Source organism: Methylopila turkensis, assembly GCF_027922325.1.
In the GTDB taxonomy this organism is placed as follows: domain Bacteria; phylum Pseudomonadota; class Alphaproteobacteria; order Rhizobiales; family Methylopilaceae; genus Methylopila; species Methylopila turkensis.
This window is the reverse complement of sequence record NZ_BSFL01000001.1, coordinates 785,320-840,736: the sequence shown is the minus strand read 5'-3', so window position 1 is coordinate 840,736 and position 55,417 is coordinate 785,320. Positions and strand designations below refer to the sequence as shown.

The following is a 55,417-nucleotide window of genomic DNA, read 5'->3' as shown; positions in this document are numbered from 1 at the left end:
TTGGGCATGGCCCGCGCGAGGATCTCGATCTGGCGGTCGTTGAGACCGAAGCGGCGGTAGATGGCAGTGATCTGTGGCTCGATCGCGCGCTCGTTGGGGAGCAGGATGCGCGTCTGGCAGCTCTCGATGATGGCCGGCGCGATCGCCGAGCCGTCTATGTCGGACAGCGACTGGGTGGCGAAGATCACGCTGGCGTTCTTCTTGCGCAGTGTCTTCAGCCACTCGCGGAGCTTCCCGGCGAACCCTTCGTCGTCGAGAGCGAGCCAGCCTTCATCGACGATGAGGAGTGTCGGCCGTCCGTCGAGGCGGTCCTCGATGCGATGGAAGAGATAGGCGAGCACGGCGGCGGCGGCGCCCGTGCCGATCAGGCCCTCGGTCTCGAAGGCCTGGACGTTCGCCTCGCCGAGATGTTCGGACTCGGCGTCGAGAAGCCGGCCATAGGGACCGCCGACGCAGTAGGATCGCAGCGCCTGCTTTAGGTCGTTGGACTGAAGCAGGACGGACAGGCCCGTCAGCGTGCGCTCGGCGACGGGCGCGGACGCCAGCGAGGTTAGGGCTGACCAGAGATGCTCCCTGACCTCGGGGGTGACCGGTACGCTCTCGCGGGAGAGGATCGCGATCAGCCAGTCGGAGGCCCAGGCGCGCTCGGCGACGTCGTGGATGCGGGCGAGCGGCTGGAGCGACACGCTGTCATCGGCGCCATCCGTCAGTCCACCGCCGAGATCATGCCAGTCGCCGCGCATGGCCAGCGCTGCCGCGCGGATCGAGCCCCCGAAATCAAAGGCGAAGACCTGGGATTGTGGATAGCGCCGGAACTGAAGCGCCATGAGGGCGAGCAAAACCGATTTGCCGGCGCCGGTCGGCCCGACGATCAGCGTATGGCCGACGTCGCCGACATGGATGGAAAGCCGGAACGGGGTCGAGCCCTCCGTTCTGCCGTAAAGCAGCGGGGGTGCATCGAAGTGCTCGTCCCGTTCCGGTCCCGCCCACACCGCCGACAGCGGGATCATGTGGGCGAGATTCAAAGTGCTGATGGGCGGCTGGCGGACATTGGCGTAGACGTGACCGGGCAGCGAGCCCAGCCACGCATCCACGGCATTGATGGTCTCGGCCATCGCCGTGAAGTCGCGGCCCTGGATGACCTTCTCCACCAGCCGCAGCTTCTCGGCGGCAATGCGGGGGTCATCATCCCAGACAGTGATCGTCGCCGTCACGTAGCCCTGACCGGCATAGTCGGCGCCCAGCTCCTGCAGCGCCATGTCGGCGTCGGCCGCCTTGTTGGCCGCGTCGGTGTCAACGAGCGCCGAGGCCTCGTTGGTCATGATCTCCTTGAGGATGGCGGCGATCGACTTGCGCTTGGCGAACCATTGCCGCCGGATCTTGGTCAGCAGCTTGGTGGCGTCGGTCTTGTCCAGCAGGATGGCCCGCGTCGACCAGCGATAGGGAAAGGCGAGCCGGTTCAGCTCGTCGAGGATGCCGGGCGTCGTCGCGGACGGGAAACCAACGATCGTGAGGATGCGCAGGTTCGTCTCGCCCAGCCGCGGCTCGAGCCCGCCGGTGAGCGGCTGATCAGCAAGCAGCGCGTCGAGATACATCGGCGTCTCGGGAACGCGGACGCGGTGCCGCTTCGTCGAGATGGTCGAATGCAGATAGGTGAGCGTCTCGGCGTCATCGAGCCACGTGCATTCCGGCATGAAGGCGTCGATGAGGTTCAGAATGCGGTCGGTGCGATCGATGAAGCCGCGCAGGATCTCATGCGCATCGACGCCGGTGTGATCGCGCCCCTCGTAGAGCCAGGTCTCGGCACGCGCGGCGTCCTCGGCCGGCGGCAGGTAGAGGAAGGTAAGGAAGTAGCTGGACTCAAAATGCGCGCCGGCCTCCTCGAAGTCGGCCTTGCGTTCGGCGTCAACCAGCGCGGAGGCGCTATCGGCGAACGTGCTGGCCGGATAGGTGGCTGCGCCGTGGCGCTGTGCCTCGACGAAGATGGCCCAGCCCGAACCGAGGCGACGGAAGGCATTGTTGAGCCGGCCAGCGACCGCGACCAGCTCGGCCGGCACGGCGCTGTCGAGGTCGGGGCCACGGAAGCGCGCGGTGCGCTGCAAGCTGCCATCCTTGTTGAGGACGACGCCTTCGCCGGCGAGCGCGGCCCAGGGCAGGAAGTCGGCAAGCCGGGTGTTGCGGTTGCGGTACTCGGCAAGGTTCATCATCGCGCCGCTCCTCAGACCGACAGGTGACCGGGGATGCGCAGATGCTTGCGCACGACATCGACGAACTGCGGGTCTCGCTTGGCTGCCCAGACGGCGGCGAAGTGGCCGAGAGCCCAGAGGCCCAGGCCGACCAGCCAGAGGCGAAGGCCGAGGCCGAGCGCGGCGGCGAGTGTCCCGTTGAGAATGGCGATCGAGCGCGGCGCGCCGCCGAGCAGGATGTGCTCGGTTAGCGCCCGGTGGACGGGTACGGAAAAGCCCGGAACCTCGCCGCCATGATCCGCGCCATCGGCCATCAGACGAGCGCCCCGCCGCCGAACGAGAAGAACGACAGGAAGAAGCTGGACGCGGCGAAGGCGATCGACAGGCCGAACACGATCTGGATCAGGCGCCGTGCGCCGCCCGACGTGTCGCCGAAGGCGAGCGTCAGGCCGGTGATGATGATGATCATCACGGCGATGATCTTGGCGACCGGCCCCTCGATGGATTCGAGGATCGACTGAAGCGGCGCTTCCCAGGGCATCGACGAACCGGACGCATGGGCGGCCGGTGCGAGGGCGAGTGTGACGAAGCTGACGGACACCGCCGTGGCGATGTGCCGGCGAACGCGCAAAGCATGTTTGATCATGACGGATCTCCTGTGAGGGGCTGGCTTGCTGGGGTGACGCGGTAGTCGCCGTCGGGGCCGAGGCCCTCGATGCGGGCGAGTTCGGTGAGGCGGCGCAACGAGCCTCGGCCGGAGAGCACGGCGACCAGATCGATCGTCTCGGCGATCAGCGCGCGCGGGACGGTGACGACGGCTTCCTGGATCAGTTGCTCCATGCGGCGCAGCGCGCCGATCGCGGTGCCGGCGTGGATGGTCCCCACGCCGCCGGGGTGGCCGGTGCCCCAGGCCTTCAGCAGGTCGAGCGCTTCAGATCCGCGCACCTCGCCGATCGGAATGCGGTCGGGGCGCAGGCGCAGCGATGACCGAACGAGATCGGAGAGCGAGGCAACGCCGTCCTTGGTCCGCATGGCGACGACATTGGGAGCCGCGCATTGCAGCTCGCGGGTGTCCTCGATCAGGACGACGCGATCCGAGGTCTTGGAGACTTCGGCCAGCAGCGCGTTGGTGAGGGTGGTCTTGCCGGTCGAGGTGCCGCCGGCGACCAGAATGTTGCGCCGATCCCCGACGGCCTGGCGCAGCGTCTCAGCCTGACCCGCTACCATGATGCCGGCGGCGACGTAATCGTCGAGCGTGAACACCGCCACGGCGGGCTTGCGGATCGCGAAGGCCGGGGCGGACACCACAGGGGGCAACAGCCCCTCGAACCGCTCCCCCGTTTCGGGCAGCTCGGCCGAGACGCGCGGAGCGCCGGGATGGACCTCGGCGCCGACATGGTGCGCGACGAGGCGGATGATCCGTTCGCCGTCCGACGGCGACAGCAGCTCACCGGTGTCGGAAAGGCCTTCGGAAAGACGGTCGACCCAGAGCCGCCCATCGGGGTTGAGCATCACCTCGACGATCGCGGGGTCTTCCAGAAACCGGGCGATGGCGGGGCCGAGCGCGGTGCGCAGCATGCGTGCGCCGCGAAGGATCGCTTCGGATTTCTGGTGAGTGGCCGCCACGTCGTCCCCGTTCTCTTGTGGGTCCGCGAAGTGCGGCCCTGGATCGGGGATGAGTAGAAGAGGCAGAAATTATGGTCTGACAACAACCATCATGTGGCCGTCGTACTGTGGCGTACAAAGACAGGGAAACGGCGAAATGCCCGAATACTTGCGACGCACGTATCGATGATTATTCCGCGTCGCGCGCGGGCGCTTGCCTGCTATCGGTGATTATTAGCAGGGGATCTTCCTGAAGACTCTTGATCGTATGCGGTCAGATCGACTAACATTTAGGTATCGACCGAGTGGCAACTAGGGTTCCGAACGGCAGCGCCGTTGCTGGACCGAGCGTTGCAGAAACCGTGGCTGTCCCACGGCTGCACCCGAGGGGCAAAATCCCAGAGGAGGAGAAGTCGAGATCAACCAGCGCCGTTGGCGCAAAAGGAGGTCTCGATGGCTATTGCCTCGCTGCTGCTTGTCGTCCTTGCATCGTTCATCCATGCAAGCTGGAATCTGCTCTCCAAACGTGCCGCATCGGTCGGCCCGGTCTTCGTCTTCGCCTACAATCTCATTGCCTGCATCGCCTATGCGCCGTGGGTCATCTACGTGCTCCTGCAGGGCGACGGCGTCGCCTGGACGTGGGTCGGTATCGGCTTCCTGCTGCTCAGCGGACTGATCCATCTGGCCTATAGTCTCTGCCTGCAACGTGGGTATCAGGTCGCGGACCTCTCGGTGGTCTATCCGATCGCACGGGGAACCGGCCCAATGCTCTCGACGATGGGAGCGTTTCTCATCCTCGGGGAAACGCCATCCGGCCAAGGTGTGGCGGGGCTGGTTCTGGTGGTCGCCGGGATCGGCTTAATCGCTACGCAGGGTGATCTTTCCGCCTTCCGGCGGCCCGGTGGGCAATCGGGTGTGCGATGGGGAACCGCGACGGGCGGCCTGATCGCATCCTATACGGTCGTTGACGCCTACGCCGTCAAATCCCTTGGGATCGCGCCGGTCGTGCTGGACTGGTTCTCGAACCTGCTGCGATTTTTCCTTCTCGCCCCGCTCGTGATCGCCGACCCCCGTCGCGCAATCGAGGCCATGCGCGGCTACTGGTGGATAGCGGTCGGCGTCGGCCTGCTCTCGCCGCTGTCCTACATCCTTGTGCTGGCGGCTCTAACCTCTGGAGCACCGCTCAGCCTAGTCGCACCGATGCGGGAAATGTCGATGATGGTCGGCGCGCTCATGGGCATGGTGATACTGCGCGAGAAGGTTGGACCCTGGCGGCTCGCTGGATGCGGAGTGCTGATCGCCGGTGTCATCCTTCTGTCCGGAGGCTGATCGGATGCCATAGCTCGCTCAGATCTCCCGCATTATCTTTAGTATCTGGCCGGATTATCATGGCCCGCACCGCGCGCTCCTCGAAACCGTCACGACTCGGCAGAGCGTTCATTTGCCGGCGCTGGGCTGATGTCTTCCGAAATCTCCTGCCTGAGCTTCGGTCCCTGCGCGAGTCTTCGTCCAAGCGCGCTCACGAACGCCTCGTAGCGCTCCGCCGCCTTGGCGCGTGCCGCGACCTGCGCCGGCTCCGGGAGCGGCGGATTTGAGGTCAGCCAGAAGCGGATGAACACGGCGAGCGTTTCGACCGATATGCCCACATCGCGCTCCATGCGCGCCATGCGGCGGTCGAGCTGATCGAGCCGCTTTGTCGTCGCCGCTTCCTGCCGTTCCGCGGCGTCTGGCGAGAGGAAAGAGGCGATGCCGGCCTCGGCAACCAGCGACAGCGAGAGATCGCGTCGCGCTGCATGGGCGGCCAGCGCTTTCATCACGTCCGGGTCGAGATAGACGGAAAGGCGCTGCTTCCTCGGCGTCTTGCTCACGGGCGCCTCCTACAATTCGATGCCGTCGCCCGGATCGAGCGAGGCTTGGCGCGCGACCTGGCGCATCGTCTGCGTCATGCGGCTGAGGCGGGCGGCATCCTCGTCGACATCATCACGGGGATCGATCTCGAACTCGTTTTCGACGATCGGCTTTCGCTCGACGCTCTTGGTGCGGCTCAGTTCGGGCTGATGCCGTCGCTCGGAATCCGTCGGATCGTCATCGGCCACGTCATCCACTGCGACGGGCGTGTTCAGCACCGGTCGTTCGGGCAAAGCCAGCGTGCTCCAATCGTCTGCCCTTGCGCTCGCCGGTTTGGTCAGGCCGGGCGGCGTCAGGATGCGTTCCTGAAATCGGCGATCCTCATAGTAGCGGGCCTTCTTCGCGCGGATCGGCGGAATGCCGGCGACCATGACGATCTCGTCGGAGGGCGGGAGTTGCATGATCTCGCCGGGCGTCAGCAATTGCCGGGCGGTCTCCGAGCGCGACACCATCAAGTGGCCGAGCCAGGGCGAAAGCCGATGACCGGCATAGTTCTTCATCGCCTTCATCTCGGTGGCGGTGCCGAGTGCGTCGGACACGCGCTTGGCCGTCCGCTCGTCATTGGTCGCGAAGCTGACCCGGACGTGGCAGTTGTCGAGGATCGAGTTGTTCGGACCATAGGCCTTCTCGATCTGGTTCAGCGACTGGGCGATGAGAAAGGCCTTCAGGCCGTAACCCGCCATGAACGCCAGGGCGCTCTCGAAGAAGTCGAGGCGGCCGAGCGCGGGAAACTCGTCGAGCATGAGCAGCAGCCGATGGCGGTTGCCCTTGGCCTGCAGGTCCTCGGTGAGACGCCGGCCGACCTGATTGAGGATCAGGCGGATCAGCGGCTTGGTCCGGTTGATGTCGGACGGCGGCACCACGAGGTAGAGCGTAGTCGGATGCTTGCCGCCGACCATGTCGGCGATGCGCCAGTCGCAGCGGCGCGTCACCTCGGCGACAACGGGATCTCGGTAGAGCCCCAGGAACGACATCGCGGTCGAGAGCACGCCGGACCGCTCGTTGTCCGATTTGTTGAGCAGCTCCCGGGCCGCGCTGGCAATGACGGGATGAGGCCCGGCCTCGCCGAGATGGGCGGTCTTCATCATCGCCGCGAGCGTCGACTCGATCGGCCGCTTCGGATCGGACAGGAAAGCGCCGACACCCGCCAATGTCTTGTCGGCCTCGGCGTAGAGGACGTGCAGGATCGCGCCGACCAGAAGCGCGTGCGACGTCTTCTCCCAGTGGTTCCGCTTCTCCAGCGACCCCTCGGGGTCGACCAGGATGTCGGCGATGTTCTGCACGTCGCGGACTTCCCATTCGCCGCGGCGCACCTCGAGCAGCGGATTGTAGGCCGCCGACTTCGCGTTTGTGGGATCGAACAGCAGCACGCGGCCGTGCCGGGCGCGGTAGCCGGCGGTCAGCGTCCAGTTCTCGCCCTTGATATCGTGAACGATCGCCGAGCCCGGCCAGGTCAGGAGCGAGGGCACGACCAGGCCCACGCCCTTACCGGAACGCGTCGGCGCGAAGCACAGCACATGCTCCGGACCGTCATGGCGAAGATACTCGCGCTCATGCCTGCCGAGGACGACGCCGTCCGGACCGAGAAGGCCGGCGGCCTTCACCTCTTCCGGCCGCGCCCAGCGGGCCGAGCCGTAGGTCTCCACGTTCTTCGCTTCGCGTGCCCGCCACAAGGACATGCCAATGGCAACCGCGATGGAGATGAACCCGCCCGACGCGGCGATGTAGGCGCCCTCGACGAAGATCGGCGGGGCATATGCGTCGTAGAAATACCACCACCAGAAGAAGGCCGGCGGATAGTAGATCGGCCATCCGGCAAGCTCGAACCAGGGCTGCCCGAGCTGTGGCTGGAAGCCGAGCCGGTAGGCCGTCCATTGTGTCGCGCCCCAGGTCGTCATCAGCACGATCAGGAAGACTGTGAGGATCTGACCCCAGAGGATTTTCGTCGCCGACATGGCGGGCACTCCTTTCTTAAGTGGGCTACATGCCGAGGCCGCGATTGCGGCCGAAACTCCAGTCGACGCCGCCGGGGCCGCGCGAGACGCCTGAGACGTGCTGACCGAGCTGGCGTTCTAGGGACGGCGACCAGGGCACGAGTTGGAAGCCGAGGCCGTCGTCGATCATGGCGAAACGGCCGGAGGCTAGCGCGAAGCGCTGGCGGTAGGTGCCCGCCACATATTCGCCCGTTCCGGCCTTTGTGAACTGATGCCCGGTTTCGGCCGCGAGCTTCTCCCCGAGCGCCTCGACCTCGCGCCGGCGCAAGGTTTCGATTAGCCCCGGCGAGAAGCTGACGCCGCGCGACTGCCGCTCGGCGAGGCCCTGGCCGACGAGATGGTCGGCACGCCGGTCCATCGCCTGACGCACCTCCGCGCCGAAGCCGCCACCTCCGAGGGCGACGGGGTCGCGGGCGATCGCCTGCCGGTCGAGCCAGGTGGCGCCAGGCGCACTCACCTGCCGTTCGATGTCGAGATCGGAGCGGACGGCGAGCGCGACGCGGCGCCGACCCTGCGCGTCATCGAACTTGCGCAACTCGACGATCGAGTCTGGTGCGCTGTCGCCAGCGGCATCGAGGTCGGGCAGTTTGATGTGGTGGGTCCGCCCGTCCGTGCCGTCGACAACGGCATAGGCCGTACCTTTCAGTTCATCGTCGAGGCCGCGGTCCACCAGCCGACCGACAACAGGATCATCGAGGCTTTCGCCGGCGAGCACATAGCTCGCAGCGCCGCGCTCGATGCCGCGTTCGGTCAGGCCGCGATGAATGCGCTTGATGATATCGCCACGCTCGCTCAACGCGCGCAGCGTCGCCTCCGCATTCTCGGACACAACCCATTGGCCCGGTCCGATCTGATCGGCGAGGCCGAGCGTCTCCAGCTTGCGCAGCCGGCCGATTTTCATCGCGTGGACTTCGTCGGGCTGACGGTCCGGGTGCGGGGCGAGATCGACGACGCCGGTGCGATAGCTATCGCGGGCGAGTTGGCGATCGAGGTTTGTCCATCGCTCCGCCTCGATCTGCCGTTCGAGATTGCGGCGAATCTCGTGATCCGTGCGCGGTCCCAGCTCCTGGGTGACGAGGTCCTGCGCGCGGGCGCGCATGCCTTCCTTGATGTAGTCGCGGGAGATGACGAGGTCCTGGCCGTCGTCGGTGCGACCGCGCAGGATGATGTGGACGTGCGGATTGTCGGTGTTCCAGTGATCGACGCCGACCCAGTCGAGTTTGGTCCCCAGGTCCTTCTCCATCTGCCCCATCAGGTCGCGGGCATAGGTCTTGAGATCGGACATCTCGGTCGCGTCCTCGGGCGACACGATGAAGCGGAAGTGATGCCGGTCGTCCTGGGCGCGCCCGGCGAAGGCCTTCGGATCGGCGTCCTCGGACTCCGGCCCGAAGAGCCTGGCCTTCTCGCCATCCCTGGTGACGCCCTCGCGACGGAGATAGCTGAGGTGGGCGGACAGTGGCGCGGCCCGCGCCGTATGGCGGACGACGCGCGTCTTGATCACGGTGTTGCGTGATCGGCTGGTAAGCAGCCGGTTGGCCTGCACGGTCGCGCGCTGGCCGCGCCCGAACCGCGAGCGGTTGCCAGAGCTGATCTTGCCGGAGCGCGAGATGCTGCCGCCGGCGCGCTGGGCGGCCGCCAGCGCCTGGGCGATGAAGGGCCGGGCCTGCTGCGCCCGGGTCGAGCGGATGCGGCCGGGCCGGATCCGGAAATCGTCCTCGCCGGTCATGGCCGAGGCCCCGCACATCGCGCGAAGCCGAGGAAATTCCCCAATAAATCGCGAATGCGCAGGCTGCGCCGATCAGGCGCACCTCGCGCAAATGCGCCATAAGTCCCTGAAAAGACACGACCGCACCAAGGCGCACCTCGCCGGCTTTTATCTCGCCATCGTGCGGTTGTGCTGACTGCTCCTCCTCTCCGGGCCGCCATTTGCCCGCCAGAGCACGCCACAATGCGAACGGGTGCGAACGCGGTCATCGCGGGCCACCGGCGACATTGCGCGCGACGAAAAGGCCATCGGTGCGCGAAGCCCCCGGGCCTTGATCGCGCGGTGGGGCGGCTGCCGTGACGTCACCGGGAGCGCCTTCGGACTGCACGGGCGCGGCGGGTCCACTGCCAGCCGACTGCACGACGAAGAGCGGCGCCCGCGTCCAGGCGAGCGGATCGGCGGTTGCAACCACGACGGCGCTGGCGAGTTCACCGCCGCCGACAATGGGGGCGAGCGTCGAGACATAGGCGCGCGTCTCGGCCGGCAATGGGCGGCCGGCGAGATACTCTTCGTAGCGGCTGGGACCGGCGTTGTACGCCGCCAGGAAACCGGGCGATCCGTAGCGATCGTGCATGTCGCGCAGATACGCCGCGCCCGCCAGAATGTTGTCGCGTGGGTCGTAGGGATTTCCGCCGAGCTGATGGCGAACCCGCAGTTCGGCCCAAGTGGCGGGCATGATCTGCATCAGGCCCATCGCGCCCGCCGACGAGATGGCGCGCACGTCGCCGTCGCTTTCGACGCGCATGACGGCGCGAATCCACGCTTCGGGAACGCCGAACCTCTGCGCGGCCTCGGCGATGAAAGCGCCATAGGGATCATTGCGCGACGGCCGCTCGACGGGCGCTTGCTGTGCGCCGGCCGGGCTTGCCCCCGGCGCAGCGAGGATCAGGCCGGAAAGGAGAAGGAGGGCTGCACGTCGGAGGGTGATCCTCCGTCCGACGGCAGGCTGATGGCGCGCGGCGGGCATCGTTCAGTCCCGCTCGCCGCGCTTTGGCGGGCGATTCCAATGCAGGCCCCAGGCGGACTTGTCATCGGCCGACTGGAACAGGTTGGCGCGAATTGGATGTTCGAAGGTCGGATCGTCGAGCTGCAGCGAGACGTATTCGCCGGCCTTCTCGCTGGTGCGCTTCCAGCCCGCGCCGATCTCCGCGCCGGTCTCGTTGCTCATGGTGTCGAGCACATGGACGCGGTAGTCCGGCGCGTTCTCTGCATCGGACAGTTCGGCCGGGACGATGATGATGTCTTGGTGCAAGGACAGCGTCGTCAGGTGGCCGATGAAGCCGTCATTCTCGCGCATGAATTGACCGATCACGGGCATGGGTCGTCTCCTTCGGATTGCGGTGGACAGGGTCATGGGCGGGCCGTCACCGCGTCGGCGCGCGCCAGACGAAGCGGCCATCGCCGTCCTCGTCGGTGTAGAGAGGCGTGGCCCGGCCGATCACGGCGGCGGCCGGAAGCGGGCCGAAGTAGCGTCCGTCGAGGCTGTCGCGGACCTGCCAGTTCATCAGGAACAGTTCGCCGTTCGCGACCAACCGGCAGCCCTGCCAGATCGGGAGCGGGCGGCCGCGACGATCGCGGTCGAGGGCCTCGCCCATCGGCACGCCGTCGACGGTGATGGCGAGCCCGGCCCGACAGACCCGTTGGCCCGGTAGCGCCGCCACGCGCTTCAGCAGCGGCATGCCGCGCGGCAGATAGCCGCGGTCGGACAGGAAGGTGGCGAGTGGTTCGGGGGTATCCACCGCGACCAGATCGGTCACGGCGACCGGGCCGGGCTCGTCGATCGTATAGAAGCCGACCGGCGTGCTGGCGGACGCGTTCCAGATCAGGCGCGGCGCGAAGGAAGCGATCGAGGCGACGCCGAGAAGCGACACGGCCACGGCTGTGACGACGGCATAGGAGAGCCGGGTCATGCGCCGATCTCCCGGCGCATGAGGAAGGCGCGATGCTGCCGGAGGCCATAAGCGCGCGGCGTTTCGCCGACAGCCATCCGGTTGTGGACGTGGCGCCAATGGTCGGGCGAAACCTCGATCGGATCGATGCCGCGCGCCTCGATGGCGTCGATGAGGTGGAGCACGCGCTCAACCTTCGGCCAGCCATCGACATGCAGCAGAACCTCTGCGCCGGGCGTGACCGTCGGAATGGTCTGGCAGGGCGCGTCGCGCTCAACCGTGCGCAGGATGTCGATCCGCGAGACGACAGTGCCGTGCTCGTTCGCCGCCCAGCGCACGAGCGCGAGGACGCTGCCGGGAGGGAAGAAGAGGATGCGGCGGCGGCGGTCGAGGATCTGCTCGCGCCGCTCGCGGCCGAAGCGGACCCAGTGCTCGATCTGCTTCTCGATCCAGACGAGTTCGACCTGGGTGAGGTTATCCGGCGGCGTGTGAAGGGCGCGAGCGGCGCGCGTGGATGCGGCGGCAAGGCCGGTCATTGGGCGTCTCCTTGGGCTGGAGGGAATTCGCGCTCGAACAGCGCGCGCAGCATGTCGGCGACCGTCTGGCCGCGCTGGAAGGCCTCGATCTTGATCCGGCCGCGCATGTCGGCGGTCACGTCGATGGTCAGCCTGGCCGAGAAGTCATCGGCGGGCTCGGCGCGCTGCGTCTGGCGATCGGGCGCTTTGATCCAGCTCTCCGGATCGCCTGGCCGGGACGCGAAGCCGCGCCTGGGGGATCGTTCGCTCATGCGCCGAGCCTCGCGACTTCGGCCGCGAGCGCGGCGATCTCGCGTGCGCCCGGACAATCCCCGTCCTGCTCGGCGGCGATCCTGCCGGTCTGCACGACATCGGCGAAGACGATGCGCTGACCGATGGTGGTCGCGAGGAGCGGAGGGTCGTGGTCGGCGAGCGTCTCAGCGGTTTCGCGGGCGAGCACGGTGCGAGCCGCGCAGCGGTTCAGCACGAAACGGGCGGCAAGCTCTGGACGGTAGATGCGCGCTTCGCTGAGCAGCGCGAGCATTTCGGCCGAGGCCCAGCCATCGAGCGGCGACGGCTGCACCGGGATCAGCACGAGATCGGCGGCGAGCAGCGCCGACCGCATCAGGCTGGCGACGCGTGGCGGCCCATCGATGACGACGTGATCGACGTCACGCGCCAGTTCCGGCGCCTCGCGATGCAGGGTGTCGCGCGCCAGACCGACGACACCGAACAGCCGCTGCAACCCCTCCCGGCTGCGCTGCTGCGACCAGTCGAGCGCCGAACCCTGTGGGTCGGCGTCGATCAACGTGACGCGCTGCCCATGCCGAGCCCATTCACCGGCGAGATGCAGCGCCAGAGTCGTCTTGCCGACGCCGCCCTTCTGGTTGAGGAGCGCGACGATCATGACGGTCTCCCGGCGATCAGGGACTCGTCCACAGCGGCCGAAAAACGCGGTCGCGTTAGAAAGATTCCGTAGGAATCTAAGTTAGATAAGTTAGAGGGCTCGCAAGCTGCTGATTCAGCGCGAGGAATTGACGATTCCGGTCCCCGATAGCACGAGAGTGCGGTCCCCGATGGCACGATAGTGCCGGTCCCTGATAGCACGAGACTATTCACAGCTTATCCCCAGGGCGAGAGTTGGTCCGGCGACGACGGCGCGGGATGCCGAGGGCATCCGGGTCGGTCGGCACGAAGGAGAGGATTTCCGGTCCGCCGAGACACTGCTCGATGGTAAGGCGGTAGCCGGGAAGCGGCTGGCGACGGACGATGTCGCGCAGGTCGTAGGCGAAATGCTTGAGCGGCGAGAGGCTGCCGGACTTGGCGTGGAGGTGCGGGAAGTCGAAGCTCCAGCCGAACTCCTGTTTGCCGCCGTGCTTGCGCACGAGGCGATAGAGCCAGCGCTCCAGGCCGCCCGTCAGACCGAAATAATTGCGGTCGATCGTCAGCACGAGCGCGTCGTCGAGAACGGCGGCGTAGAACCAGTCCGGCACGATCAGCTCGAGGCCGAGCGGCCGGCCTTTGCCGTCGGCGCGCTCCTTCCACTCGTTGATCCAGGAGAAGCGGTGCAGCCGCCGCTCCGTCGGCTGGCGGATCGACGTCGCGATGGTGGTCGACTGAAGTCGGTCGAGCGCGGCCTTCAAACGGTCGTAATCACGCAGCGAAACGCCGCGGCCGATGAACTGCAGAATCTCGTAGGGCGTGGTCGCCATCAGACGCGACGGCCGCAATCCGTGGTCTCGTGCCTCGACGATCTGGGACGCAGCCCAGATCAGCACGTCGGCATCCCAGATGGTGGCCATGCCGTGCTCGGGGACGGCTTCGACACGGATGACGATGGAGCCGGTCTTGAAGTCGATCGGCGCCACCCGCTTGGACTTGCCAAGTGAGAAGAACGGGTACGCCATCAGGTCCTGCGCATCGCGCGGCGCAAGATCGCCGGGCAGCGCCCGGAAGAGATCCAGCTGCTCGCGTTCGCTGCTGTGATGGCGCGCCGACATGCCGGGACTCAGCGCGGGAAGCGGCCGGCGACCGCGGGGGAGACGGTCTGGCGCTTGGCCGGAAGAACGGTGCCGCCGCGCGGATCGGAGGTCGAGGTGACGAGACCGCGATCGGCCCAGGCTTGGAGGTCGTCGACGGAGTAAACGACGCGGCCGCCAAGCTTGCGATAGGTCGGGCCAGTTCCGTAGGTGCGGTGCTTTTCGAGGGTGCGCTCGGAAAGCCCGAGGAAGCGGGCTGCTTCCTGTGTTCTCAGGTAACGTGGCGGTAGATTGGCGGCTTTTTCGGCCATGATCGAACCTCCGTGGACTCGCGGGGGGCCGCTGCGAAGGAGCGGCGGGTTGCGAGCACGGTGGCGCGAGGACGGCGCCTACGGCAGGGACGAAGTTAGGAGATTATTTTCGATACCGAGCGCAGATCAGCGGGAGCGGCGCGGCCGGCGGAGAAGCGTGCGGTAGCCGCCGCGCACGTAAGACATGCCGTCGCGCACAAGACGAGCGATCGTTATCCGAACCGGGCTTTCGACCCACGTCGCGGCATCGTGCTTGAGGTTGGGAAAGATCTGTTCGGCGATCTTTCTGTAGCTCGCGCTCGCCAAGCGAGCGTCGAAAACGCGGAGCATCAGACGTGCCCGGTGACGGCGCTGCGGTGTGAGGCGGGGATCGGGCGGCACACGCTTTCCGAACATGGCCTGCCAAAGGCGTTCGATAGCGATCAGTCGGTCGAGCGTCAGTTCGTCGAACATGACGAACGCGCCTAGGGGACGACCGTGATCGGCATTGGCGAGGACGACGTCGTAGGGCTCACCCCGTAGCGAAAGCCGGATCAAAGCGCCATCATGCTCGAAAACAGCATGGGCCCGCAGGTCGTCAACGCGGACGCTGAGCTCTCCCGCCGGACTCGGCCCTGACGCGAATGGAAGCGTCGCCGGATCGGTTTGTGGGGTCCAGAATATCGGTTGGACAAGCCCGGATTTGCGAGGGTCGACGACGAAATCGCAACCCCCATTGCTCGGCGAATTCGTGCGCAACGTCCTCGGTCAGCCGGCCGATGGACACCAATTCCTGATAGGATTTTCTGTATTCTGGGTTACGACGCAGGAACTCCCAGGCAAGATCGCCGGGGGTTAAATTGTCGATATAGTCATAAGCGGCTTCGGACCGCCAACTGTCATCTTCGGACATCTCCACCGTCTCCGCGCAAGGTCTGCAACGCGAGTTTTGCCGTGGATACGATTCCCGGTTGAACAACGCGCGGGAAGAACAAAGTGGCCGCAACGTGATGCGGTTTGCGCATCACCTCAATGCAGGCGGCCCTGAAGAAGCTCGCAGAAGCCGCTTTTCGTCATCCATTTCGCGCGGTCGAGATGGCTGGTGTAGATGTGTAAGGCGCGCTTCGGATCGGCGCCTGCATCAAGGTTGAACAGCACCGCGACAACCTCGCGCCAGTCGGCGCCCTCACTTTCGGCGTCGAGCAGCCGGACGTAGTGCTTCAGGTGTGCGTGGTCATAGGCCGTGAGCGCCGCCCCGGTAGGCGGCTGATCAAGAAAGTCGTCTTTGGTCACAACATCCCCCGATCGCGAGATGTATCCAATCTGGAGGAAACTGTTAACGATGATTTTATCGGAAGGATGACGCAAGGCCCTGCTGCGGGAGGTCGAGCCAACGCGGCGAGCTGTTGACCGTCAGGTTTCCTTCTTTGCATCGACGAGCAGCACTCCCTTGCCCTGATCGGAGTTCAGGAAGACGATGCCGGCGCGCTCGAAGGCCCTTCTCACCTCATCGCGCGTACTCTCAAAGACCTCGAGACCATTGGTGGATTCGAGGCGCTTGAGCGCGGTCAATGAGACCCGGGCCCGGTCAGCGAGCGTCTCCTGTGTCCAACCCAGCAACGCACGCGCGGCCCGAAATTGTCGGGCGGTGATCACGCATGATCACCTCCCACACGGACCTACGCACACGCCAAAACTACGACTATAATAGTCGTTCTTAGTGGGATTTTCTAGCCAGAAGTAGCTGTTCGGGCTCTGTGCGATCGATAAAGGCCGTAACTGATTCGGTCGGCCGGCTGTCATAACCGAAGGCCCCGGCCTTTCGGCCGGGGCCTTGCGCGGAGCCTCAGTCGCCGCGCCGCCCGTTGGGGCGGGACCAGATCAGCGAGAAGGTGTCTTCGCCTTCGTCGTCGAAGAGGTTGGCGTAGATCGGGGCGTTGAAGCTCGGATCGTCGAGCTTGAGGCCCAGATAATCGCGGCCTTCGTTGGAGCGCTTGGACCAGGCGGCGCCGATCTCGGCGCGGCCGACCAGGACTCGGTGGCTGGGGGCGTTCTCTCCGGTGGCGCGCTGGTCGGGGACGATGCGAACGCCCTTCTGCTGGACGCTCAGGGTGACGATTTCGCCGGTGAACTCGTTCGAGCCGGTCTTCTTGAAGGTACCGATGGTCGCCATTGTAAGTCTCCGTTTTCCGTTCCCGAGCCCGCACCATTGCGGCCTCGATGGCGATCGGCAGGCCGGAGGCGATCGACGGCGCACCCCGCAGGGGCTTGATAGCTAAGGAGGGCTTTCTTGTTTCGCGAGGAATGGCGGCGCAGCCGGCAGGGGAAGAAAGTTTGACGCGGCTGTTGCGTCATAGGCGATCGAGGCGAAGCCGGCCTTCGGCCAGATCAGGCCATTGAAGAGGCCGTATGGAGCGGTCGAGGCACGGGCAGGTAACGGAGAAGATGGCGGCCATCCCGCAACGGCAAACCGGCCGCATGGCGGTTCACCGGCTTCGTCTCCTCCCGCCAAGCTGACGCTGCTGCATCTTGGCTTCCCGCCGCCACGATGGAGATCGCCGCGCCCGATGTCCGGTGCTCGCCAAGGCACGGCTCAGCTCCCACAGCGCTGCAGAGAGGACCGCCTTTCCGGACTAGCGTCGATCCGTGCCCATACGCGCGCCCATCGCTCTACATGAGACGACGGGAGAGACCACAACGACTGGCCTGATCCTCCTAACGGCGACGACGACGATCAGGCCCGCGCGAGATCCCGGTCGGACGGGGCCGGAGCCGCCCCCATTCCAGCGACCCGCACGAACGCGGTGATGCCGACCGCAACCGCGCCGATGACGGAGAACGCGATTTGCCAAGCGTCGGACGGCATGAGGTGCCTCACGATGCCATGGGTGGCATGGAAGCCGGCGATTGCCGCCGGGACGACGAAGGCAGCGGCGACGATCAGCTTGAGCCACATGGGCCGGACGAAGGTGAGCAGCAGATGACCGGCCGCCAGCGTGATGGCGGCCGCGGCAGTGCCGACAAGGACCGCGCCGGCAATCCCGGCGCCCGTGCCGTGGGCCCAAGCCCCTGCGGTCACGCCGACGAACGCCGGCAGCGCGAAGATAGCCAGCGTGAACAGCAGCCAGCAGAACAGGCCGATGGCAGTGAGGGATGCGAGTATTGGGAGGATGATCATGGTGGTAGCCTCCGTGAGAAAAGTCTGACGGTCGCGCCTCCACCACCACCACGGCGCGTTCGAACTATAGCCGAAAATCGGCTGCGTCGGGAGCGGAAATCGCGTGGGATTTCCGCCAGGCGACGCCAGTTCGCCCCTGCTATGGGGCGAACGGATCGATCTCGTGGACGATCGCGGCCATATCGCCGTCATACTCGCTGGCGGGGGTCACCGAGAGGGTGCCGTCGCCGGCCTGAAAGATGATGATGGCGGCCATCAGGGTGGTGGCGAGACTGAAGGCGAAGGCGTGGGCGTCGTTGAGAGACATCGATCCGGCTCCTGTTTGAGCGGAGGACCATCCCCCGCTGACAGGCGCCCGAAGTGTCGGGCTGAGCGCTGCAATCACCGCGCAGGCGCAGCCGAAGCGGCGGCATGCTCGCATAGCCGACCCTTTACGGGTTGATGGCGTCAGGCGATCAGTCTGACCAAGGATCAGCGCAGATAAGCGGGGGGTGGTTTTCGCATCAGGAGCCGCGGTGATACCGGGAAAACGTCAGTCGAGTTCAATGGTCTTGCCACGGTCCTTTTCGAGCCGGTTCAAGTATTTGTTCAGGCTGATCGTGACGAAGTGCTCGGTGTGAGCGACAGCTTCCAGGAAGTCGGCGATCTCGTTGACGGGGACGGCCATCGTCCACAGGTGCCGGATGACGAGACGTTCGGGCTCCTCCTTCACTGCGAGGGTGAGGCGAACGATGTCCGACGCGTCGGTGTGTGCGGCGATTGAGTTGCGCAGGCCGATGAGGCGTTCGTGGACCTGCTTTCCGTCGTCTGATCCCTCGTAGACCTTCTTTGCATCGAGCATCGGAATTCCCGATCCCGACGATGCATAGCAGCGGCAGTAGGCCATGATCCCGGCGACGAAGAACGCTTGCTGGCGCAGCGAATTTTCCATTTCGCCGAGTTCGACCGGGTGGTCACGCACCCACTCGAAGTTGGTCCGCGCGTTGACCAGGTGCATCAGCATGTGCGTCCATGACGAAAGACGCTCAAATCCGGGGGGATTGAGCGTGAAGCCCTCCGCGACGACAGGTGCCATATGGGTTTTGTATTCGTCGTCCGTGATTGTGCTCATCGCATCCCCGCTGTCTGTTCAGTGACTTAAGTAGAAACATTGCGCATTGCGATCCAGCGTTTCAGCCGTCTTGCCGGCAGGCGGCGCTCACGCGCCGCCGAACTTCCAGACCGGGATGCCGAGCTTCTTGGCCTTGTCGGCGAGGTTGTCGTTGATGCCGGTGCCGGGGAAGTGCATCACGCCCTTGGGCAGGATTTCCAGCATCTCGTCGTTGCGCTTGAAGGGCGCTGCGCGGCCGTGCTTGTTCCAGTCCGGTGCGAAGCCGATCTGCGGCACGTTGCGGGTTGTGGCCCAAAGGGATGCGATCTTCTCGGCGCCCTTCGGCGACTTGCCGTGGATCAGCACCATGTCCGGGTGTTTTTCGTGGACCTGATCGAGCTTAGCCCAGATCAGGCGGTGATCGTTGAAATCGAGCCCGCCGGTGACAAGGATCTTCGGACCAGCGGGAAGAAGGATCGTCTGCTCGGCGCGCCGCTTCGCTGCCAGGAAATCGCGGCTGTCGATCATCGCCGAGGTGAGATTGCGGTGGTTGACCCTTGATCCGCTTCGCGGAAGCCAAGTTTTGCCGACGTGGCGTTCGTAATGTTCGGCTGCCTGATCGCGCATCAGCTCGAAGGCGTTCTGACGTTCGATGAGGGTCTGGCCCTCGGCGATGTGGCGCTCGAGTTCGACCGCCTTCACCTCGCTGCCGTCTTGTTCGCGCTGCCCGCGGCGTTGCGCCTGCTCGTTGTCGTCGAGTTCGCGCGCGATCCGGTCGGTGGCGCGATGAAAGACGTTGACCGTGGACCAGAGGAGATCGTCGAGGTCGGGTTCGAGGCGAGTGTCCTTCAGCGTCCCGATCAGGGCGTCGAAGATGTCGGCGATGGCGCCTGCGACAGCATTGCCATCCGGCAGGAGCCGCTGGTCTGGCTCATCCTCGAAAGGACGGTAGCCGTGGAGCTGAAGCTCGGTGAGGACATGGTCGGTGGGTGATGAGGCGTGGTGCGGTTCGAAGTCGTCGTGCTCGCTCATGGGATGCTCCGTCGGTTGGACCGCGACCGTCGCGGCCTTCATGGCGACGAAGCTGGCGGACGGGCCGGCCCTGCACCCGGAGCGCAGCGGTGGGCCGGAGCGCCAGCGGAGGATGGCGAAGACCGGCGATTTTGCCTCGCGATGGAAAGGCGCGGGACGCGCCGCCGGAAAATCGTCGGCCGCAGCCATTGCCGGGCCGGCCCGTTTGCTGGCCGATCGCCCTCTCGAAGGCCGAGGCGCGGTCCCGCTCCGATGGTTGTTGCATCCGCGATCATGACGACGCACCGCCATTCCCGCTCTCGCGTGCCGGGCTATGCCGCCAGCGCCATGAACCTTGCGACGTCCTGAGGTGCGATCTGCGTCCGCGACTGCTGCCGGAGATGCTCAATGCCGAGGGTGCGCAGATCCTCGTTGAAGTCGCCGAGCGCCGGCGAGATGACGATCGCCTCGATCCCGACGACGTTGGCCCGTTCGATCAGGCTGTCACGCGCACCGTCGCCGGCCGGATCATTGTCGCGCACGATGTAGAGCCGTCGCAGCGTATCGGGGAACAGGATGGCGGCGAGATGTGCTGCCGAGAGGGCCGCCAGCATCGGCATGTCGGGAAGCGCCTGTCGGAGCGACAGGACGGTCTCGATGCCTTCGCCGGCCGCCATGACCTCGCCACCGATGCCGAAGCGGACCGCGTTGCCGAGCAGGTCGCCCATCGCTCGCCTCGGCGTATCGATCGGCGCCTTGTCCCGCGATCGGGGATCCAGCCAAGTCCGGTGCGCGCCCGTGATCTTGCCGTCGAGATCGGTAACGGCGGCGATCATGGCCGGCCATGTCTCAGTCGGCGCGTGCTCGTCGGGCCGATAATAGCAGCGTGGATGGAAGCGAAGGTTTCCGGTTCCGCGTAAATCCGTAATGCCGCGTTCCCGTAAATACGCTTGCACGATTGTGCCCGTAATCGGCTGCGCCATGCCGATGAGACGTCGCGCTGCTTCCGGCGAGCCGCTTGGTGCTGGCCGTTGACGCTCCTGAAATCGTGGCTCCGGCTCGGGGGATGGCATGCTCAGGAAGGTCCTGGCTTCGTCGGCCACGTCCTTGAAGTCGATCAGGCCGCAGCTTTCCCGGATGACATCGAGGAGATCGCCATGTTCACCGGTGGCGGCGTCGGTCCATTTACCCGCGACGCCCTTCGGGGAATCCTTGAGCCGGACATACATCGAGCGGCCGGGTGTGTTGCGCACATCACCGACCAGCCAGTAGCGGCCCTCGCGGCGCCCGCTCGACAGATAGTGGCGGCACACCGCCTCAGCCTGCAGGCCGAGACTGTGTGCGAGATCAGAAGCATTCTGGCGGGTCATCACGCACCCTTCCGCTCGGAGATGCGCGCGACGGGGAAGGTGTCGAGCAGCTTGGCGAGGATGGCGGGCCCTGATGCGTCGACGGGCACGAAGAAGCGCAGCTTCCACGAGATGATCTCGCTGAACAGGCCATAGGCGCGCAGTCGATCGCGCATCGCGTCGGTAAAGCCGGACAGTTCGATGCGGTTGATCCCCATCACGCGGGCGCGGCGCAACTGCATGCCCTCGGCGAGGTCGAGGATCGTGGCTCCGTCGATCAGCGCCGTGAAGGCGGCATCCGGGGTGAGCGTGCTGGCGCCCATCGCGCTGGCGTTCGCAGCCCAAGCGGGCGAGACGCGGCGACCGATGATGCGCTCGCCGGCATCGGTCTGGAGCCGATAGACCCGCGTCGACTCGTTGGGCAGCCGTTTCCAGATCGGCAACAGCAGGCCAGAGACGATATGGATCGTGCTGTCGGAGAAGTCCGGCACGTCGTTTAGTTCCGCCCACCACGCTGAGGCGAAGGCGGCGTGATCGGCTTCCTCCCAATGGCTCTCTTCCATCATGCGCTGGGGCGCATAGTGCTGCTCCATCGGCCGGATCAGGCAGACGCGCCGCTCGATCTCGCCATCGTCGAGCATCATCGACGGTGCGGGAATCTGCACGGCGGCGCGCCCAGAGCGGCCGTTGACTAAAAGCCGCGCCCGCGGATCGGAGAGATGGTCGAGAGCGTCGGCCAGGCTGGTCGGGCGGTTGCGCTCGCGCCGCGTGATGGTGAGCAGCCGCGTCTCGGCGCCGGTGCCCGGATGGGTGTGGATCACTTGGCTGTCCGTGACGATGAAGCTCTCGGCCTGCAGCGTTTCCAATCCGACATCATAGACGCCGCTCCGGATCGCACCCTCGATTTTAGCGGTAAGGAGCTGCTCGAACGCCGTGAAGAGCACGCCCTGCAGATCGATGGTCAGCGCCAGAAGCCTGTTGAGGAAGGTGGTGATCGGCGGGAGCTCGTCCTTGATACCGTTGTCGTCCATCAGCTTCAGGCCGGTGGCGGACTCGAAACGGTCGAGCGAGCACCCTTCGACCTTGCCGCGCACAAGCAGAAGATAGAGCTGGCGCAGCGCATCGCGCGCATAGTGCGACTCCAGATTGTCTTCGGGTCGGAACAGCCCCTGTCCGCCGGTTTGGCGCTGGCCGCGCGTGATGGCGCCCAGCGTGTCGAGCCGACGCGCGATGGTCGAGAGGAAGCGCTTCTCGGCCTTCACGTCGGTTGCGATCGGCCGGAAGAGTGGAGGCTGCGCTTGGTTCGTTCGGTTGGTGCGGCCGAGCCCCTGGATCGCGGCGTCGGCCTTCCAGCCCGGCTCGAGCAGATAGTGGACGCGCAGGCGCTGGTTCCGCGCCGCGAGATCGGCGTGATAGCTGCGGCCGGTGCCGCCGGCGTCAGAGAAGACGAGTACGCGCCTCTGGTCATCCATGAATGCGGCAGCTTCCGCAAGATTGGCGGAGGCGGCCCTGTTCTCCACGGCAAGGCGGTCGCCCTTGCGGACCACGCGGCGCGAGCGACCCGTCACCTCGGCCACCATGTCGGTGCCAAAACGCTGGACGATCTGGTCGAGCGCGCCGGGAACGGGGGTCAGTGATGCCAGCCGTTCGATCAGCTCGTCCCGGCGGGCGACCGCTTCCCGGCTCTCGGCGGGCTGACCGTCCCGGTAGACCGGACGCGACGACAGATTGCCTTCGCTGTCCGTGAACGGCTCGTAGAGCTGAACCGGGAAGGAATGGGCGAGGTAATCCAGGACATATTCTCTGGGGGTGATGTCCACCCGGACGTCGTTCCAGTCCTCGGTTGGGATCTCGGCGAGACGCCGTTCCATCAGCGCTTCGCCGGTCGAGACGATCTGGATCACAGCCGAATGGCCATCGGCGAGGTCCTGCTCGATCGAACGGACCAACGTCGGGGTCTTCATGCTGGTGAGCAGATGGCCGAAGAAGCGCTGCTTGGCGCTCTCGAATGCCGAGCGTGCGGCGGACTTCGCCTGCCGGTTCAGGGTGCCGCTATCGCCGGTGATGTTGGCGGCCTGCATCGCCGCGTCGAGATGATTGTGGATGATGGCGAAGGCGCCGGCATAGGCATCGTAGATGCGGGTCTGCTCGGGCGTAAGCTGGTGTTCGAGCAATTCATACTCGACGCCGTCGTAGGACAGCGATCGTGAAGTGTAGAGGCCAAGTGAGCGCAGATCGCGCGCCAGCACTTCCATGGCTGCGACACCGCCATTCTCGACGGCCTCCACGAACTCAGCCCGGTTGGCGAACGGGAAATCCTCGCCGCCCCAGAGGCCGAGCCGCTGGGCATAGGCGAGATTGTGGACGGTGGTCGCGCCGGTTGCGGAGACGTAGACGACGCGCGCGTTCGGCAAGGCGTGCTGGAGGCGCAAGCCCGCACGGCCCTGCTGCGAAGGGGCGACATCGCCCCGTTCTCCCTTGCCGCCACCGGCGTTTTGCATGGCGTGGCTTTCGTCGAAAATAATCACTCCGTCGAAATCGGAGCCCAACCATTCGACGATCTGCTTGACCCGCGAAAGCTTACTCCCGCGGTCGTCGGACCGTAGCGTGGCGTAGGTGGTGAATAGGACGCCTTCCGTGAGACGGATCGCCGTGCCTTGCGGGAAGCGCGACAGCGGCGTGACCAGCAGCCGCTCCATGCCGAGTGCGGACCAATCGCGCTGGGCGTCCTCCAGCAGCTTGTCCGACTTGGATATCCAGACCGCCTTGCGCCGGCCTTGGAGCCAGTTGTCGAGGATAATCCCGGCCGACTGGCGGCCCTTGCCGGCGCCGGTGCCATCGCCGAGCATGAAGCCCTTGCGGAAACGGACGGAATTTTTCGCGTCGCCCGGCGCAGCCGAGACCAGATCGTAGGTCTCATCCACGGTCCAGGCGCCGGCGAGATACTCGCCATGAGCCTCACCGGCGTAGATCACCGTCTCGAGCTGGGCGTCGGACAGCACGCCATCGCTGACAATGTTGGTAGGGAGCAGCGGCCGATAGCTGGGCTTCGGCGGCGCGACCGACGCCATGGCGGCCGATTGCACCAGCTTGGTGGGATGCGGCTGCGCGTCCGGGATGCGGATCGACTGGAGCGCGTAGGTCTCGTAGATCGAGTCCGACAAGCGGCCGCCCTCGGGCGGCGTCCAGTCGATCGTCTCGTAGTGAAGAGGCGCGCCTTCGGACTGGGCGATGTGGCGCACAGGCGCTGCGGACGCGGCCCGGGCGAGATTGCCGCGCCCGGTGCGCGGCGCGACCACTGTGTTCTCGATCGTGGGCAGCGATACCGACAACCGGGCCGGCACCTGCTGGTCGATCCATGCGAGCAGGGTCGCGACGTCGGGCGCGAGGCCGCGAGAGTCCGGGAAGCGGGTGGCTTCCTCGGCCGGCGCCTTGTCGATGACGGTCAGGCGCGTCTCGATGGTCGTGCCGTGCTTGGCATAGACCGAGCCCGCGACGGCAGCCGTGAACACGACACGCCCCCGTTCCTGTAGGCGAATGAAGGCGTCGCGCCACGCAGGGGCATCGGGCGAGAAGTTCGCGCCGGTGATCGCGACCAGGCGGCCGCCATCGGCAAGGCGCGCCAGTGCCGAGGCGACATGGCGATAGGCGGCATCGGCCACCCGACCGGTGACGTTCGCCATCACCGAGAACGGCGGGTTCATGATGATGACGCTGGGAACGGCCGCCCGATCGAGATGGTCATCGATCTGCGCGGCGTCGAAGCGCGTGACTGGGATGGACGGAAAGAGAGAAGCGAGCAGATCGGCGCGGGTCTTGGCAAACTCGTTGAGGATGAGCGCGGAGCCGGTGATCTCGGCGAGGACGGCGAGTAGGCCGGTGCCGGCCGAAGGCTCCAGCACGCGGTCGGCCGGGGTCAGCGACGCCGCGGTCAGGGCGGCGAGACCGAGCTGAACCGGCGTCGAGAATTGTTGGAAAGCCTGCGCTTCCTCGGAGCGACGCGTGTGCGTCGGCAGAAGGTGGACGATCTTGGTCAGTCCGGAAAGGCGTGAAGCCGGCGAAGCGGCTTTGCGGAAAAGCGCCTTTCCGTATTTGCGCAGGAAGAGGACCGTCGCGACCTCGCAGGCGTCATAGGCCGTCTTCCAGTCCCAGGCGCCGGCAGCGTCCGACGCGCCGAAGGCTACTTCCATGGCCGCGCGAAGCGTTCCGGCATCGACCGGTCGGCCTCGCTCAAGATGAGGGAGGAGATGCTTGGCGGCGGCCAGCACGGCGGCGGCGGGGGGCGTCGTCTCAGGCGCGAAGGGGCGCGAGACCGCCGGGGCGGCGGCCGGAAGTGGAGCGTAAAGCATGATGGAGACCTCGGAGAGCTGAGACAGGACGAGCCCGCCCGGCGCTCTCTCTCAACCGGACGGGCTCAAACCCGTCCCGGCCAACCTCTCACTCTGCCGCGGGCGAAGCCCGTGCCATCGCTGCACCTTCCGGCGGCGGCGATCTGACGCTAAACTTTCCTGAGAAAAGAAGCCGCGGCTCCTCAGCTCACTGGAGTTCGCCGTGACGGGTGAGAAAGAGGCAGGCGAGATGAAGGGAAGCGCGATCGGCATCATTGCGGCGGGTTGCTTGGCGGTCGGGTTTGGCAAGGGGTTTGTCCTCCGGCCTGTGATTGCGCCGGTATCCGCGTCGCCGGCTGTCGCGGCCGGGGTCCCGCAGCCGACCGAGGACGAGGCAACGGCGGCGGTCCGGCGTCACCGCCTGTTCACGGGACCGCTGACCAATGCGACGCTGAAGCTCGGCGACTGTTCGCCCGGCGGCGTCGGGCCAGGCGTCACCTGCATGACGCAGATCGTGATGGATTCGACGAAGCCGAACGCGACGCCGCAAAACCGGCCGATCGGCTTTGCGCGCGTCAACGGCCAGTGGGAGGTCGCGGTTTGGTAGACTGCAGAGCTGATCTCTAAACCAGACTTGCGTGACGCCGAAGCTTGAAACGGCTGCGTGCGAACTCCATATCCTAAGCGATTCAGGGTCGCCGCAAATAACGCGGCATTGAGAAGAACCGCCTGCAGCAAGAGCTGTAGTAGCTGAACTGCCCGGTCAACGGGCCGCCGCTGATCTGTCCCGCGCTTGCGCGGGCGGGTCTCGGCTGTGCGGTTCACCGATCCCGTAAACACCATTGAACCGCTTCACTAGCGAAGGAGGTTCTGATGGCTCAAATCCTGAAATTTCCATCTAAGAAGATTGAACCGGTCACCATCAGGTCCCGGCTAAAGCATCGCATCTCTGTCGAAATTCTCGACGACGTGCGGCCCAGGCGCACGCGCTGGATCGTGCAATTCGAGATCCAGGAGGCTGCGGGTTACGACGCCTTGAAGGGGTTCAAGGATGCTGCGGTTGCCGTCGGATATCGTCACCGCTTTTGGGTGAGCGGGACGCATCCCTTGCGGCAGTTCCTAGCGGAGACGGCTGGACTTGTCGCAACTGGGAAGGTCGCCCTCTGGGTTGACGGTGTGCGAGTGCAGCCGCGCATTAAGCGCAGCGCATAAAAAAAGGGCTGGAGCGCGCTCGTCGCTCCAGCCCTTAGCTCACTCGGCCGCTACCAGGTGGCGTTCGTCGTCTTCGCCATCGGCCGTGATTTCCGCGTCGTCGTCGGCGAGGAAGTCGGGCAGCTCAGCCCCTTCGTCCTTGCCGCTGGCGTCGGTGTCTGGTGTGGCCGCCTCGGGCTCAGCGACCAGGCGCAACGGCTCCGGCAACCAGCCGGTGTCCGCCAGCAGGCGTTCTGCCTCCTTGGCCATATCGCCCTTCTTCAGATGGTCTATGAGCTGCGCGGCCTGTTCGCCGGCGCCTTCGCGGACTGCCTGAAGGATGCGGGGCTTGGTGACGCGGCCCAGATAGTTGCCGACAGTCGGACGCCAACCGACGTCCACCATGTCGAGGCCGGTGGCGCGCGCCAGTCGGTCCGCCTGGCCGAGCCGCATGTCGAGGCCATGCTGCGAGACGCCGTTGCCGCCGTAAGGGTTCGGCTTTTCGTAGAGCGCGTTGACGCCGTAGCTCACGCAATGCGCCAGGAGCGCCATGCGGCTGGCGTCATCGAGCGTCGCCAACCAGTCCCAGAGCGCTTCGTCCTCGGCGGGAATGTCGCCCGCCCAGGCCTCGTGACGACCGTGCACTGCGCGAGCAGACGGGCTGTCCTTCAAAGCATCGTCCTGAACCGGGAAGAAGACGTGGCTGACGGAGGCCTCCATTGCGCCCTTGTACATGCGGTGCTGGAAGGCGTCGGAGACCAGCTTGTGCAGGAGCGCGGTCATGGCGACGTGCGGATTGTCGGCCAGCGCATTGCGCAGCGCCAGCGTGCGATGGGCCGTCAGCTCGGTGACGAGGCGATCCGGCAACGGCTTGATTGCATCGTCCTCGTCGTCCTCCGGCTCGACGGGCTGGCCGCCGATCGTGATGACGGCCCGCTGCACGACCGGTTCGGCCGGATCGCCGCCGGCTTCCACGCCAATTTCGCCCTCGCGGACGATCGGCGCTTCATCCTCGCAACGGACATAGCCGCGATCGATGTCGAGACTACCGTCATGGGCGATGCTGATGAAGACGCCCGCGTGGGCGATATCATCGGTCTCGTAACGGACCGGTCGCGCCTCGAGGGCGGCGAGCGCCGTCTCGATCTCACCGAGCCGTTGGTCGACCTCGTCCGGCAACTCGTCGGCGTCCTGATATTCGGCCTCGATCTTCTGTTGTTCGGCGATGAGCGCGTCGATCGTTGCCTGTTCTTCGGCGGTCAGGTCGAGGGCCTCGCCCTGCAGTTCGCGCAGGCCGCGCGTCGCGTCATAGGGGAAGCTGACAGCGACCTCTACCCACTTCCAGCCTTCGGCGGCTACCTCGTCGGCCGTGGCCTTCAGCTTCTCAGCGGCCAAGCGGTCGAGCAGCGCCGGATCCTGCAGCCAGCCGCCATCGTCGGTCTGGAAAAGATCGCGCATGGTGACGCCGCCGGCGGCCTCGTACGCCTCGATGCCGACGAAGATGGCGCGCTTGTCCGAGGCGCGCACTGTGGTCTCGGTGAGCATGCGCCGGATCTGATAGGGCTCCTTAGACCAAGCGTCCTTGATCGCATCCCAGACCTGTTCCTGACGGGCGTGATCGGGCGACACCGTGAAGGCCATCAGTTGCTCCAGCGTCATACCGTCTTCGGCATAGACGTCGAGCAACGCCGACGAGACAGATGCTAGGCGGAGTCGCTGTTTCACGACGGCGACCTGCACGAAGAATGCGGCTGCGATCTCCTCCTCGGTCATGCCCTTGGCGCGCATGTTCTGGAAGGCCCGGAACTGGTCGAGGGGATGGAGCGGAGCGCGCTCGATATTCTCGGCCAACGACACTTCCTCGGGGAGGATCGCGCCGTGGCGCTCACGCACAACGCAGGGCACGGGCGCAGTCTTGGCGAGGCACTTCTGTTTCACCAGCATCCCAAGCGCGCGAAAGCGGCGGCCGCCGGCGGGCACTTCGAACATGCCGGTCGCAACGCCCTCGGCATCGACTACGGGGAATACACTGAGGCTCTGGATCAGGCCGCGTCGGGCAATCGAGGCCGCTAGGTCCTCGATCGAGACGCCGGCCTTCACGCGCCGGACGTTGGACTGGCTCAGGACCAGCTTGTTGAAGGGGATGTCGCGCGAGGACGACAGGACGATCTTCTGAATTGCAGTAGCCATCGGGGTTACTCCGCGACGGGCGGTCGAGAGACTCTCTCTCAACCTCCAACCCGTCACGGAGCGAAGCGCTGCCCTCTTCCTCTAAAGGGGGCAGCGCCACGGACCGGTGGACCGGAGAGAAACGAAAGCGCAAAGCCGGAGAGACGGAGAACCGCATCCCCGGCTTCACGGAAATCAGGCCGCTCGATCGAGCAGCTTCTTGGCCTTGGCCTCCATGTCGAGGCGGGCGTCCTGATGTGGCTTGTCGCGCGCGATGGCGGTGATGCCCTGAACGAAGTCGAAGATGCTCTCCGGCGGGCGACCTTCTTCAGCCAGTACCGTGTCGATGATCTTCCCGGCCTCGGCCTTGGAGAAACCTCGACGGCGCAGGAAGTCGGCGCGGTCTTCGTCGGTTCTTGCCACGATCCGCTGGCGCGCCGCCTTGATCCCGTTGACGAAGGGCAGGGGCGAGGAATTCGCGAAACTCAGCAGCGCCGGGGCGGCCTCATGGGCGAAGCGATTGGCGGCGTATTTGGAGTGGCGGATGGTGATTTCCTCGAAATCCTCCACGCCCCACAAATTGCGATTCTGGCAGACCGCGCGGAGATAGAAGCTCGCCATGCCGAGCGTCTTGGCGCCCACCTCGGAATTCCAGCAATAGAAGCCGCGGAAATAGAGGTCGGGCGATCCGTCCGGCAGTCGGCCGGCCTCAATCGGATTGAGGTCGTCAACCAGGAACAGGAAGACGTCGCGATCAGAGGCGTAGAGCGTCGTCGTGTCCTTGGTGATGTCGACGCGCGGATTGTAGACGCCGGTCGACCAGTCGAGCACGCCGGGCACCTTCCAGCGTGTGTCGCCCGTGCCGTTGCCGGCGATGCGCTGCACGGCTTCCACCAGTTCTGCGTCGAAAATCCTCCCATAATCCGGGCCGGTGACAGCGCGCAGTTCCGTACGGCCGTCGTCGGTCTCCAGCGTCTTGATCTGCTCGGCGCGATTGGAACTCAGACCATACTGCAGATTGATGGCGGCGAGCGCGGCCGGAAGCTGCCGTAGATAGGCGGCGGGTGCGCCGACCAGGCTGGCGAGCTGGCCGAAGGACCAGTGTGTCGGCGCAATGGTCGCATCGGTGCCGGGCAGCATCAGGGCCAACCGCTCCGGGTCACTGCGGTTCGCCTCCACATGGATCAGGGCGCTTTCCACCACGCGCGTCCGGCTGCGGTCGGCGCGGTCGCGCACCGATCGAGCCAGTTCGGAGAGCGAGAGGTAGCGTTCGTCGGCCGGACGCGAGAACCACTCAGACGAGACGCGGCCGACCCGCTCGCCGCGGCTGACATCCACTTTGTAGCCGCCGGTGGTGTCACGGCGCGCATCGAGGACTTGCATGTTCATGGGACCAAACTCCACGACGGGCGCGGGAGCCTCTCTCCAGCTATTTACCCGTCACGGAAACCGGTCCGCACTCTCACTCTCAGGGGGCGTTGCGGGGTCTCCCCGCAGAAGGGGTCGGTCGAGACCTTGAGCTCGACCGCAGGGGAAGGCTTTCCCCCTATCGCAGGCCACTTTTCGCAGTCGTCCGCGCCGGTAGTTGTGCTCACCGATAAGGAAGCGAACCGGAACCCGCGCTCGAGTGAGCAACATCATTCGGCGCTGGTTTCCATTCAGAGCAACTCACGCTCCAACTCATCTTTCCGGATTCGCCAGTCCGGCATTATCCGGCTCAACAAGTCTTGCCACCCGGCGCCGTGATCCGGATGCAACGCATGTGTAAGCTCATGGGCAATGACGTAATCGATCAACGAAGGCGAAGCGCGGATGAGCTCAAGATTGAGCACGAGCGCGCCTTTGGCCGTGAAGCTACCCCATCTGTGTGTCATCTGGCGGATGACCAGTCGAGGCCGCTCGATGCCGAGCCTTTCGAACGGTGGCAGCATGGCCGCCAGCCGCTCGGGAAACACGCGATGGGCGTGGAGGCCGTACCAGTGCCGAAGCACTGTGCGACGGAATACCAAACCCTTGTCCTGCGGTAGCTTGAGGATGATCCGGTCGCCGTCGATACGTACGTCAATCGTCGGATCGGGCTGGAACAGAAGCCGATACGGTCGTCCAAGCAGGAGGTGGGTCTCGCCGCTTTCGTATTGCCGCAGGGGCGTGCGGGGTCGCCACCGGTCGAACCGGGCTTGCTGACGAACGATCCAGGCGCCGCGCCGCCGCACCCGGCTGACGATGTCGGCGTCCCGCGCGTGCGTCGGGGCGGAAACGACGACTTCACCGTCGGGCGTCACCGCAATACGCAGTGTACGCCGCTCGGACCGTTCCACCGAAAATGCGATGGAAGCTCCGCCCCAATCAAACGCAAGGTCAGTGGATCCGGCCATCGTCCGCCATTCGCACGCGCGCTGAGGCGATGACGTCGTCCATGATCGCGTCGAGCACCGCGGGGTCGACTGCGAGTTTCCTTCGTCCGATCACCTCATCGAAGAAGAAGTCGTCGATATCATTCCGAATTCGGTTCTCAGTGTCCCGATCGCTCTGCCACCCAATTACGCGGTGCTGAGCAACGATCCGGGTGACCGCTTCCGCGATATCCACGGCGACACCGTCGCGATCGAAACCGGCCTTCGCGAGCTCGCGACGCGCGATACCCCAGAAGGCTGTTTCATGGCTCTTACCGCGAATCGCTTCCGGTGTTGGGTCGTCGGCGTCCTCGCGCCGTTCGGCGGAATCCCTGAGCCGGCGGACTTCGGCCAGGTAAGCCTTCTCTTCCAGACGCCCTCTCCGGAACGCGTCGATAGCATCCCGGATCAGCTTGGAAAACTTCTCGAAGAAGACGGGATCCTGCGCCCATTTCTCTTCGATTACCTGAAGGGCACGATGGGCAATTTCGTCGGCGATTGAGGCGTCGGAGCGAGTTTTACCCGCGCGTGCCGCCTCGATCGCGCCTTCATCGAACACATTCAGCGGCTCGACGACCGTGATCACCTCGTGCGCAGTTACGTGCTGATCAAGCAGCGTCCGAACGCGGTGCTCATAGTCTGACCAATCTACCTTCTCCGCATAACGAGCCCGGACATGCTCCCTAAGCGCTATGAAACGTTTTTCGTCAGTCCTCCATCGTCGGAGACGCTCGGGCGGAGTTTCCTCCTGGAAGGTGCGCGACGACAGCGCAACGGTGAGACAGCGCGAGAACTGGCCAAGCCTGCGGTAGAACTCTTCCCGCAGCGCCTCGTCGATCAATGCCTTGGCGTAGGCCTCCTCGTCGAAGCGGTTTGTGATCCCGCTGAACAAATCGAGGAGCGCTGCGTGCAGCGACGGCAGACGACGCGCCTCATCTGCCACATCGGTCAAAGCTTTCGCCAAATCCTCATCGTCAAAGGCGGCGAGTGCGTCGTTCGCGCTCAGGGCGTCGCCCAGACTTCTGAGAACCCCACAATAGTCGATGATGTAGCCGAAGGGTTTCGGCGGTGCGCCCTCTTCGTCGAAAATACGGTTCACGCGGGCGATCGCCTGCAGCAATCCATGCTCTTTCAGAGGCTTGGCGAGGTAAAGGACCGTGTTGCGTGGCGCGTCGAAGCCGGTCAGTAGCTTGTCGACCACGATCAGGAGATCAGGGTCACCTGGTCCCTTGAACGCGTCGATGATTCCTTTGTTGTAAGTTTCCTCGCCTCTGTAACGCGCCATCATGCGACGCCAGAATGCGACGACAACATCGTCTACCCCCTCGTCAATGTCCGTGTCGCCTTCTCTCTGATCGGGAGCGGAGATGATGACCTCGGCGCTGATCTCGCCGAACTCGTCGATCAGACGCTTCAAAATAATGGCGTCCCGCTTGGAGGGGGCCACAAGTTGCCCTTTCAGGCCCGAGCCCTTGAAGTGTTCGGTGAAGTGCTGGCTGACATCGAACGCGATGCATTTTAGCCGCGAGGCGACGCCGGCTACGGCGCGCGGACGGCTCATCTTGCGCTTCAGGTCATTAGCCTGGGCAGAGGACAGTCCGCGGGTAACGCGGTCGAACCAGGTGTCGATCGCCTGTTCATCGACGTCCTCCTCGACGTGTCGGCCTTCATAGAGGAGAGGAACAACGGCGCCATCGCCCACTGCGTCGCGCATCGAGTAGACTGGGTCGAAGAGCGGTCCGAACTGGCGAAAGGTGTTCCGCTCGCGCTTGGCGATCGGCGTGCCGGTGAAGCCGATGAAACAAGCTTGTGGAAACACCTCACGCATGCGGGCGTGAAGGCTTTCAAGGTCGCCGTACTGGCTCCGATGGCTCTCGTCGACGAGCACGAAAATGTCGCTGCTTCGGTCGACAACACGCCGCTTGCCGAGCGCCGCACGAAATTTGTGAATGACTGTCGTGATCACTCGGGCGCGCTCCTCAATTAACTCGATGAGGTGCTCGCCGGTTCGGGCGCGCTGAGGGGCAAGTCCGGTCGCTGCGAAAGTGCGGGCAATTTGGTCGTCGAGGTCAGTACGGTCCGTTACGAGCACGAGACGCGCGCCCTTAACGGCGGCGGTCAGGGTGCGGGCGAGCATGACCATGGTCAGCGACTTGCCCGACCCTTGCGTGTGCCAGACGACGCCGCCGGCCCGGCGGCCGTTTTCGAGCTTCTGGACGCGTCCGAGCACGCTGTTGATCGCAAACACCTGCTGGTGGCGCGCGACCTTCTTCACTGGCCCATCGAACAGGGTAAAGCGCCGCGCCATGTCCAGCAGGCGTTCCGGCCGGAAGAGGGCGACGAGGGTCTCGTCCAGTCGCGTCGCTTCGCGGCCTTGTTCAGCTTGGGCTTCGAAGCGCCGACGGTGCGGGGCGAAGTCGTCGAATATCTGCTTGGCTTCGATAGAGTCGAGCGAACGGGCGACCACTTTCCTCGTGAAGTCGGGAGCGTCTTCCCGCTCTCTCCAGCTCGACCAGAACTTCAGGGGCGTGCCAACAGTCGCATAGCGCGGTTCATGAGGATTAGCGGCCAGGACGAGTTGAACCGAGAAGAAAAGGTTTGGACATCCCACCTCGGCCTTTTGGTTGCGGATGGTCTGCGTAATACCTTGTTCGGTCTTCTCCCGTGACGATTTCACCTCGATCACGGCGAACGGGATGCCGTTAACGAAAAGGACGAGGTCGGGCCGAATTGAACCACCTCCGGGCCACTCGACCGGATACTCGGCCGTCATATGGAAGGCGTTCGCGCGCCAGTCGTCCCAGTCGATATAGCGGAAAGGCCACTCGCGAGCCGTGTCGTCGATTGTCTGCGGCAGAGCGATGCCGAGCTCAAGGAGGTCTGTCACCACCTCGTTTGTCCGAAGCACACCATCATACCTGACGCCAGACAGCCGCCGGATCGCCGTTTCGATGTTTGCTTCCGAGAACAGGTGGCGTCGATCGCGCCAGCTGATGTGGTTCAGTCGTGCCAACTGTTTGCGCAAGATGTCGTCTAGGAGCACGTGGCTACGTCGCCCTTGACGCATCCTGTCGACGTCGGCGCGGTTGATATAATGCCACCCTAACGATGACAGAGTCGCTAGCGTCGCGAGTTGGGCACCGCCGGCCTCTGAAAGGGCAAACTCGGGAGAGGTGTTCATGCTGAGGCCGCCGCCAGCTCCGGTTCCGCATTGTCGTGGACGGCGCCATTTGGCAGGACTCGTTGAAGTACAGCCCGCTTCTCCTTGGCCAGGACCTCAACCATGCGGCGCGCCTGCTGTTGCTCACGCGTCGCAGCGTCGAGAACTTGCAAAATCGAATGCTGGTCCGGTATGGCCGGGAAGGAGACCGGCAGCGCCTCGAGCACGTCGGTTGCTAGACGGCCAGTCCCGTGACCGGCACTGTCGACTCGATCCATCAACGTCTTGCGGCTCGCCTTGAGAGCGTAGGCCAGAAAGCGCGGATCAAGTCCCGGCTTGGGCATTAAGGCTTTCACATCTTGGTTGAAGGTCAGGTCGCGCATGGCGACCCCAATGGGAAGATCTTTGAACAGGCCCATCCCGCGGACCAAGATCAGCACCGTACCAGCCTGCACAAGCGTGATCTTCGCTGCGCCCTCGGCTGTGAGCCGCTCGACTGAGCTGTCTAGCTCGAAAGTCTTCAGATCCTTCGCCGAAATCCAAGGTACATCGCCGCTCCAGAATGACGCGCGGCCACGGTCAGGGGTCCCGCCAGACTTGAAGGTGGCGAGCGCGCCAAGCTCGTCTCTGCTCCAGCCATCGGTGAGCGGGCCAGATTGGTGAACACCGATCAGGCGGGCGAGCAAGCCATAGAGTCGCTGCTCTTTCAGAACCACTAATCGCCGCGCCTGTGCGATCGCCGCGTCCCAACGAAGCAGGGCGTGCCCCATGCTCTTTTGGACCGGAAGGTCAGGAAGCGTCACGGGTATTGAACTGAAGTCGTCGAAGTAGAGGCGTAGTCGATCCTCGGTCAGGCCATGCGAATAAGCCCAGAGCAGATGAAGGACACGCTCAGACTTGAACAGTTGGTAGGCAAAGGCGGGGTCAACGTTCGATTTCGGCCGCAGAACCACGTAGGCGGGACTGACCATGGCGTCACGATCGGCCAGCCCGCACGCGCCTTGCCACATGCGCATCATATTGTAGGCAATGTCGCCGGCTCGGACGAGCAAATGATCCTCGGGTCCCAACGTGGACTCAGTTCGACGATCGATTGCGTTGCGAAGGACTAACCCGTCGTGCTGCGTGACGGACATCACGGGCAGCCCGGCGCGACCCGGTTCCTGCCGATTGTCGAAATAATCTCCCAACGTGCATGGATTGGTGGAGGAGAGGCGCTTCATACTCGCACCCCCAGATCTGCGAGGCACGCGTCGATCACCTTGCGGGTCGCCGCCAAGTCTTGCTCGATGGCTCGGATCTCCTGTTGAACGGTCGCAAGGTCGATTTCCGCTTCCGGCTCGAATGTATCAACATAGCGCGGGATGTTGAGATTGAAGCCATTCTTCTCAATCTCGGCGAAGGACGCCTTGTGCGAGTATTTCGTGACTTCGGTGCGTGTCTGGTAAGTGTCCACGATCGCCGACAGATGACCCTCATCGAGCTGGTTTTGCTTCTTGCCAGGGGTGAAGCCACGGCTCGCGTCGATGAATAGGACATCCTTTTCATGCTCGCGCAGTCCACCTGTCTCGCGGGCGCGGTCAAACACCATAATGCAGACGGGGATGCCTGTGGTTGGGAACAACTGCGCCGGCAATCCAACTACGGCATCCAACAGATTGTCCCGCACGAGACTCTCTCGGATGCGGCCCTCGGCGCCACCCCGAAATAGCACGCCGTGCGGCGCAACGACCGCGACGCGTCCTTCTCCTGGACGGGCCACGGCGATCATGTGGAGGATGAAGGCGTAGTCGGCCTTGGTCTGCGGAGGCAAGCCGCGCGTAAATCGACGATGGGCATCGGCCTTCACGCCGTCGCCCACCCACTTATCCAGGCTAAAGGGCGGGTTTGCGACGACGACGTCGAAACGCATCAGATGGTCGCCCTCGAGGAGGAGGGGATTGTTGAGCGTGTCGCCCCACTCGACGCGTGCGCTGTCCTGTCCGTGCAGGAACATGTTCATCCGCGCAAGCGCGCGTGTCTGGCCGTTCGATTCCTGACCATACAAGCGGAAGTTCTTGCTCCCGACCTCTTCGCCAGCGCGCAGCAAAAGTGCGCCGGAGCCACAAGCAGGGTCGCAAATGCGAGCGCCTTCCTTGGGCGCAGCCAGCTTTGCGACCAACTCCGACACCCGACGTGGCGTGAAGAACTCACCCGCTTTCTTGCCGGCGTCCGAGGCGAAACGCTCAATCAAATAGATATAGGCTTCACCGATGATATCTTCTTTGACGTCACGAAGATCGAGGGCAGCCTTCCCGAAGTCTTTCAGCAGCGTTTCGAGGCGCCGATTACGGTCTTTGGTCTGGCCGAGATTGGCCTCCGAGTTAAAATCAATGTTGCGAAAAACGCCCTTCAGCTTGGGATCATTGGCTTGTTCAATGCCGTCCAGCGCGATGTTGATCAGCTCGCCGATGTTGTCGTTCGCGCGCCGCTCGAAGAGGCTGTCAAAGGAACTGAGAAAGCGGTCGATCACCTCGCCCTTGCTGTTGCGGACCTCGACCTCCTTCAGCTTGAACCGCTCCCGCTCAAGCTTGCGACGGATCCTCAGCTCGCGGACATCTGCGGGATCGTCCCGATACTCCTCAGAAAACTCGTCGTAGTGCTTCTTCCAGATGTCGCTGATGTACTTCAGGAATAGAAGAGCAAGGATATAGTCTTTGTACTGAGTCGCATCGATCGTCCCGCGGAAGGTGTCGCAGGCAGACCAGACGGAGTTCTTAATGTCGTCAATGGTGGGCATAGGTTTATCCTTCGGTTGAAACGCGTAGCGCTTCCAGGATCTGAAGATCAGCAGCCGTCGCATGGCGCTCAGCCAGTTGGATCAGCAGCTCGCGATGTGTTCGATGCGCGCGTGCGAGCTGACCGATGGAGCGCTGCCGTTCGAGCGGAAGATCGGGCAGGTCGAGTTGGGCAATATCATCACGGGCGATGCGGGGCAGAGAGGCGCCGGCGGTCGACGCGCGCAGTCTGACACCCGTTTGAGGCAACAGGAGAAAGGCCAGTAGAAATGAGGGGTCAAGTCGGGTCGCTTCCGGCCGGACCAAGTATAGATCGAGGCTCGCGTAAGCGCCGAAAAGATCCTCGTCAGCCTCGGCGGCAAGCGTTCGCTCGCCACGTGCGGCCACCAAGATGTCGCCTGCTTGAATGGGCAGCGCACGGGCGACGAGCGGCCGCTCCCCAACCGTGAGGTCTTTGCGAGCGCCTGTGAGATCACGAATCTGCACGAAACGGACGGGGTCGTCCCGCAACTTGTCCGGGGCAACACCAGTAGCGATCAACGCGAACTTTGAGAGAGCGACCATGGCGGCACCTTACGCCGCCACAGCAAAAAATCAAGCGAAATCCAGTAAGAGGACTTCTCATACAGAAAAAGCTTATTGCAATCTGGCTGCAGTCGCTTCATGCTGTGCAAACGAAAACGGGCCCGGCGTTGACGCGCCGAGCCCGCTGGTCCCCAGCCGCGGCTTTGGGGCCGCAGACGCATGGGTGGTCGAACTCCTTATGTGCGTCGTGCTTCGTACTTGGTCAAGTCGCGCGAACCATGAGGACTACAAATGTACTACGAAAGTATCGCACCGACGGCTGGCGCTGGCGCCTGGTCGCTTCCAACGGCCGCATCATCTCGATGTCGAGCGAGGCATATGTCGCCGAAGGCGATTGTGATCGCTCGATCGAGATCAACAAGGGGTCGTCGGCGGCGCCGGTCCGCCGCGCGTAACAGGAACGGGGCGCGGGCAATGTCCGCGCCCCGTTTACTCGTCCGAAGCCATGCGCGCTGATCTTGTTGTTTACAGTCTTCCGCATGAGCCGATATGGGCGGTTTGGTCCTCTGCGTTCTAGGCCCCCCACAAGTCGTCAGGACCGAGATAGCTCAGATCGAGCTGAGCGATATTCTGAGCAACATTCGCTCGCACAAGGCCGCGCCTATTTGGATTGAGCGGGTGCTGCAGCAGGCCGATCGGATGCCCATCGGGCGCCAGCACCAGCGGCTGCCCATTTCGATGATAGAGGCTAACAGGCGTTCCCGGTGGTGCGGGGGCGGCGAACCACTCCACGTTCCCAAGATAGTCTCGCCGCGCCCAGGTCCGGTTGTCGGACGGCGCGAATTCCTGGATGAATTCGAGCCACATGCTGCGGGTCGCGGAGGTGGGCCACTCTGGTTGGGCCGACCATGCCGCGACGCCAGGCGAGCGAAGCCAAGCGCGCAATTCCGCGCCGGTCGTAAATGTGGCGCCGGTGTCGGCAACGACCTTGATGGCCGCAAGCCGCGAGTTGAAGCCGGCCTGTATCAGGATGGAAGCGGAGCGGTTCATCGTCCCCGTTTCGACGGCCGGAACGGCGAGGCCGAGTTCATGATCCGCCAGCGCCAGGCCGAACACACCAACGACATCGCCGTTGGCGGCAGCACGGACTCGCAACGCCTCCATGGCCCAAGGCAGGCGATAGACCAAACCGCCCTCGATAAATTGCAACGTCTCGGCTTCCTGGCCGCCGACCGCCCCGGCGAGGCGTTGGCCGAGCAGCCAGCAGCGCAAAATGTCACGCCAGTTGGCAGGGAATGGATCGGGTTCAAATGGGTAGAAGGCGAAGACCCGTTCCGCAATCCCGGTGATGGCCGCGATCGCGGCTTCATGGTCGGACAGCATCAAGGCTGCGTTCGCCTGGATGAGAAGCAAGTTGGCCTCGGGCGCGATGGCGTCGAGAGCGTGCCCGGCTTCGAGACCGAGACCGGCCAGGAAGTAGCCGCGCCGCGTTGCGGCCGTGGAATTTGCCCAGACGTACCGGCTTCGCGTGAGGAGCGTGGCGCGGTAGGCGGCGCGCGATGCGTCGTCCACGCGCAGCAAGCGCCGCTGCCAGAGCGAAGACTGAAGGATCGTATCGAGCGCGGCCTCGATCTGATCATCAGGCACGTCGGCCTCGCCGATAAGGCTGAGAATGGCGGTGTCGAGCGTCGCCATATGGCGCTCCCACTCGTTCAGCGCTCGCTCACGCTTGTCTGCCTTTTCGCCAGCGACTTCCGGGAAGGTCCATGCTGCCGCATTGTTGACGACATAGTCGATGAGCTGGTCGAGGTTGCCGCCAAGTCGTCTGTGCATCCGTGTGAGCAGCGAGAAGATGAGCTGGACGAGCCCGCTCTCCATTTCGCGGGCGCCGAGATCCTCGATCAGGCCCACCCACTCGTCGTGCTTCTTATTCTTTGTGTCCTCAAAAATGGGATAGAGGACAAGGCCTTCGACATCGATATAGGCGCGGCCGGCGCGGCCGATGACGTTCTTGAACTCCGACACCTTGATTTTCTCGCCATGCCGATAAAGCGAATGCATGACGACTGCGGTCGCCGACAGGTTCAGGCCCTGGGCCAGGGTTGGTGATGAGATCGTGACCTTGAGCACGCCGTCACGCAGGAGACGCTCGACCTCCTTGCGATAGGCGGTCGGCAAGGCGCCATGGTGAAGGGCCACGCCAAGCCGCAGGCATTTGAGGATATCGCTGTCCGGGCCCAGCCATTCCTCCCCGAGTGCGATCGCGGTCCGCAAGGTGGCTGGATCGACGGTGAGCAACGATGTCAGCGCCCCGCGCGAGTGGAGGTCGACGATGACCTTGGCGAATGGCTCAACGCTCCGGCGCTCCGGGCAATAAATCAGAACCGTCTGACCATCGCTGACGAGCCGCCAGGCGGTAGCGAGGCTCAATTCCGGCTGATTGTCCGGGAAGAGCCGCGTGCGAAGCTTCTTCGGCGGTACGAATAGAGGCGGCGCCGCGCCCGTGAGAAACCGGGGCACAAAGGGCTTTTCCTCACCGACGCGGAGATTCAGGCGGGCCGTTGGCGAATTCCAGGTCACTTCGCCAAAGCGCAGGCGGGTTGGACGCCAATCGTGCTTGATGGGCCCGCCAAGCTGGTCGCGGCGCAGCCACGCCGAGAAATCCTCGAGCTGCTCCCCATCGGGAAGAATGGCTGACAGACAGACGATGCGGCGTTGATCGGCGTCCTGTCGATGCAGCAGGCGCTGAATCTGAACCTCGTACCGAACCTCGCGCTCGCCAGGTCCAATCATGTGGCCCTCGTCGAAGACGAGAAGGCCCACGTCGTCGAGCAGCGACGGATCGTTCCTCAAGGCGAAATCGAGCTTCTCCGGGGTCGCGACGACGATGTCACGCTCGCGGATCGCGTCCTCATCGAAGCCAGACACGCCGATGCTGCCGTAGAGGGCGGAGATGGTTTTGCCGAGCGGCCCGAAGGTGCGCTGGAGCGTGGTTTCCGTCTGCGCCGACAGGGCGCGCAGCGGCGTCACGAACATGACCCGACGGCGGCCGGCCAAGCATCTTAGGATAGACAATTCGGCGACCCGGGTCTTACCGGCGCTGGTCGGAAGCGAGACGACAAGGTTGTCGGTCTGATCGACGGCGCGCGCCGCAGCCTCGACCTGCGAAGGCCACAGATCGATCTCGGCGCGCTGGCGGCGCGCGAGCACGGCGATGAAGAGCTCGCGAAGGCCGGGCCATTCAGGTGCGGCGCCGCCGGCCGGAAGGACAGGGACTTTTTCGTGGAAGGTGCTCGCCCAGAGATCGGAGAGCAGATGGATGGCGACCCGATGCACCCACCACTGCGGCAAAAGGTTCAGCTCTGCGCAGATGTCGAGGCTTTGGCGAAGCTGCGCGATCGCTCGATCCACAAGGACGCGCTCTCCGCGATCCAGTGCCAGCAGGAAGATGGCGAAGGCGCCGAAGAAGGCATCGGTCAGTGCTAGGTCGAGGCCCTCGAAAAGGAATTCCTGCCCGTTGCGCTCCGGCGCGTCGGCCGCCGGCTCGGCAAGGCGCTGCTGGAGCAGCGCTGCAATTGTGGCGTCCGACCCTCGGCCGTCCAGGCGGAAGGCATAAATTCGTGCCCGCAGCTCTGTGATGTCTCGCCGCATCAAAAGCGCGAGCGCTTGTTCGATGGGCGAGAAATTGCCCTCGGCCGCTACGACCGCCAGGAGGGAGTAGGCCCGCGCGGACAGATGCGCGAGATGATAGCTTGCCGCCGCCATGACGAAATGGAAATCGCGATCCGCCTCGGCACGATTGCCTTTTGCCATAACCGCTTCGAGCGCGGTTGCCGCCTGTTCGAACGCGATCCGTGCCTGGCTTGGGTCGCCATTGAGTTCGAGGAGGCGTAGCCCTAACCCAAGCAAGCCATAGGCATAACTGTGGAGGTCGAAGCTGAGTTGGGGCGAGAAGGCGGGCGCTTCAGGTGGGAGAACGCCGTCGCGCCAGATCATCGCCCGCGCCTGGCCCCGCGCGATGAGCCTGCCGCGGAAGCCCGTCGTCGTCGCTTCCGTTATGGCGGCTATTATCGCGTCAGGGCTGGTTGGCATCGGCTATGACCTGAGCGTAGACGGCCCCAACGAAGGCGGCATGGCCATCGACGTGCAGACCGACACCCCATTGTCCGATTGGACCAGGGTAAGCTTGCAGCGCCTGCGTCAGCAGCGCGTGCGGAGAGTTTCCGGAGAAGGTGAAGAGAAGATGTTTGACGCTCTCGGGCGGGATGCCGTGCCGATAGAGCGCTTCGTCGATCGCGTCGACAAGCGGCGCATCAGTGCCCAGTTCCATCAACCGAGCCGAGATAAAGGACAGCGCATGCGACGACGGGAGGCCGCCATCCTTATCGAGGCCGATCCGCGCCTCCTGTAACGTCTGGGCACGGAGGTCGATGCGGCTCTTCGCTTCCGTCTTCAGGAAGCGAAGGCGCTGCGTCGCGGGATCGAGGATCATACCGATGACGTCGTCGCCGCGCATCGCCATGTTGCGGTGATCCTTCCAGCGCAACCGTTTTATGGGCGCGCGATAGCCGCTGTGTGCATTGATCCACTCAGTTGCGTAAATCTCACCGAGATCGCCCGAACGGATCTGCGGCGTCTGAGGGAGAAGATCGGTGATCATCTTCGCGGCGGCGGGCTTTCCCAGCCTTGCAAGCGCGCCGGCGATACGTTCCTCGGCGGCGTAGTGGACCGGCAGGGCCGTGGCCGTCACCTGTATGCCGGTCGCCGAGTCGGCAGGCCGGCCCGTTATGACCCGAACGTGATGATTGCCTGCGGCGGTGTCGGCGGAGTCGCACCAATCGTTGAATTGAACCATGCGCCTCGCCCTCAGCTCGGAAAGAGATCGCGAACGCGAAGGAAGGGCATGCCGGTTTCGGCCGCCCTGCGCACCTTGCGTTCAAGTACCTGGGTGAGCGGTATTCCCCGGTCGAGCATCTCGTAGAGATCAAGACCGTCCATGCAGATCACGCGCTTGCCCCGACCAAAGGCCACCAGACCGTCTTCAGAGAAGCCGCTGTTGCTGACGAACAGGCCGCGCGTCCATGCCGCCTTCTGCTCGATTTTGCCATGGAACGTATGCAGCTCGGCGACGCCGATGGGCTGCCCGTGCCACTTGGCTTCGAGAAGATAGACCTCGCTGCCAAGCAGAAAGCTGCCGTCGATCTGTTCGCCTTTCAGTCGGAACGGGTCCTGAGCCGCAAGACCGAAGGTGTTAAACAGGCCCTTGAGGAAACCCTCGAAGGCGTAGCCCCGCGCTTGCGGGCCGAGCGTCGTGACCTGCAGGAGGTCTGCCTTGATCTGGGCGATCGTCTGCTTGTCGACCGCGCCTTTGTTCGCGCTGGGCTCCGACGCCTGCGGCGTGGCGCGGCCAGAGAGTCGGCTGATCAGCCCTTGATAGCGGCTCTCTGCATTGACGACGGGATCTTTCCCGCCCGTGCGTGCAAGATATTCCCAGCGATGCTCCCAGAGCGCCGCAAGTGTGCGGACGGCGGTGGCGTCGTCGCAGCTCTGCAGGAAGTAGCGCAGGCGCTTGCCCTTCGAGCCGCCATTCACTGCGTACTTCGGGTCATCGATATTGACCTTGAGCTCGGAGGCGAAGAAGTCCGCGAAGCTGGTATCGGAAAAATCCAGCACAAAGCCGGGACCTCGTGCGAAGTCGACGAGATCATCCACAAGCCGAAGATCGATGGAGCGTATCGCGCTAATAAACTTTCCTTCCCGGCCTGTAGCTCTGCGCTAGTTATTGATGGTTTCTTGGAGCTTCTCGATTTTTGCAAGTATGACGTCAAAGGCGGGCGGGCTGTCATCGAACATCATTGGCGCCATCGCACGATAGTCTGCACGCAGATCCCTCATCCGCGCCTCGCTCGGCATCAGGCGCAGCGTCCCTGGCCGCGCGGTGTCGTAGCTGGCCCAGCCCGATCGGAAGAAGGTCGCCTTGTGCTTCGCCACCGTCGCCAGAAGGTCGAAATCGCCTGCGGCGGCTTTGCCCTCGTCGGTGTCTAGAAGCATGGCGAGGTCGTAATAGTGTCGTGAGAAATATTGTGGCGTTGCGGATTCAGCAGGGCGATGGGCTTCCGCATGCAAGGCGGTGGCTTTTTCCCAAAAGGTCCGCTGTGCAGCGAGCACGGTGACGGCGGCGTCGGGATCTTCGAAGAAGTCGGGATAGTCCTCCGCCGCATAGCAGCGGATGACCTTCTCCTCGGTCGGCCAGGGATCGCCGCGCGCGCCGAGTTCGAGCTTCACCCGTGGCGTAATGTAGGCCATGCCCTCATATTCGGCGACGGGCAGCGCGGTCGGATAGTGGAAATTCACGGTCTGCGCGTCGCCGGCATCGATCTCCAGCGACCAGGCGCCATCGGTCGGTTCGCCGAGTTGCTCGATGATGGCGTCGCGAAGCGCCGGAAGCAACTTCTCGGCGATATGCTCCTCGACGTCGGCCACCAGGTCTTGGATGAGTTGGGCCGCCTTCTTCCGGCTGATTCCGTCCTTCTCGGGATCACGGTCGCCAACGTAGCCGAGGTCGGCGCGGTCGAAGGATAGATCGATATCTTCGGAGAAGCGGCGGATCGCGCCGAACGCCTTTGAAAGGGACGTACCGCCCTTGAAGACCAAGGTGGCAGCGTCCTTTCCTTGCAGGTCGAAAAGCCGCTTCAAGGTCCAGCAGACCCAAAAGTCCTTTTCGATGATCGCGTCGGCGATACCTCGGCCTGCGCCGGTCTCGCCAAAAAGAGCCGCCCGGTCGGTAGCCGGAAGAAGAGCGACTTTATCCATCCAGATCGCCCGACGCTGCGTTGGCGATCAAGACGAGCGTCGGCCTCATCCAGGCGGGTGCTTGGACCGCGGTGGAGGCAAGCGTCTTCTTGTCGCTGGCCGACAGGCGACGCGCTGCGACTTGTGCGACGTCGGCGGCGCGCACCTGCCCCACATGACGAAGAGCCTGGACGACGGTGCCGGCCGGGCTTCCCGGAGCAATCAGATGCTTGGGCGAGGCGTGACGCAGATCGACCACGCGCTTGCCCAGCACGACGCGGCGGGAGGGGCCATCGGTCAGATAGGTGCTCTTCGCCGGAACCTGGGTCGAGAGGCCGAGCGCGTTGGCCGCGCGCGCGCCAGCGATCTGCACCTGCGAGTCGGTCTCGCGTGCAAGCGCCTGCGCAACGTCGTCGGGAGTTGGAGAAAGCGGGCCGAGCTTGGGATGGACCTTGGGGAAATCATATAAGCCACGCGCCAGGCGGCGGAGCTTTCCGGTTTTCGCCAAGCGGGAGAGGGCTTGGTCTACCGCTGCGCGCGCCGCCACGTCCAGGAAGTCACGAGGCGTGAAGACGCCGCCACGCCCGCCAGCGCGGGCGCGTCGCATGATCCGATCCGGAACTGATGTGACAGTGGCTTTCATGTGTCAGAAAATAGTACATCTTTTTCTGACATTCAAGGGGCGCCTAATAGGGAGGTGATAACGGTCCGTCAGGCCCTCGCGCAGGCTTACTCTGGGGCACGGTTGGCGGACCTCGCTCACCGAACGAAACCTTGCTATAAGACGAGTGACGGTACTTTTCGCTGGCTGCGGAGCGGCTTCCAGCCGCTGGAAAATCGGTTCTCAGAGGTAATCGACCTCGATAGATACCGAAAGCATGCAAGAAAATTTTCGTAGAAAAAGCTGTTTAAAATCAACAGCGTAGGTTTTTGACGGCCCCCGTGTCGGCATATCGCCATCCAAACAGAAGAATTTCGCGATAAATCAACTACTTATGGCCATGCTGAACAATCGAGTGGGAATGACGGGTGGTAGGATCGGCGGCGATCGGTGACGATTGAGCCAAAACGCGTGAAGGTTCGGTTCGAAACTCGCCGATAGTCTGCAGGACGAGACTCCAGCAGGCCAGATCATCGAGCAGCGCATGCGGGGGCGCGACCACGCTCACGCCCAAAAGGCCCATGGCGATCGCGGCATCATTGTCGGGGGCCGTCCTGATACCCTTCCGCCAGCAGGAATCGGCGGACGCCGGGATCGCTGCTGAGACCGGCTGCGCGCCACGCGGCCTCTCGTGCGGCCGCCGCCTGCCCGCTCAGCCACAGGATACGCGCGCGCGCCGCCCACCATGGCTGGTAGGTTTCCGCGCCGCTGATCGCGTCCAACTGCGACAGCGCGGCGTCGGCATCGCCATTCTCGGCGAGCGTGACCGCGCGCGAGACCAGCACGCCGGTGGTGGGCGCGAACCGGGCCAGCACGTCGTAGAGCAGCAGCAGCGGGGCGTGCAGGCGTTCGCCGGTCATGCGCTGCTGCGCATGGAGCGACTGGATCGCCGCCTCGGTCTGGAACCGGCCCGGCCTCGCCGCGCGGGCGGCGGCGCGCAGGCTGGCCTCGGCCTCGACGATCATGTCGCGAGACCATAACGCGACGTCCTGGCGACGCAGCGCGATGAAAGCGCCGTCGGTCCCTCTCCGCGCCGTCCGCCGCGCCTCGCAGTGAAGCATCATCGCGAGCAGGCCAAGCGCCTCGGGTTGGTCGGGCGCGAGCCTCGCCGTCAGCCGCGCGAGCCAGATCGCCTCGTCGGCGAGGCCCACCAGCCGCGGGTCGGCGCCGGCCACGTCATCCCAGGCCGCGCCATAGGCCGCGTAGATCGCGGACAACACCGCCGACAGCCGCTCGGGGATATCCGCAGCCTCGGGTATCGCGAAGGCGATGCCGGCGTCGCGGATGCGGCGCTTCGCGCGCACCAGCCTCTGCCCCATCGAGGCGGGCGCGACAAGGAAGCTCGCGGCGATCCGCGCGGCGTCGAGGCCCAGCACGGCTCCCGATAACAGGCTCAACGCCTCGACGGCTCCGGCCGGGCCGCGTGCAGCGCCTCCACCAGCGCCGCGGCGGCGGGCGAGCTTTCGCCGGCGCGGCGCAGGACGCCAATCTCGCGGCGGATGGGGGCGGGGCCAAGCCCGATCGCGCGGACGCCCGGCGGCAGCGGCAGCAGCGCTTCCGACAGCGGCGCGATGGCGACGCCGAGCCCCAGCGCGACCATCGCCGGCATGGCGGCGAGTTCGTCGATCTCGAGCCAGTCCCGCGGTCGCGCCGACGCGCTCCGCAGCAGCCGCTCCACCTGCCGGCCGCCGAACGACGAGCGGTCGTACCGAATGAACGAATGCGCCGGCAGAATCGCGCGCCAGTCGTCGCCGGCCACCTCCGCCGGAACGATCAGGGCGTAGTCCTCGTGGACGAGCGGCAGCCATTCGAGATCGCGCGGCGGATCGAAGGAAGGGCGGATCAGGATCGCGAGGTCGATCTCGCCCGCGTCGACGCGGTCCATCAGCCTCAGCGAGACGTCCGGCGCCACATGGAGCCGGCAGCGCGGGAAACGGCTACGAAACGGAACGAGCGCGCGCGCGAGCAGCGTCGCTTGAACCGAGGCGATGGCGCCGACCCGTAGAACGCCTTCCCACGCGTCGTCGCGCTCGGGCTCGCCCAGCGCTTCGAACGAGGCGATCAGCTCCTCCGCCCGCCTGACCGTGCGCAGTCCCGCCTCGTTGAGGCGGGCCGAGCGCCCGGTGCGCTCGAACAGTGGAAAGCCCAGCGCCTCTTCTAGCCGCCGCATATGTCCGCTGACCGCCGCCTGGGTCAGCCCGACGCGATCGCCGGCGGCGGCGAACGTGCCGTGGCGCGCGACCGCGAGCAATGTGCGAAGCTCCGGGATCATGACGATTGATAACGTTTCGTGCGGCTCAGATAAAGAAAGAAACGTTTTTCGTCATGAATTGGACCGTGTAGAAGCGTCTGCGTCCGCAACGGAGAACCCGACCATGCCTGCGCTGCACCCCTTCCATCTCGCCTTCCCCGTCGACGACCTTGCGGCCGCTCGCTCCTTCTACGGCGGCCTGCTGGGATGCCCGGAGGGCCGCAGCTCGCCGGACTGGATCGATTTCGACTTCTACGGCCACCAGATCGTGGCCCATCTCGCGCCGGACGAGACCGGCGTCGCGGCGACCAACGCGGTCGACGGCCACGGCGTGCCGGTCCGGCATTTCGGCGTCGTCCTGCCCATGGACCAGTGGCGGGAGGCGGCGGACCGGCTGACCCAGGCCGGGATCGAGTTCGTCATCGCGCCCTACATCCGCTTCAAGGGTGAGCCGGGCGAGCAGGCCACCATGTTCTTCCGGGATCCGAGCGGCAACGCCATCGAGATGAAGGCTTTCGCCGACATCGGAAACCTGTTCGCGAAGTAACGGGGGCGAGCCGGGATGGAGCTCTGTCGCGTCGCCATCGCCGGCTTCGGGGCCGTGGGGCGGTCGACGGCCGGGCTTCTGCTCGACCGGCGGGCCCGTTACCGCGACGTCTACGGCGTCGAGGTCCGGCTGGTCGCCGTCTGCGCGTCACGAGCGGGGCTGGTCGATCCGGCCGGTCTGGAGCCCGAGCGCTTCGACGATCTGGAGCCGGGCCTGTCGGGCCCGGACGTGATCGAGGCGAGCGGCGCCGACGTGCTGATCGAGGCCGGCCCGAGCGATCACCGCACGGGCCGTCCGGGGCTCGCCTATCTCGAACGGGCCCTGTCGGGCGGGCGCGACGCCATCGTCATCTCCAAGGGCGCGCTGGCTCGCGACGGCGCCCGGTTGCGCGCGCTCGCCCGCCGTTCGGCCGCGACGATCAAGGTCAGCGGCGCCGCGGGCGCGGCGCTGCCGACAGTCGACCTGCTCGACCACAATCTTCTCGGCTCGGAGGTCTTGGGCGTCGAAGGCGTGCTGAACGCCACCACCAACTACCTGCTCGACGCCATGATGGCGCGTGGCGTCGGCTTCGAGGCGGCGCTGCGCGAGGCGCAGGCCGGCGGCTTCGCGGAGAGCGATCCCCGCGACGACGTGGAGGGGTGGGACACGGCCCGCAAGCTTGTCATCCTCGCCGGCTTCGGCCTCGGCGCGGAGCTCTCGATCAGCGATCTCGAGGTCCGCGGCATCCAGTCCGTGACGGAGGAGCAGATCGCCGGCTGGCGGAGCGACGGCCTCGTTCCGAAGCTCGTGGGACGTCTCTGGCGCGACGAGGCTGGCGCCTTCCGGGGCGGCGTCGGCGTCGACGCCTACCCACTGACGGACCCGCTCGCGCGCCTGCCCGGCAAGACCAAGGCGATCCGGGTCACGACGGACGGCATGGGCGAGATCGTGGCGATCGGCTGCGGGGCCGAGCCGCTCGCCACGGCGTCCGCGGCGCTCAAGGATTTTGAGCATATTCTCGCGGCGAGGGCCGGACGGCTTCGCCCCGCCTGAGGAGCCAAGGCAAATGACGCGACGTCTCGTCCGGGCCATCCGCCATTTGCATTTCGAGGACCTCGGCAGCTTCGCCGGACCGCTGCGCGACGGCGGCTTCGACATAGAGTATGTCGACGCGGCGTCGTCCGATCTCGGCGCCGTCGATCCGCTCGCGCCGGACATCCTGGTCGTGCTTGGCGGCCCGATCGGCGTCAAAGACGGCGCGCTCTATCCGATCGTCGCGCAGGAGATCCGTCTGCTGCAGGCGCGGCTCGCCGCCGATCGCCCGACGCTCGGCGTCTGTCTTGGCGCGCAGCTCATGGCGGCCGCGCTCGGCGCCGCGGTCTATCCGGGGCGGACGAAGGAGATCGGCTGGGGCGCCCTGGACCTGACGGACGCAGGCGCCCGCGGCCCGCTCGCCGCGCTCGAAGGCGTCGCGGCGCTGCACTGGCATGGAGACACCTTCGATCTGCCGCAGGGATGCGACCTGCTGGCGTCGACGCCGGTTTGCCCCGCGCAGGCGTTCGCCCGCGGACCGAACGTGCTCGGGCTGCAGTTTCACGCAGAAGCGCAACGCGAGAGGTTCGAGAGCTGGCTCATCGGCCACGCGAGCGAACTGGCGGGCTCCGGGATCAGCCCGGCGCGTCTGCGCGCGGACGCGGCCGTGCACGGCGACAGTTTGCCGCCGGCCGCAGCCGGCATGATGGGCCGCTGGCTCGACGGCCTCAGGCTCGACGGCGAGCACGCGCGAACCTGATCCAAGCGCGCGACCGCGCGCCGCCACAGTTCCGTCGTAATAAGGCGGCCTACAGGAACGTCCCGTCGGCGCGGTGCGGTTGCCGGCGATGACGCAACGTGCAGGGCATATGCGAACTTTAGAGAAGGCCGAGATCGTCGGGCCGCTCGGCAAAGGTTACAGGGCCGGGGTCTACGCTCTCTCCGACGGACGCGTCGTGAAGCTTTTCCTGTCGAGGGCGTCCAGCCTGTCGGACGCCACGACCGAGTTCGGAATCACCCGCCACGCCTGGGCCGCCGGCGTGCGAACATGGCGCGTCGACGAGATCGTCGCCTACCGCGACCGCTACGGCATCGTCGGCGAACGCATTAACGGCGTCACCTTCGAGACCGCGCTGCGCACCGGGCGCATCGGCCTGGCGCGCGCGCTGAAGGAGCTGCTGTCGCTGCATCTCCAGCTCCGCCGCGTGCCGTCGCCTCCGCCGTCCCTGATGGCGGCGCGTTCGGGCGGGCGCGCGGACGCGGCGTTGGCGAGCATCGCGGGCGACCCCACCGCCTTCGCCGGCGAGGGGCTGTGCCACGGCGACCTCGCGCCGAGCAACATCATGCTGGACACGGACGGCCGTGCGGTGGTCGTCGACTGGAGCGCGGCCTTCGTCGGGCCGACCGTCGCCGACGTGGTGGTGGCGAACGGCAAATGGCGAAAGGCGCTCGCTCGCAAGCGCCAGCGTCTCCGCCATCGCATCGCGGCCCCTATCGTCGCCTTCGCGCACCGGGTGCTGGTGGCGCGGCAAATGGGCTGGCCGCCGCTGAAGATCAGCCTGCCGTTGCGCTCCCTGTCCTAATCGGCGGCGGGCGCCGGCCACGACACCGTCGCCTCCAGCCCGCCGAATTCGGAGACGCCGAGCTTCAACCGGGCCCCGGCGGCTTCTGAGAGGTCGCGGGCGATGGCGAGGCCGAAGCCGGTTCCGGGCGTCGTCTCGTCCCAGCGCACGCCGCGCCCGATTCGCGCCCGCTCGTCCGCCGCCATGCCGGGTCCGTCGTCCGCGACCGTGATCGCGCCGGAATCCCGGTTTCCATGCGCCGACACCACGATGGAGCGCCGGCCCCATTTGCGCGCGTTGTCCATGAGCGCCCCGAGAATCTCGAACAGCTCGCCCTCCGACGCCGGGAAGACCACTATGTCCGGCGTCTCGATCCGCCAGTCGAGCCGCTCCGAGCCGGGCAGGCGATCGAGCGCGGCGGCGATCTGGCGGACGACCGGCGCGGCCGCGGCGCCCCGGCGTTCGAGCCCCGCGGCGGTGGCGCGGGCGCGGGCGAGGGCGCGGGTCGCCTGCGCCGACATCGCCTCCGCCTGACGCTCGATCTCGGCGGCCTCGGCCGGGGCCAGCGGCGCGATCCGGCGGCCGAGCGCCGACAGCACCGCGAGCGGTGTCTTCAGGCCGTGCGCCATGTCGGCGGCCTGCGTCTCGGCGCGCTTCAGCGCCCGCGCGCGCTGGTCCAGCAGCGCGTTGAGGTCGTCGACCAGCGGCTGCACCTCGTCGGCGTAGCGGCCGGGCAGCGTCGTTGTCCGACCTTCGCGCAGACCGCCGAGATCGTCCCGCAGCGCGCGGAACGGCAGGAGCGCGCGATGGACGAACAGCGCCATGGCGAGCGAAAGCGCCACGGCGAGCGCGGCGAGCGTCGGCGCCAGCAGGCGCAGCACCTCCGTTCGGCTCGCGGCGAGCTGGCGACGGTCGAGCCCGACAAGGATCGTGACCGGCGGCCGGGGCTCCGACACCTGCACCGCGCGCGCCACCGCGAGCAGCGTTCCGCCGTCCGGCCCGGGGATGTCGAGCGTCTGCGGTTCGGCGTCATCGCCCTCCGGACGCGGCGGCGTGTCGAGCGCCTTGTCCCACAGCGACCGCGAGCGCATGCGCTGTCCGTCGGCGGCGTCGACCTGCCAGTAGAGCCCGCCATAGGGCGCGGCGTAGCGCGGATCGGCCGGACGCTGCTCCAGGGTCATCGCGCCGTCGGCGCCGAAGGCGACCTGTCCGGCCAGAAAGCGCGCGGTCTGGTCCAGTTCGTCGGCGGTGCGCCGGTCGAGCGCGGCGTCGAAGATCAGGAACAGGCCTGCCCCGCCGAGCACCAGCGCGAGCGCGATCAGTCCGGCCGCCGCTAGGCTGAGCCTGAGCCGCAGCGACCGTCCGGTCACCGGTCGTCCGCCGGGATGAGGTAGCCGTGGCCCCGGCGGGTTTCGATCAGGGGCGCGCCGAGCTTGCGGCGCAGCCGGGTCATCAGCGCCTCGACCGCGTTGGTCTCGCGTTCGGCGCCGCTGTCGTAGACGTGCTCGATCAGCTCGCCGGCGGAGACCACGACGCCGCGCCGGCGCATGAGGTGGACGAGCGCGCGGAATTCGAGCGGCGTCAGCGCAAGCGCCCGTCCCGCGAGGCTGGCCTGGCGTCCGCGGGGATCAAGCTCGAGCTCGCCGGCGCGCATCACCGGCGCCGCCTCGCCGACCGCGCGCCGCAGCACGGCATGAAGCCGCGCCACCAGCTCCTCCATGCGGAAAGGCTTCGCGAGGTAGTCGTCGGCGCCGGCGTTGATGCCCTCGACCCGCTCGCGCCAGCCGTCGCGCGCGGTCAGGATCAGCACCGGCAGCCGGCTGCCGCCTTCCCGCAGGCGCTTAAGCACGCTGAGACCGTCGAGCCGCGGCAGACCGAGGTCGAGCACCATGGCGTCGTAGGATTCGACGTCGGCCTGGAACCACGCCGTCTCGCCGTCGCGGGCGAGGTCCACGACGAAGCCCGCCTGGACGAGCCCGTCGCGCAGGTCGGCCGCGATCTGCGGCTCGTCTTCGACCACGAGCAGGCGCACGGCTCAGTCGACCTCCAGCACCCGCAGCGACCGCGCGTCGATCTCGACCTCGCGGCGCGCGCCCGAGGGCGTCAGGATCTTGATCTCGTAGACCCAGAGGTCGTCGTCGCGGTCGAGCTCGATCTTGACGACGTCGCCGGACACACGGGCGCGGGCCGCCGCCAGCACCTCCTCCAGCGGGCGGATCTCGCCGCGCTCGAGCGCGCGGCGCGCCTCGTCCTGGTCGTCGTCGCCGAGGGCGGGCAGGGCGGCCCCAAGCGCGAGCGCGGCGGCGGCGAGGATGGCGAGCGGGCGGATCATGGCCGCGCAGCATAGAGCGACCTCGCTGACGAAACGCTGACGACGCTCGTCAGGATGACGTGGGCGGAAGCTGCGAGAACCGGCGTCATCAATCACGCCACAGGAGAAAGCCATGTCCATCGCTTCGAAGCTCGTCCTCGCCGCCGCTCTCGCCGTCGCGCCCGTCGGCGCCGCCTTCGCCGACACGCCGGGCGCCGACTGGATCAGCATGGAGCAGGTCACGCAGAAGCTGAAGGCCGCAGGCTATTCCAGCGTCGCCGAACTGGAGGCCGACGACGGCCGCTGGGAAGGCAAGGGCGTCAAGGACGGACGGATGATGGAGTTCGACGTCGATCCGAGGACCGGCGCGATCTCGAACGAGCGCCTCGACGACTGACGCGAGCCGCGTCGCGGGCGAACGGCGACCTCTTGGCCGCCGTCCGCCGGGCCGCTAAGAACCGGCCGGGCCGCCTCGGCGGCGGTGGACCCGAGGGCGCATGCGCGGAAGCGACGAACGGCAGGCCGACGGCGAGGAGCTTATCCTCGACACGTCGGCGTTCGGTCTGATCAACGAGACCTACAAGCTCGGCCTGCGCCCCGGGCGCGGCTCCGGCGTCGTGATCAACCTGTCATCGCGGCGCAGCCTCATGCTGGGAAGCGTGCCGTTTCCCTGCGCGGTGGTGGACGTCGCCGATCAGCGCGTGAGCTACTACACCACCTTCGTCGACAGCCTGATCGATGGGCTGCGCGGCTTCGTCGCCGCGAATGGCTTCGAGGCCGTCTGCGCCATCGGCAGTAGCAAGTCGGGCTTCGGCGCGCTGCTCGTCTCCCGCGAACTCGCGCGCGCGCTGCCGCAGGTTCAGGTCTCCGCGCTCGCCTTCGGCGCGCAGACGCGGCTGTGGCCGCCGAACGAGGCGATCCGGTTCAAGAGCTATCACAACCTTCTGGAGCGCGCCGGCCGACGCCGGCGGATCCTGCGCGATCTGCAGCGCTTCGGCGACGTCCGGGCGTCGGTCGATCTGCCCAATCTCCGCTGGAGCGTGTTCTACGGCGACCAACATCCGGTCGACGCCGGGGAGGCCCTCGCGCTCGGCGGGACGAGCGTCGCGCTGAAGCCGCTGCCGACGCGGCTGCACTCCACGATCCTTCCGTTCCTGTGCGCGGGCGCCGGGCGCGCCGGCGTCGAGGCCGTGGTCGCCGCCTATCACGGCCGCGCCGCCTCCGACGAGGACCTCAAGGCGAGCCTGGTGTCCGACAAGGAGGCTGACATGGTCGAGGAGATTCTGGCGCTCGGTCCACAGCCCGGGCTCGCCGAGTTGATCCGCGCGCAGCTCGGCTTCGGCTGACCCCTTAGGCCGCGGCGGCGGCTTTGTCGGCGAGCAAGGCGAGGATGACGTCCGTCTGGGACAGCAGCCCGATCAACCGTCCCGCGTCGTCGACGACGGGCAGGTGGTGCAGGCCGTTGTCGGAGAGCAGCGGCACGACGTCGGCGATCGGGGTTTCGGGGCGGACCGAACGGACCTGCGTGGTCATGATGTCCTCGACCCGGGACGAGGGCGCGCGCAGCCGCGTCAGCGTCAGCTCGATCCGCCGCTTCAGCCCCACATGCGGGCCGAGGCCGCTCCATGTCGCCTTCTCGAGAAAGTCGGTCTGCGTCACCACGCCGATCACGCGGGCGGACTCGTCGGTCACCGGCAGCACCTTCAGCCGGCGCTCGCGCGCGAGTTTCAGCGCTTCGCGGATCGACATGCCGGGCGACACGGCGACGACATTCCGGGCCATGACGTCGGCGCAGACGGTCTGGGTGGCGCGGCGTCCGAAGGCATGAAGCTGCGCGCGGCGCAGCAGGGCCTCGAGGTCGGCCCGCCCGACGTCGAGCGGATAGCCGAGGCCGGCCAGCGCCGCGTCGAGATCGTCGGGGGTGATCCCGATATGAGCCGAGGGCGCCGGCTCGTCGGCGCCGCGTTTCGGTTTGGGCTCAGCCGGCCGGCTCGGATAGGTCCGTCCCGCGAGCGGGTTGAACGCCAGGGCGGAGGCGAGCAGCAGCGCGGAGTTCGCCGCCACCGGCCAGAGCACGAAGCCGAAGCCGAGGTCGTGAATCTCGGCTCCGCCGAGTACGGCTGTCAGGGCGACCGCGCCGCTCGGCGGGTGGACGCAGCGCAGCGTGATCATGGCGGCGATGGCGAGCCCGATCGCGACCGCGGCCGCGAGCGGCGGCGACCCGATCGCCTGCGCGGCCGCGACGCCCATGATCGCCGAGACCAGATTGCCGCCCATGATCGACCACGGCTGCGCCAGCGGGCTCGCCGGCACGGCGAACAGGAGCACGGCCGACGCGCCGACCGGTGCGATCATCGCCGGCAGGGCGGCGCCCGCGCCGACCGCGGCGGTCGACACGAGGCCGGTCGCGCCGACGCCGAGGAAGGCGCCGAACGCCGACAGGGCGCGCTCGCGCGGAGTGAATCGGGGCATGTCGGGGAGGAAACGGCGCAGCAGGGGATGCATGAATGCGTCTTCTCAGGTTTTCAGAGCCGTACGGCTCAGGCGTCCTGCGCGGCGCAGTCGGCGGCGCGCAGCCGGGGCAGTCGGTCGAGCGCCATCCGCAGAGCCGCCCCGCCACTGGCCGCGGCGGCGAAGGAGTGACGGTCCAGCACCGCCAGGAAAGCGCGCGTGGCTTCCGCGAGCGCGCCTTGCACGCCGCAGACGCCGTTGATCGGGCAGGAGCCGCAGTCGACGAGATCGAATCCGTCCTCGGTCAGACGGACGATCTCGCCGACGGTGATCGCTTCGGCCGGCTTCGCCAGCCGCATGCCGCCGGAGCGGCCGCGCACGGTTTCGACGTAGCCGGCCTTGGCGAGTTCGTGGACCACCTTCATCAGATGGTTCTGCGAAACGCCGTAGGCGGCGGCGACCTCCGCGATCGACGACAGCCGCTCCGGCCGCGCGGCCAGATAGGCGAGCGTGCGGATGGCGTAGTCGG

The 55,417-nt window shown here is 65.9% G+C and carries 55 protein-coding genes (2 of these 55 running past the window's edge); 10 read left to right on the top strand and 45 right to left on the bottom strand.

Annotated elements, in window-relative coordinates; genetic code table 11:
* The 4 genes in view from trbE to trbB are tightly spaced (at most 11 nt apart) and all read right to left on the bottom strand, a layout consistent with a single transcriptional unit that may run on beyond the window.
* On the bottom strand, window positions 1–2,207 hold the 5' portion of the coding sequence (gene trbE, locus PKE78_RS03930; RefSeq protein ID WP_271199533.1) for a conjugal transfer protein TrbE. Its footprint begins 250 nt before the window's first position; 2,207 of the gene's 2,457 nt are visible here — the first part of the coding sequence; the start codon lies at window positions 2,205–2,207; its stop codon lies beyond the left edge, outside the window.
* Window positions 2,208–2,218: 11 nt separating this feature from the next.
* Window positions 2,219–2,500, bottom strand: coding sequence for a VirB3 family type IV secretion system protein (locus PKE78_RS03925; RefSeq protein ID WP_271199532.1), 282 nt, complete (start codon window positions 2,498–2,500; stop codon window positions 2,219–2,221).
* Window positions 2,500–2,832, bottom strand: coding sequence for a TrbC/VirB2 family type IV secretion system protein (locus PKE78_RS03920; RefSeq protein ID WP_271199531.1), 333 nt, complete (start codon window positions 2,830–2,832; stop codon window positions 2,500–2,502). Before PKE78_RS03920 ends, PKE78_RS03925 begins: the two co-directional genes overlap by 1 nt.
* Window positions 2,829–3,812: a P-type conjugative transfer ATPase TrbB gene (gene trbB / locus PKE78_RS03915; RefSeq protein WP_271199530.1), complete on the bottom strand. Its 984-nt coding sequence runs from the start codon at window positions 3,810–3,812 to the stop codon at window positions 2,829–2,831. Before trbB ends, PKE78_RS03920 begins: the two co-directional genes overlap by 4 nt.
* 432 nt (window positions 3,813–4,244) lie before the next feature.
* Here trbB and PKE78_RS03910 point away from each other — a divergent pair, with 432 nt between their 5' ends.
* On the top strand, window positions 4,245–5,120 hold the full coding sequence (locus PKE78_RS03910) for a DMT family transporter (protein ID WP_271199529.1): 876 nt from the start codon (window positions 4,245–4,247) through the stop codon (window positions 5,118–5,120).
* A gap of 89 nt (window positions 5,121–5,209) precedes the next feature.
* On the opposite strand, the gene PKE78_RS03905 is transcribed toward PKE78_RS03910, so the two are convergent.
* From PKE78_RS03905 to PKE78_RS03800, 22 genes are all read right to left on the bottom strand, one after another.
* The gene (locus PKE78_RS03905; RefSeq protein WP_271199528.1) at window positions 5,210–5,659 is read right to left on the bottom strand and encodes a CopG family transcriptional regulator; all 450 of its coding nucleotides are present in this window, start codon (window positions 5,657–5,659) and stop codon (window positions 5,210–5,212) included.
* Window positions 5,660–5,668: 9 nt separating this feature from the next.
* Window positions 5,669–7,654 carry a conjugal transfer protein TraG gene (locus tag PKE78_RS03900; protein WP_271199527.1) on the bottom strand — a complete coding sequence of 662 codons (1,986 nt, stop codon included), beginning with the start codon at window positions 7,652–7,654 and terminating at the stop codon, window positions 5,669–5,671.
* 25 nt (window positions 7,655–7,679) lie between these two features.
* A complete protein-coding gene (locus tag PKE78_RS03895; protein ID WP_271199526.1) occupies window positions 7,680–9,419 on the bottom strand; it encodes a relaxase/mobilization nuclease domain-containing protein in 1,740 nt (579 codons plus the stop codon).
* Window positions 9,420–9,663: 244 nt separating this feature from the next.
* Window positions 9,664–10,425 (bottom strand): lytic transglycosylase domain-containing protein, encoded by a 762-nt coding sequence (locus tag PKE78_RS03890; RefSeq protein ID WP_271199525.1) that lies wholly within the window; start codon window positions 10,423–10,425, stop codon window positions 9,664–9,666.
* A 3-nt stretch (window positions 10,426–10,428) separates the two neighbouring features.
* A complete protein-coding gene (locus tag PKE78_RS03885; protein ID WP_271200061.1) occupies window positions 10,429–10,776 on the bottom strand; it encodes a DUF736 domain-containing protein in 348 nt (115 codons plus the stop codon).
* A gap of 46 nt (window positions 10,777–10,822) precedes the next feature.
* Window positions 10,823–11,368, bottom strand: a complete 546-nt coding sequence (locus PKE78_RS03880; protein WP_271199524.1) for a S26 family signal peptidase — start codon at window positions 11,366–11,368, stop codon at window positions 10,823–10,825.
* Window positions 11,365–11,883, bottom strand: a complete 519-nt coding sequence (locus PKE78_RS03875; protein ID WP_271199523.1) for a DUF2840 domain-containing protein — start codon at window positions 11,881–11,883, stop codon at window positions 11,365–11,367. The genes PKE78_RS03880 and PKE78_RS03875 overlap by 4 nt, the downstream gene beginning before the upstream one ends.
* Entirely contained in the window at window positions 11,880–12,134 is a 255-nt protein-coding gene (locus tag PKE78_RS03870) for a hypothetical protein (protein WP_271199522.1), read from the bottom strand. Before PKE78_RS03870 ends, PKE78_RS03875 begins: the two co-directional genes overlap by 4 nt.
* Window positions 12,131–12,769, bottom strand: coding sequence for a ParA family partition ATPase (parA, locus tag PKE78_RS03865; protein WP_271199521.1), 639 nt, complete (start codon window positions 12,767–12,769; stop codon window positions 12,131–12,133). The genes PKE78_RS03870 and parA overlap by 4 nt, the downstream gene beginning before the upstream one ends.
* Before the next feature lie 208 nt (window positions 12,770–12,977).
* Window positions 12,978–13,862, bottom strand: coding sequence for a replication initiator protein A (locus tag PKE78_RS03860; protein ID WP_271199520.1), 885 nt, complete (start codon window positions 13,860–13,862; stop codon window positions 12,978–12,980).
* An 8-nt stretch (window positions 13,863–13,870) separates the two neighbouring features.
* Window positions 13,871–14,152, bottom strand: a complete 282-nt coding sequence (locus PKE78_RS03855) for a helix-turn-helix transcriptional regulator (protein WP_271199519.1) — start codon at window positions 14,150–14,152, stop codon at window positions 13,871–13,873.
* A gap of 126 nt (window positions 14,153–14,278) precedes the next feature.
* Window positions 14,279–14,605 carry a DUF2285 domain-containing protein gene (locus PKE78_RS03850; protein WP_271199518.1) on the bottom strand — a complete coding sequence of 109 codons (327 nt, stop codon included), beginning with the start codon at window positions 14,603–14,605 and terminating at the stop codon, window positions 14,279–14,281.
* A gap of 124 nt (window positions 14,606–14,729) precedes the next feature.
* Window positions 14,730–15,044: a transcriptional regulator domain-containing protein gene (locus tag PKE78_RS03845; RefSeq protein WP_271199517.1), complete on the bottom strand. Its 315-nt coding sequence runs from the start codon at window positions 15,042–15,044 to the stop codon at window positions 14,730–14,732.
* 116 nt (window positions 15,045–15,160) lie between these two features.
* Entirely contained in the window at window positions 15,161–15,424 is a 264-nt protein-coding gene (locus PKE78_RS03840; protein ID WP_271199516.1) for a DNA -binding domain-containing protein, read from the bottom strand.
* Between the two features lie 120 nt (window positions 15,425–15,544).
* Entirely contained in the window at window positions 15,545–15,787 is a 243-nt protein-coding gene (locus PKE78_RS03835) for a helix-turn-helix domain-containing protein (protein WP_271199515.1), read from the bottom strand.
* A gap of 190 nt (window positions 15,788–15,977) precedes the next feature.
* Complete coding sequence (locus tag PKE78_RS03830) at window positions 15,978–16,304, bottom strand: DUF736 domain-containing protein (RefSeq protein ID WP_271199514.1); 327 nt, start codon at window positions 16,302–16,304, stop codon at window positions 15,978–15,980.
* A 561-nt stretch (window positions 16,305–16,865) separates the two neighbouring features.
* Window positions 16,866–17,309, bottom strand: coding sequence for a hypothetical protein (locus PKE78_RS03825; protein WP_271199513.1), 444 nt, complete (start codon window positions 17,307–17,309; stop codon window positions 16,866–16,868).
* A gap of 139 nt (window positions 17,310–17,448) precedes the next feature.
* The gene (locus PKE78_RS03820) at window positions 17,449–17,616 is read right to left on the bottom strand and encodes a hypothetical protein (protein ID WP_164714525.1); all 168 of its coding nucleotides are present in this window, start codon (window positions 17,614–17,616) and stop codon (window positions 17,449–17,451) included.
* 225 nt (window positions 17,617–17,841) lie between these two features.
* The gene (locus tag PKE78_RS03815) at window positions 17,842–18,420 is read right to left on the bottom strand and encodes a hypothetical protein (protein WP_271199512.1); all 579 of its coding nucleotides are present in this window, start codon (window positions 18,418–18,420) and stop codon (window positions 17,842–17,844) included.
* Between the two features lie 87 nt (window positions 18,421–18,507).
* Complete coding sequence (locus PKE78_RS03810; protein ID WP_271200060.1) at window positions 18,508–19,431, bottom strand: DUF2493 domain-containing protein; 924 nt, start codon at window positions 19,429–19,431, stop codon at window positions 18,508–18,510.
* A 311-nt stretch (window positions 19,432–19,742) separates the two neighbouring features.
* Window positions 19,743–20,780 carry a DUF7146 domain-containing protein gene (locus tag PKE78_RS03805; protein ID WP_271199511.1) on the bottom strand — a complete coding sequence of 346 codons (1,038 nt, stop codon included), beginning with the start codon at window positions 20,778–20,780 and terminating at the stop codon, window positions 19,743–19,745.
* Window positions 20,780–25,108, bottom strand: a complete 4,329-nt coding sequence (locus PKE78_RS03800) for a strawberry notch family protein (protein ID WP_271199510.1) — start codon at window positions 25,106–25,108, stop codon at window positions 20,780–20,782. Before PKE78_RS03800 ends, PKE78_RS03805 begins: the two co-directional genes overlap by 1 nt.
* A 202-nt stretch (window positions 25,109–25,310) precedes the next feature.
* Between PKE78_RS03800 and PKE78_RS03795 the strand changes: the two genes are divergently transcribed.
* Complete coding sequence (locus PKE78_RS03795; protein WP_271199509.1) at window positions 25,311–25,694, top strand: hypothetical protein; 384 nt, start codon at window positions 25,311–25,313, stop codon at window positions 25,692–25,694.
* Window positions 25,695–25,960: 266 nt separating this feature from the next.
* Window positions 25,961–26,299 (top strand): hypothetical protein, encoded by a 339-nt coding sequence (locus PKE78_RS03790; RefSeq protein WP_271199508.1) that lies wholly within the window; start codon window positions 25,961–25,963, stop codon window positions 26,297–26,299.
* 39 nt (window positions 26,300–26,338) lie between these two features.
* Here PKE78_RS03790 and PKE78_RS03785 read toward each other — a convergent pair whose 3' ends face one another.
* From PKE78_RS03785 to PKE78_RS03755, 7 genes are all read right to left on the bottom strand, one after another.
* Entirely contained in the window at window positions 26,339–28,468 is a 2,130-nt protein-coding gene (locus PKE78_RS03785; RefSeq protein WP_271199507.1) for a ParB/RepB/Spo0J family partition protein, read from the bottom strand.
* Between the two features lie 174 nt (window positions 28,469–28,642).
* Window positions 28,643–29,836, bottom strand: coding sequence for a DUF932 domain-containing protein (locus PKE78_RS03780; protein WP_271199506.1), 1,194 nt, complete (start codon window positions 29,834–29,836; stop codon window positions 28,643–28,645).
* A 269-nt stretch (window positions 29,837–30,105) separates the two neighbouring features.
* A complete protein-coding gene (locus tag PKE78_RS03775) occupies window positions 30,106–30,822 on the bottom strand; it encodes a M48 family metallopeptidase (RefSeq protein ID WP_271199505.1) in 717 nt (238 codons plus the stop codon).
* Entirely contained in the window at window positions 30,806–34,021 is a 3,216-nt protein-coding gene (locus PKE78_RS03770; RefSeq protein ID WP_271199504.1) for a type I restriction endonuclease subunit R, read from the bottom strand. The genes PKE78_RS03775 and PKE78_RS03770 overlap by 17 nt, the downstream gene beginning before the upstream one ends.
* The gene (locus PKE78_RS03765) at window positions 34,018–35,223 is read right to left on the bottom strand and encodes a restriction endonuclease subunit S (RefSeq protein WP_271199503.1); all 1,206 of its coding nucleotides are present in this window, start codon (window positions 35,221–35,223) and stop codon (window positions 34,018–34,020) included. The genes PKE78_RS03770 and PKE78_RS03765 overlap by 4 nt, the downstream gene beginning before the upstream one ends.
* Window positions 35,220–36,779, bottom strand: coding sequence for a type I restriction-modification system subunit M (locus PKE78_RS03760; protein WP_271199502.1), 1,560 nt, complete (start codon window positions 36,777–36,779; stop codon window positions 35,220–35,222). The genes PKE78_RS03765 and PKE78_RS03760 overlap by 4 nt, the downstream gene beginning before the upstream one ends.
* A 4-nt stretch (window positions 36,780–36,783) precedes the next feature.
* Window positions 36,784–37,341 carry a restriction endonuclease subunit S domain-containing protein gene (locus PKE78_RS03755; RefSeq protein ID WP_271199501.1) on the bottom strand — a complete coding sequence of 186 codons (558 nt, stop codon included), beginning with the start codon at window positions 37,339–37,341 and terminating at the stop codon, window positions 36,784–36,786.
* A 239-nt stretch (window positions 37,342–37,580) separates the two neighbouring features.
* Here PKE78_RS03755 and PKE78_RS03750 point away from each other — a divergent pair, with 239 nt between their 5' ends.
* On the top strand, window positions 37,581–37,757 hold the full coding sequence (locus PKE78_RS03750) for a DUF1508 domain-containing protein (protein WP_271199500.1): 177 nt from the start codon (window positions 37,581–37,583) through the stop codon (window positions 37,755–37,757).
* Between the two features lie 118 nt (window positions 37,758–37,875).
* On the opposite strand, the gene PKE78_RS03745 is transcribed toward PKE78_RS03750, so the two are convergent.
* From PKE78_RS03745 to PKE78_RS03715, 7 genes are all read right to left on the bottom strand, one after another.
* Window positions 37,876–41,394: a DEAD/DEAH box helicase gene (locus PKE78_RS03745; RefSeq protein WP_271199499.1), complete on the bottom strand. Its 3,519-nt coding sequence runs from the start codon at window positions 41,392–41,394 to the stop codon at window positions 37,876–37,878.
* Window positions 41,378–42,157, bottom strand: coding sequence for a Hachiman antiphage defense system protein HamA (locus tag PKE78_RS03740; RefSeq protein WP_271199498.1), 780 nt, complete (start codon window positions 42,155–42,157; stop codon window positions 41,378–41,380). Before PKE78_RS03740 ends, PKE78_RS03745 begins: the two co-directional genes overlap by 17 nt.
* A gap of 11 nt (window positions 42,158–42,168) precedes the next feature.
* Window positions 42,169–43,014: a restriction endonuclease gene (locus tag PKE78_RS03735; protein ID WP_271199497.1), complete on the bottom strand. Its 846-nt coding sequence runs from the start codon at window positions 43,012–43,014 to the stop codon at window positions 42,169–42,171.
* Window positions 43,015–43,077: 63 nt separating this feature from the next.
* The gene (locus tag PKE78_RS03730; protein ID WP_271199496.1) at window positions 43,078–44,115 is read right to left on the bottom strand and encodes a nucleotidyl transferase AbiEii/AbiGii toxin family protein; all 1,038 of its coding nucleotides are present in this window, start codon (window positions 44,113–44,115) and stop codon (window positions 43,078–43,080) included.
* Window positions 44,108–44,701 (bottom strand): DUF6088 family protein, encoded by a 594-nt coding sequence (locus PKE78_RS03725; protein ID WP_056380919.1) that lies wholly within the window; start codon window positions 44,699–44,701, stop codon window positions 44,108–44,110. Before PKE78_RS03725 ends, PKE78_RS03730 begins: the two co-directional genes overlap by 8 nt.
* A gap of 590 nt (window positions 44,702–45,291) precedes the next feature.
* Entirely contained in the window at window positions 45,292–46,152 is an 861-nt protein-coding gene (locus PKE78_RS03720) for an RNA polymerase sigma factor (RefSeq protein WP_271199495.1), read from the bottom strand.
* Window positions 46,149–47,027 carry a LysR family transcriptional regulator gene (locus PKE78_RS03715; RefSeq protein ID WP_271199494.1) on the bottom strand — a complete coding sequence of 293 codons (879 nt, stop codon included), beginning with the start codon at window positions 47,025–47,027 and terminating at the stop codon, window positions 46,149–46,151. The genes PKE78_RS03720 and PKE78_RS03715 overlap by 4 nt, the downstream gene beginning before the upstream one ends.
* A gap of 103 nt (window positions 47,028–47,130) precedes the next feature.
* On the opposite strand from PKE78_RS03715, the gene PKE78_RS03710 reads away from it, so the two are divergent.
* From PKE78_RS03710 to PKE78_RS03695, 4 genes are all read left to right on the top strand, one after another.
* Window positions 47,131–47,553, top strand: a complete 423-nt coding sequence (locus tag PKE78_RS03710; protein ID WP_271199493.1) for a VOC family protein — start codon at window positions 47,131–47,133, stop codon at window positions 47,551–47,553.
* A 15-nt stretch (window positions 47,554–47,568) separates the two neighbouring features.
* Window positions 47,569–48,585, top strand: coding sequence for a homoserine dehydrogenase (locus PKE78_RS03705; RefSeq protein WP_271199492.1), 1,017 nt, complete (start codon window positions 47,569–47,571; stop codon window positions 48,583–48,585).
* Window positions 48,586–48,598: 13 nt separating this feature from the next.
* Window positions 48,599–49,324: a glutamine amidotransferase gene (locus tag PKE78_RS03700; RefSeq protein ID WP_271199491.1), complete on the top strand. Its 726-nt coding sequence runs from the start codon at window positions 48,599–48,601 to the stop codon at window positions 49,322–49,324.
* A gap of 109 nt (window positions 49,325–49,433) precedes the next feature.
* Window positions 49,434–50,147, top strand: a complete 714-nt coding sequence (locus PKE78_RS03695; protein WP_271199490.1) for a phosphotransferase — start codon at window positions 49,434–49,436, stop codon at window positions 50,145–50,147.
* On the opposite strand, the gene PKE78_RS03690 is transcribed toward PKE78_RS03695, so the two are convergent.
* From PKE78_RS03690 to PKE78_RS03680, 3 genes are read right to left on the bottom strand one after another with little or no spacing between them, the layout of a single operon-like run.
* Window positions 50,144–51,496 (bottom strand): sensor histidine kinase, encoded by a 1,353-nt coding sequence (locus tag PKE78_RS03690; protein WP_271199489.1) that lies wholly within the window; start codon window positions 51,494–51,496, stop codon window positions 50,144–50,146. The two genes, PKE78_RS03695 and PKE78_RS03690, sit on opposite strands and share 4 nt — an antisense overlap.
* Complete coding sequence (locus PKE78_RS03685) at window positions 51,493–52,158, bottom strand: response regulator transcription factor (RefSeq protein WP_271199488.1); 666 nt, start codon at window positions 52,156–52,158, stop codon at window positions 51,493–51,495. Before PKE78_RS03685 ends, PKE78_RS03690 begins: the two co-directional genes overlap by 4 nt.
* Window positions 52,159–52,161: 3 nt before the next feature.
* Entirely contained in the window at window positions 52,162–52,458 is a 297-nt protein-coding gene (locus PKE78_RS03680) for a PepSY domain-containing protein (RefSeq protein ID WP_271199487.1), read from the bottom strand.
* A 112-nt stretch (window positions 52,459–52,570) separates the two neighbouring features.
* Here PKE78_RS03680 and PKE78_RS03675 point away from each other — a divergent pair, with 112 nt between their 5' ends.
* Both PKE78_RS03675 and PKE78_RS03670 read left to right on the top strand, forming a co-directional pair.
* A complete protein-coding gene (locus PKE78_RS03675; protein ID WP_271199486.1) occupies window positions 52,571–52,834 on the top strand; it encodes a PepSY domain-containing protein in 264 nt (87 codons plus the stop codon).
* A 100-nt stretch (window positions 52,835–52,934) separates the two neighbouring features.
* Window positions 52,935–53,783, top strand: a complete 849-nt coding sequence (locus PKE78_RS03670) for a hypothetical protein (RefSeq protein ID WP_271199485.1) — start codon at window positions 52,935–52,937, stop codon at window positions 53,781–53,783.
* A 4-nt stretch (window positions 53,784–53,787) separates the two neighbouring features.
* On the opposite strand, the gene PKE78_RS03665 is transcribed toward PKE78_RS03670, so the two are convergent.
* Window positions 53,788–54,942: an HPP family protein gene (locus PKE78_RS03665; RefSeq protein ID WP_271199484.1), complete on the bottom strand. Its 1,155-nt coding sequence runs from the start codon at window positions 54,940–54,942 to the stop codon at window positions 53,788–53,790.
* 35 nt (window positions 54,943–54,977) lie between these two features.
* Window positions 54,978–55,417 carry the 3' portion of an Rrf2 family transcriptional regulator gene (locus PKE78_RS03660; protein WP_271199483.1) on the bottom strand. Its footprint extends 19 nt past the window's final position, so the window shows 440 of its 459 coding nt (coding positions 20–459); its start codon lies off the right edge, out of view — the gene reads right to left on this strand; it ends in the stop codon at window positions 54,978–54,980.

What these genes read in the sequence shown, in the direction of transcription:
- PKE78_RS03925 (WP_271199532.1), bottom strand. Translation starts at nt 2,500, where the DNA reads ATGGCCGATGGCGCGGATCATGGCGGCGAGGTTCCGGGCTTTTCCGTA.
- PKE78_RS03920 (WP_271199531.1), bottom strand. Translation starts at nt 2,832, where the DNA reads ATGATCAAACATGCTTTGCGCGTTCGCCGGCACATCGCCACGGCGGTG.
- PKE78_RS03910 (WP_271199529.1), top strand. Translation starts at nt 4,245, where the DNA reads ATGGCTATTGCCTCGCTGCTGCTTGTCGTCCTTGCATCGTTCATCCAT.
- PKE78_RS03900 (WP_271199527.1), bottom strand. Translation starts at nt 7,654, where the DNA reads ATGTCGGCGACGAAAATCCTCTGGGGTCAGATCCTCACAGTCTTCCTG.
- PKE78_RS03895 (WP_271199526.1), bottom strand. Translation starts at nt 9,419, where the DNA reads ATGACCGGCGAGGACGATTTCCGGATCCGGCCCGGCCGCATCCGCTCG.
- PKE78_RS03890 (WP_271199525.1), bottom strand. Translation starts at nt 10,425, where the DNA reads ATGCCCGCCGCGCGCCATCAGCCTGCCGTCGGACGGAGGATCACCCTC.
- PKE78_RS03885 (WP_271200061.1), bottom strand. Translation starts at nt 10,776, where the DNA reads ATGCCCGTGATCGGTCAATTCATGCGCGAGAATGACGGCTTCATCGGC.
- PKE78_RS03880 (WP_271199524.1), bottom strand. Translation starts at nt 11,368, where the DNA reads ATGACCCGGCTCTCCTATGCCGTCGTCACAGCCGTGGCCGTGTCGCTT.
- PKE78_RS03875 (WP_271199523.1), bottom strand. Translation starts at nt 11,883, where the DNA reads ATGACCGGCCTTGCCGCCGCATCCACGCGCGCCGCTCGCGCCCTTCAC.
- PKE78_RS03870 (WP_271199522.1), bottom strand. Translation starts at nt 12,134, where the DNA reads ATGAGCGAACGATCCCCCAGGCGCGGCTTCGCGTCCCGGCCAGGCGAT.
- parA (WP_271199521.1), bottom strand. Translation starts at nt 12,769, where the DNA reads ATGATCGTCGCGCTCCTCAACCAGAAGGGCGGCGTCGGCAAGACGACT.
- PKE78_RS03860 (WP_271199520.1), bottom strand. Translation starts at nt 13,862, where the DNA reads ATGTCGGCGCGCCATCACAGCAGCGAACGCGAGCAGCTGGATCTCTTC.
- PKE78_RS03855 (WP_271199519.1), bottom strand. Translation starts at nt 14,152, where the DNA reads ATGGCCGAAAAAGCCGCCAATCTACCGCCACGTTACCTGAGAACACAG.
- PKE78_RS03850 (WP_271199518.1), bottom strand. Translation starts at nt 14,605, where the DNA reads ATGTTCGACGAACTGACGCTCGACCGACTGATCGCTATCGAACGCCTT.
- PKE78_RS03845 (WP_271199517.1), bottom strand. Translation starts at nt 15,044, where the DNA reads ATGTCCGAAGATGACAGTTGGCGGTCCGAAGCCGCTTATGACTATATC.
- PKE78_RS03830 (WP_271199514.1), bottom strand. Translation starts at nt 16,304, where the DNA reads ATGGCGACCATCGGTACCTTCAAGAAGACCGGCTCGAACGAGTTCACC.
- PKE78_RS03825 (WP_271199513.1), bottom strand. Translation starts at nt 17,309, where the DNA reads ATGATCATCCTCCCAATACTCGCATCCCTCACTGCCATCGGCCTGTTC.
- PKE78_RS03820 (WP_164714525.1), bottom strand. Translation starts at nt 17,616, where the DNA reads ATGTCTCTCAACGACGCCCACGCCTTCGCCTTCAGTCTCGCCACCACC.
- PKE78_RS03815 (WP_271199512.1), bottom strand. Translation starts at nt 18,420, where the DNA reads ATGAGCACAATCACGGACGACGAATACAAAACCCATATGGCACCTGTC.
- PKE78_RS03810 (WP_271200060.1), bottom strand. Translation starts at nt 19,431, where the DNA reads ATGAGCGAGCACGACGACTTCGAACCGCACCACGCCTCATCACCCACC.
- PKE78_RS03805 (WP_271199511.1), bottom strand. Translation starts at nt 20,780, where the DNA reads ATGACCCGCCAGAATGCTTCTGATCTCGCACACAGTCTCGGCCTGCAG.
- PKE78_RS03800 (WP_271199510.1), bottom strand. Translation starts at nt 25,108, where the DNA reads ATGCTTTACGCTCCACTTCCGGCCGCCGCCCCGGCGGTCTCGCGCCCC.
- PKE78_RS03790 (WP_271199508.1), top strand. Translation starts at nt 25,961, where the DNA reads ATGGCTCAAATCCTGAAATTTCCATCTAAGAAGATTGAACCGGTCACC.
- PKE78_RS03785 (WP_271199507.1), bottom strand. Translation starts at nt 28,468, where the DNA reads ATGGCTACTGCAATTCAGAAGATCGTCCTGTCGTCCTCGCGCGACATC.
- PKE78_RS03780 (WP_271199506.1), bottom strand. Translation starts at nt 29,836, where the DNA reads ATGAACATGCAAGTCCTCGATGCGCGCCGTGACACCACCGGCGGCTAC.
- PKE78_RS03775 (WP_271199505.1), bottom strand. Translation starts at nt 30,822, where the DNA reads ATGGCCGGATCCACTGACCTTGCGTTTGATTGGGGCGGAGCTTCCATC.
- PKE78_RS03770 (WP_271199504.1), bottom strand. Translation starts at nt 34,021, where the DNA reads ATGAACACCTCTCCCGAGTTTGCCCTTTCAGAGGCCGGCGGTGCCCAA.
- PKE78_RS03765 (WP_271199503.1), bottom strand. Translation starts at nt 35,223, where the DNA reads ATGAAGCGCCTCTCCTCCACCAATCCATGCACGTTGGGAGATTATTTC.
- PKE78_RS03760 (WP_271199502.1), bottom strand. Translation starts at nt 36,779, where the DNA reads ATGCCCACCATTGACGACATTAAGAACTCCGTCTGGTCTGCCTGCGAC.
- PKE78_RS03755 (WP_271199501.1), bottom strand. Translation starts at nt 37,341, where the DNA reads ATGGTCGCTCTCTCAAAGTTCGCGTTGATCGCTACTGGTGTTGCCCCG.
- PKE78_RS03750 (WP_271199500.1), top strand. Translation starts at nt 37,581, where the DNA reads ATGAGGACTACAAATGTACTACGAAAGTATCGCACCGACGGCTGGCGC.
- PKE78_RS03745 (WP_271199499.1), bottom strand. Translation starts at nt 41,394, where the DNA reads ATGCCAACCAGCCCTGACGCGATAATAGCCGCCATAACGGAAGCGACG.
- PKE78_RS03740 (WP_271199498.1), bottom strand. Translation starts at nt 42,157, where the DNA reads ATGGTTCAATTCAACGATTGGTGCGACTCCGCCGACACCGCCGCAGGC.
- PKE78_RS03730 (WP_271199496.1), bottom strand. Translation starts at nt 44,115, where the DNA reads ATGGATAAAGTCGCTCTTCTTCCGGCTACCGACCGGGCGGCTCTTTTT.
- PKE78_RS03725 (WP_056380919.1), bottom strand. Translation starts at nt 44,701, where the DNA reads ATGCGACGCGCCCGCGCTGGCGGGCGTGGCGGCGTCTTCACGCCTCGT.
- PKE78_RS03715 (WP_271199494.1), bottom strand. Translation starts at nt 47,027, where the DNA reads ATGATCCCGGAGCTTCGCACATTGCTCGCGGTCGCGCGCCACGGCACG.
- PKE78_RS03710 (WP_271199493.1), top strand. Translation starts at nt 47,131, where the DNA reads ATGCCTGCGCTGCACCCCTTCCATCTCGCCTTCCCCGTCGACGACCTT.
- PKE78_RS03705 (WP_271199492.1), top strand. Translation starts at nt 47,569, where the DNA reads ATGGAGCTCTGTCGCGTCGCCATCGCCGGCTTCGGGGCCGTGGGGCGG.
- PKE78_RS03700 (WP_271199491.1), top strand. Translation starts at nt 48,599, where the DNA reads ATGACGCGACGTCTCGTCCGGGCCATCCGCCATTTGCATTTCGAGGAC.
- PKE78_RS03695 (WP_271199490.1), top strand. Translation starts at nt 49,434, where the DNA reads ATGCGAACTTTAGAGAAGGCCGAGATCGTCGGGCCGCTCGGCAAAGGT.
- PKE78_RS03680 (WP_271199487.1), bottom strand. Translation starts at nt 52,458, where the DNA reads ATGATCCGCCCGCTCGCCATCCTCGCCGCCGCCGCGCTCGCGCTTGGG.
- PKE78_RS03675 (WP_271199486.1), top strand. Translation starts at nt 52,571, where the DNA reads ATGTCCATCGCTTCGAAGCTCGTCCTCGCCGCCGCTCTCGCCGTCGCG.
- PKE78_RS03670 (WP_271199485.1), top strand. Translation starts at nt 52,935, where the DNA reads ATGCGCGGAAGCGACGAACGGCAGGCCGACGGCGAGGAGCTTATCCTC.
- PKE78_RS03665 (WP_271199484.1), bottom strand. Translation starts at nt 54,942, where the DNA reads ATGCATCCCCTGCTGCGCCGTTTCCTCCCCGACATGCCCCGATTCACT.